Source organism: Citrobacter sp. Cpo012 (genome assembly GCF_030333015.1).
In the GTDB taxonomy this organism is placed as follows: Bacteria; Pseudomonadota; Gammaproteobacteria; order Enterobacterales; family Enterobacteriaceae; genus Citrobacter; species Citrobacter portucalensis.
Window position 1 is genome coordinate 1 of sequence record NZ_JAOWGR010000032.1, and the last position, 57,520, is coordinate 57,520.

Consider the following 57,520-nt stretch of genomic DNA (forward strand, 5'->3'; position numbering starts at 1 on the left):
CATCCGTAGCTCAGCTGGATAGAGTACTCGGCTACGAACCGAGCGGTCGGAGGTTCGAATCCTCCCGGATGCACCATCTTGTCCCTCCCTCTAAATCATTTCCACATACTCTCTGAACACCCCTCAATTCGCTGTCAGCGACAAAATCAATCAATTACGATAAAATAACGTCTGGTCACTCGGCTTGTGAGAAGACGATGTACGAACGTTATGCGGGTTTGATTTTTGATATGGATGGTACCATCCTGGATACCGAGCCTACGCATCGTAAGGCGTGGCATGAGGTATTGGGGCATTATGGACTACGGTTTGATGAACATGCCATGGTCGCTCTCAATGGTTCCCCAACGTGGCGTATTGCGCAGTCGGTAATTGAATTGAACCATGCCGATCTTGATCCTCATGCACTGGCACGTGAAAAAACCGACAAGGTGAGAAGCATGCTGCTGGATAGCGTCCAGCCTTTGCCGTTGGTTGATGTTGTGAAAGCCTGGCATGGTCGTCGTCCTATGTCGGTAGGTACGGGTAGTGAAAGCGCAATTGCAGAAGCGCTGCTCGCTCACCTTGGTCTGCGTCGCTATTTTGATGCTGTAGTCGCAGCCGATCACGTACAACACCATAAACCGGCTCCTGATACGTTTTTGCTTTGTGCCGAACGTATGGGGGTTGTTCCGGCTCGTTGCGTCGTGTTTGAAGATGCCGATTTTGGAATACAGGCGGCGCATGCCGCGGGAATGGATGCCGTGGATGTCCGGTTATTGTGAGTGATGGACTGTCGCTCCTGTCACTGTTTGCCAGCAGTTTTCTCAGTGCCACGCTATTACCCGGCAATTCTGAAGTTGTTCTGGTTGCTTTGTTGGTTTCCGGGGTCAGTCATCCCTGGGTCTTAGTCTTAACAGCAACAATGGGTAATAGCCTTGGAGGGTTAACTAACGTTATCCTTGGGCGTTTCTTTCCATTGCGTAAAACATCGCGCTGGCAAGAAAAAGCCACAGGCTGGCTGCGGCGCTATGGCGCTGTCACACTATTATTAAGCTGGATGCCGGTTGTGGGGGATTTGCTGTGCCTGTTAGCCGGGTGGATGCGCATCTCGTGGGGCCCAGTTCTCTTTTTCTTATGCCTTGGCAAGGCGCTGCGCTATGTTGTTGTCGCAGCGGTTACGACACAAGGCATTATGTGGTGGCACTAATTGTGTTGTGGGATAGCCTTCAGGGTAACCAATACCATTATGCTAATTAAAACGATTTTGACAGGCGGGAGGTCAATTTGATCCCGGACGTATCACAGGCGCTGGCCTGGCTGGAAAACCATCCTCAGGCGTTAAAGGGGATTCAACGTGGTCTGGAGCGCGAAACGCTGCGTGTTAATGCAGATGGGTCATTAGCAACGACAGGCCATCCTGAGGTGTTAGGCTCAGCGCTAACGCATAAGTGGATAACCACTGACTTTGCCGAAGCATTGCTGGAGTTCATTACTCCACCCGGTGACGACATTGAGAAAATGCTCACGTTCATGCGCGACTTACATCGTTATACCGCCAGAAATCTTGGCGACGAGCGTATGTGGCCGTTGAGCATGCCTTGCTATATTGCCGAAGGTCAGGATATCGAACTGGCGCAGTATGGTTCGTCGAATACCGGTCGCCTGAAGACGCTGTACCGTGAAGGCCTCAAAAACCGCTATGGCGCGTTGATGCAGACAATCTCGGGCGTACACTACAACTTCTCGCTGCCTATGGCTTTCTGGCAGGCGAAATGCGGTGTAACCGAAGGTGAGGATGCTAAAGAGAAAATCTCCGCGGGCTACTTCCGTCTGATCCGCAACTACTACCGTTTTGGTTGGGTGATTCCGTATTTGTTTGGTGCCTCCCCGGCCATTTGTTCCTCATTCCTGCAAGGAAAACCAACAACTCTGCCGTTTGAAAAAACCGACTGTGGGATGTATTACCTGCCGTACGCAACGTCGCTGCGTCTGAGTGATTTGGGCTATACCAATAAGTCGCAAAGCAATCTCGGAATTACGTTTAACGATTTGCATGAGTATGTGGCAGGATTAAAGCGCGCGATTAAGACGCCTTCCGAGGAGTACGCGGCGATCGGTCTGGAGAAAGACGGTAAGCGTCTGCAAATTAACAGCAATGTTCTGCAGATTGAAAATGAGCTGTATGCGCCTATTCGCCCGAAACGCGTCACTCGTCGTGGAGAAACGCCATCAGATGCGCTTCTGCGTGGCGGTATCGAGTACATCGAAGTACGCTCGCTGGATATCAACCCGTTCTCGCCTATCGGCGTGGACGAGCAGCAGGTGCGCTTCCTCGATCTGTTTATGGTCTGGTGTGCGCTGGCTGATGCCCCGGAAATGAGCAGCGATGAATTGCTGTGTACGCGTAAAAACTGGAATCGCGTGATTCTCGAAGGGCGTAAGCCTGGGCTGACGTTAGGTATTGGCTGTGAAACAGCCCAGTTCCCGCTGCCGAAGGTTGGGAAAGATTTGTTCCGCGATCTGAAACGCGTGGCACAAACGCTGGACAGCATCGATGGGGGAGAGGAGTATCAGAAGGTCTGTGATGAACTGGTTGCCTGTTTTGACAATCCTGAACTGACTTTCTCTGCCCGGATCCTACGGTCTATGATTGATGAAGGCATTGGCGGTACGGGCAAAGCGTTGGGTGAGGCTTACCGAAATCTGCTGCGTGAAGAGCCGTTAGAAATAGTGCAGGAAGCTGAATTTATTGCTGAAACCGAGGCTTCAAAGCGTCGTCAGCAGGAGATCGAAGCGGCTGATACTGAGCCGTTTAGCGTGTGGCTGGAAAAGCACGCTTGATACAAAAGAAAAAGGCCACTCGGGAGTGGCCAAAATTTCATCTCTGAAAACAGGGATGATGATAACAAATGCGCGTCTTTCATATACTCAGACTCGCCCCGGAACAAAGAGTTCAGATTATTTTTAAAAAATTTATCGGAGGTGGCTAAATGCCGTTGTTAGATAGTTTTACTGTCGATCACACCCGGATGGAAGCTCCCGCGGTCCGGGTTGCAAAAACGATGAACACCCCGCATGGCGACGCAATCACCGTGTTTGATCTGCGTTTCTGCATTCCGAACAAAGAAGTGATGCCTGAGAAAGGTATCCATACGCTGGAACACCTGTTTGCAGGTTTTATGCGTAACCACCTTAACGGTAACGGCGTTGAGATTATCGATATCTCTCCGATGGGATGCCGTACCGGCTTCTACATGAGCCTGATTGGTACGCCGGACGAACAGCGCGTAGCCGACGCGTGGAAAGCGGCAATGGCAGACGTGCTGAAAGTACAGGATCAGAACCAGATCCCGGAGCTGAACGTTTACCAGTGCGGTACGTATCAGATGCACTCTCTTAGCGAAGCACAGGATATCGCGCGTCATATTCTGGAGCGTGATGTACGCGTGAACAGCAATGAAGAGCTGGCGCTACCTAAAGAGAAACTGCAGGAACTGCATATTTAGTCTTATTGATTAGCTGTTCCAGTATTTAAATTAACCCCGGTTTATGTCCGGGGTTTTTTATTGCTTAATATAATGTGTGTTTATTATATTTGCTGCGAGAATACATTTTAATTTAAATGATGCCTGACCTGTTAAATAATAAAGTGTGATCTGGCAAGCAGAAAGAGGCGGATAAATAACGATGCCAGAGTGTATTGATCACATAAACTAAAAAACATAAATAATTAATAGAAAAACATAATGGAATGCGCCAGATATCCGGGTAATAACAAGACTCTTTTAATAGCCGGTAGATAGGGTTTTTATCAAATCTTATCTGGTATACATTAAACTTTAGGGATGAAAATGAAGGCTAAATATTTGGCGCTGATGATCGGTGCTTGCTTTTCTCATAACCTTTGGGCAGCAAATAATATCACTATTGAGCAGCGTCTGGCTGAACTAGAGCAACGTGTTGTTAATGCCGAAAAACGGGCATCCGATGCCGAGGCACAAATTCGCTCGCTGAAGCAGCAGCAGGTCGCTGCTACGCCGACGGTGAATGTCCAGTCTGCCGAGCCGATTGCAGCAGGTGAAACTCCGCCTAAGCTGACATTATCTGGCTTCAGCGATATTAAGTTCTATGGCGATGTCGAATTTAATATGGATGCGGCAAGCCGTTCCGGTAGCCTGACATCGACGAGAACGTCAGCGAATAAAGATTGGGCACCAGGAACCAATGAACGCTGGGATATTAACGGACGCCTGTTGCTGGGCTTTGATGGCTACCAGCGGCGGGACAACGGTAATTTTGCAGGGTTCTCGGTACAGCCTCTGGCGGACCTGACCGGAAAAATGAACCTCGATGATGCCGTTTTCTTCTTTGGTCGTGAGAATGACTGGAAAATTAAGGTTGGTCGTTTTGAAGCCTACGATATGTTCCCGCTGAATCAGGATACGTTTGTTGAATATTCGGGGAATACAGCGAACGATCTCTACAGTGACGGTTACGGCTACATCTATATGATGAAAGAAGGACGGGGACGTAGCGACAGCGGGGGTAACTTCCTGCTGAGCAAAACCATCGACAACTGGTATTTCGAAGTTAACACATTGCTGGAAAATGGCAGTACGTTATATACCGAGAAGCAGTACCACGGAATGGATTTAACCAACGATAAAAACGTGGTTTACGTCCGTCCGGTTATCGCCTGGCAAAACGGGCGTTTTTCAACGGCGATAGCGATGGAAAGTAACGTCGTTAACAACGCCTACGGTTATTACCAAAATGGGACGTGGATCGATCAGTCAGATCGTACGGGCTATGGTTTTACCATGACCTGGAATGGTCAAAAAACGGACCCGGAAGATGGCGCAGTGATTAACCTGAATACCGCCTATATGGATGCGACCGATGAGACAGATTTTACCGCTGGGGTGAATGCGTTGTGGCATCGATTTGAACTGGGTTATATCTATGCGCATAACAAAATCGAAGCCTTCAATGCTACCAATATCGATGCCGTTTGTGAGGACGATTGCTGGATCACCGATCCCGGCAATTATGACATTCACACTATTCATGCCTCATATTTATTCCCCAATGTGATGGATATGAAAAACTTTAACATCTACCTCGGTGCCTATGCTTCATGGGTAGAGGCCAATCCGAATAATGGTGATAACAGCGAAGATGCGCGTTACGGCGGGCGTCTGAGATTCAAATATTACTTCTGATTGTAGGTCTAATAAAAAAGGGATCCGCAGATCCCTTTTATCAGATAGCTAGTGTGCGCCACCGCCGCCGCCGCCCGCACCGAAGGGCGGTTTGGCGAACCACACCAGGCCAAGCAGGACCAGGAAGATCCCCGCCGACATCCAGAAGATTTCGTTAGCGGAAATAATCAGCCCCTGATTGGTGATCTGCTGAGCTATCCAACCTGAAGCCTGCTGGTGCGTCATCCCTAAATCTTGCAGCTTATCGTACATAGCCTGTGCATTTGGGTTGTAGGGGTTAACAGATTCCGTTAGCTGAGCATGGTGCAGCGACTCGCGGTTTGTCCACATTGTCGTCGTAATCGATGTGCCAATGGAACCTGCCAGCGTTCGCGTAAAGTTCGACAAGCTGGATGCCGCCGCCAGACGCTCTGGCGGTAAGCCGGACAACGTAATGGTGGTTAACGGCATAAAGAAGCAGGCTACCGCGAACCCCTGAATAAACTGCGGCCAGGCCGATGCGCCAAAGTCCATACCCGGCTCGAACGTCCACGCACGCCAGTAGAAACAGACGGCGTACATAATAAAACTGAATGTTACCAGCCGACGCATATCCAGCTTGTGCGCGAAGCGGCCGATAATCGGAGACAGGATCACCGGAATCACCCCAACCGGCGCTGACGCCAGACCAGCCCAGGTTGCCGTATAGCCGTATACCTCCTGCAACAGCTGCGGCAACAGTACGATTGCGCCGAAGTAGAGCATATAGGCCAGACTGATACACAGACAGCCGATGGTAAAGTTGCGCGACTTAAACAGCGAGAGATCGACAATGGGGTGCTCGTCGGTAAGCTCCCAGACGATCAGGAAGCTGATAGCGACAACGGCGACCACCGTCAGGATGATAATCTCCTGCGAGGCGAACCAGTCCAGCTCTTTGCCGCGGTCGAGCATAATCTGCAAACTGCCGATACCGATGACCAGCAGTGCCAGACCAATGGCGTCAATGCGCCGCTGCTCGGTTTTGGTTTCCCGACCGCGCAGGGTTTGCAGTGTCATCAATACCACCACAGCCCCGATAGGCACGTTGATAAAAAATATCCAGCCCCAGTGATAGTTGTCGCTGATATAGCCCCCAAGAATAGGACCACATATCGGGGCAACAATCACCGTCATCGACCATAGCGCGAGGGCGATGGAACGCTTGGCGGGTGGATAGTTATTCAGCAACAGGCTCTGTGACAGCGGAATTAATGGACCGGCGACAATACCCTGAATTACGCGGAAGAAAATCAGCATGTTCAGGCTGGTGGACATCCCGCATGCCCATGACGCAATGACGAAGGCGATAGTTGACCACATAAAGAGTCTTACTTCGCCAAAGCGTTTTGCCAGCCAGCCGGTGATCGGAATAGAGATAGCGTTCGCCACCCCGAATGAGGTGATCACCCAGGTTCCCTGGCTCAGTGAAGAGCCGAGGTTCCCGGCGATAGTGGGGATCGCCACGTTAGCAATGGTGGAGTCCAGCACCTGCATGAATGTCGCCAGGGACAGCGCGATCGTCATAATGACGAGCTGCGCGCCTTCCAGCGGTTTTTGCTGTTGCATCACACGCACCTTTGAATTAGCCCGCGTTGGCCCGCACGATCTCTTCGATCATCTTATTGACCGGAGCAAGGTTGATTTCACGTGCATTACTTTCTGATACCGGCGTGGTACGAACCTGGCTTGCCAGAATTTGTCCGTCACGATTTGAGGTATCTACCGTAACCAGCGTAGACAAACCAATACGTAATGGATGCTGTGCCAGTTGCTGCGCATCCAGTTCGATACGTACCGGCAGACGCTGGACGACTTTGATCCAGTTGCCGGTTGCGTTTTGCGCCGGCAGCAGGGAGAAGGCGCTGCCCGTACCCATATCGAGACCGACAACTTTACCGGTATATTTTACGTCATCGCCGTAAATATCGCTGATAACGGTCGCCGGTTGGCCGATACGCATGTGTGCGAGCTGTGTTTCTTTGAAGTTGGCATCTACCCACAGGTTAGTGGCCGGAACAACCGCCATCAGCGGCGTGGTTGGGCTAATTTGTGCACCAGGCTGTACGGCGCGACGGGATACATAACCGGTCATTGGGCTGACAATTCTGGTACGTTCCAGCGCCAGCCAGGCATTGCGCACTTCGGTGGCAGCCTGTTGCACAGCGGGCTGATCTTCCAGCTTGCTACCCAGAATCATCGCCTGGTTAGCATTATATTGTTGGATCGCGACATCAAGCTGGGCCTGAGCGCTGGCGACGGCATCACGAGCGTGTTGCAGCTCTTCGCGGCCAATCAGGTTGGCATTACCCAGCGGAACTCGGCGATTAAAGTCGCTTTGTGCCTGCGCCAGTGCGGTTTTCTGCACTTCAATACTTGCCTGTAACTGCTTGCTGTTGATCATCAACTGGTGCGTCTGACGCACGCTGGAAGCCAGCGCAGTTTTGGCTTTTTCAAATGCCTGCTTTGCGTCTGTCTGGTCGAGGGTGACCAGCACATCGCCTTGTTTTACAAAGTCAGTGTTATCAGCCCAGACTTTCGTCACGCTGCCTGATACCTGAGCCATGATTTGAACCTGGTTCCCTGCCACGTACGCATCGTCTGTCTCTTCGACATGACGAAGTACTAAAAACCAATAAATCCCATATGCCACGGCAATGATAATAAAGAGCAAGGTCAGAAGGAGTAGCATACTTTTACGTTTGCCATTCTTCTTGACCGGTTGCTGCGGGGTTTGAGTCTCCGCATTTGCGCTCATGTTGTTCTCCACGATCTTATTTTTTTCACATCGGCTGAGCCGACCTGTTTATCAGACAGGCCAGCAGTATGCGTGCTGGCCTGTCGGTTTTTTCATTTATAAATCTGGATTTCTGAGCGAGTCAGCGCGTTAGCGCAGCGCTTCTAACACCGCGCCATCCTGCTCCATCTGATCAAGACGGGTCAGAAGTTTACGGGTAATTTGCTCAAGCTGATCTTTTTCGGTGGTGCTAAGAGACGACCAGAGCTGATGCAGGCAGTTATGCTGAGGCGGTAACACCTCTTGCAAAAAAGCATGGCCTTTCTCGGTCAATTGCAGATGCAGACAGCGGCGATCGTTATCGCTTTCACGACGTTCGATCCAGCCACGTTTTTCTAACTCATCCGCAATGCGGGTAGCGTTAGTGCGTGACGAGCCAAGCGCGCAACTCAGTTCAGAAGGCTGAATACTGTGGTTTTCCTGAGACTCCAGCGTAATCAACGCCATAAACAATGTCTCGTTAATCCCTTGAGCTTTCAGCATCTTATTGCGGTTTTCCAGCAACTTACCCTGCATGTGCATACAGAGGCGAGTCAGAAGCACTTCCTGATAAGGGAACTCTTCGTAGCGGCTGGCGCGAAATTTTAGCATTTGTTCAATGGGCGTAAACGAACTATCCATTTGGGTATAACCTCATTAATTTCAGCCGATATAGTAACGACAGTGACAAATAAAGTAAATGTATTATTTCTTTAAAATGATTGTTTTTATCTATAAGCCAACAAGCATTTTCCAGGCTAATCCATAGCCCAGAGCACTCAGTAACGTTGGAATGATGATGCTGCGGGTCTTATAGAAGCTTGCGCCCAGTATGACAAACCCCACCAGCGTAGGCACGAACCGACGAGCGTCGTGCATAACTTCTGGTGCGGTAGACACCACCAGCAGGGCGCAAATAGATGCAATGCCAATAGTGTCGAGTAGTATGCCCGTCGCGCCGCGCTTCGTCGGGCGAACATTGCCTACCCCAAGACGGAGTGGCAAATAGCGAAAACAGTAATTAACGCAGCCGACCAACAGGCCAAGTAGCAGAACCTCATAGCTCATCAGGACCTCCCTGCCAAAATGACTGGATGAGCGCCGTCAGGCATCCGCAGACAATACCTGCAAGGATAGCGGCAGGTATGGAAAACAGCATGACGCCAGCCAGCGCCCCGGCCAGGGAGGCAGTCACGCAGAGCGCTTGTTTACGTTGGAATGACGCGAGCAGGAAGCTCATAAACAGCGCCGGGAGCATGAATCCCAGTGCCGCTTCAACCGCCGGGTAATCCTTGAGTAAACCACTGCCGGAAAACGCGCCGATCACCGTACCAAACACCCAGGAGGCCCAGGAGCACAGTGCGATGCCGATCATCCAGTTTTCACTCCAGCGCCGATTATCCCGGACCAGTTTTGCCGTTGCGGCGGCAAAGACTTCATCGGTAAGGCCAAAAGCCCAGAGTGCACTTTTGGGTTTACTCAGTCGCTGGGCTATTCGGCTGCGCAGGGAAGGGCCGTACAAAACATGGCGGACATCCATGGCCATGACGGTAAGGGCGGCGACCCACAGCGAACTGCCCGCAGCGAGCATGGTGGTAATGACAAACTGGCTGGCTCCCGCATAGATAATGCAGGAGAAAAAGACGCTTTCAACCGGCGTAAAGCCAAGGCGAGTGGCATTGAGACCAAATGCAAAAGCGACCGGAATATAGCTGATGACTATTGGTAGGCTGTCTTTGAATCCTTCCGTTAACGTTGCCGAACAGGATTCAGACTGGGGTACAGGGCTTTCCATAGGGTTATAGGTTTCATTACCGAAATTAATATAACTTGGCTCAATGAGTTATAACCTTAGCAGACTGATGGGCTCCTTAACACCCTGTGGAGCCCAATCAGCGGTAAACATGCACTATACGCTTAATTTACGGCTTCCTGACGGTGAAAACCTCGCCACCAGACCACCAGGTTGAGTACGGCAACGGTCGTACCCGCCAGACAAACGCCAGCCCAACCAGCATGCTGCCAGGCGGAGGCTGAAATCAGCGAACCTGCCGCTCCGCCAATAAAATAGCTGGTCATGTATCCGGCGGTCAGGCGATTACGCGCATCCGGATGAATGCGATAGATAACCGTCTGGTTGGTGATGTGTACTCCCTGAACGGTGAGGTCCAACACCAGAATACCGATAATCAGCATGGGGACTGAAGCGTGCCCAAGCCAAATAGCAAGCCAGGAGAGCAGCAGTAATAGCAGTCCTATGGTTGTGGTCAGGTGGGATTTACCTTTATCGGCAAAACCGCCTGCAGGACGTGCGCCTAACGCCCCTGCGGCACCCGCCAGACCGAACAGACCAATCATTCCTTCCGAATAGTTAAACGGCGGCGCGGCGAGCAAAAACGCCATCGAGGTCCACAGGATACTGAAATTGGCAAAAGTCAGGCAGCCCAGCATCGCGCGGGTACGCAGCAATTTATCGTGAATAAACAGGCTGAATACCGAGCCTAACAGCTGAGGATAGTTAAGATGAGTATCGGATTTCATTTTCGGCAGGCCGCGCCACAGCGCAACCGCCATCAGCGCCATTAATACTGATGCGACCCAAAATACGGTGCGCCAGCCGCCAAGATTCGCCAGTAATCCCGCCACGGTGCGCGCCAGCAGAATACCCAGCAGCAGGCCGCTCATAATCGTGCCGACAACCTTCCCGCGCTTGTCCGGTGTGGCAAGCGTTGCCGCCAGCGGAACCAAAATCTGTGCCACTACCGAGAACAACCCGGTCAGAGCGGTGCCGAGAATCAGCATACCCAGCGACTGGCTGCTGGCGGTGATCAGCATGCCGCCAGCCGCGAGCAACGTCATGGAGACAATCAGCATCCGACGTTCAAACATATCGCCGAGCGGCACTAAGAACAGCAGGCCGGCGGCGTAGCCGAGCTGGGCCGCAGTGACGATAAACCCTGCAGTACTGGCAGATAGCGAAAAGTTGCGCGCGATGGTGTCGAGCAGCGGCTGCGCATAATAGTTACTGGCGACGGCGAGGCCGGTGGCAATAGACATTAACAGGATCAGCGAAGGGCTAAGTCCCTGAGTAGTTTTCGTCATTGTTTTCAACTGAGTAATGGGTTGCAGAAAACAATCATAACGGAAGTGATTAAATGTTGCTGATTTGTTGAGTGATGGATTGTGCGATTGGGGGAAGGAGGATAGGCCGGATTAGGTGCATCGCGCCACCATCCGGCATTTATGCGGTTACAGGCCTGATGGCGCTACACTCATCAGGCCTGCGAGTGGGTTATTTCTGCGCGGCCAGCGCTTCGTTCACCCAGCCGTCAAACTGTTGCTGGTGGGCTTTGATCCAGCCGTCAACGTGACCCTGTACGTCGGCTTCAGACGCTTTCCCGTCGTGCATCATTGCGTTCTGCGCGTTGATATCCGCCAGCGGCAGCTTCATGATGGCAAACAGTTTCGCCGCAGCCGGGTTTTTCTCCGCCCAGGCTTTATTGGCGACAATATGCATAGTGTTCACCGGGAAGCCGTAGTTGGCGCCGTTTGGCAGTTTGGTATCAATATCTTTCTGCTCGCCTGGCAGGGAAGAGAACGGCACCTGCAGCCAGACCACATCTTTACCAGGTTTCATTACGTCGCTCACCCAGTACGGTGTCCAGGTGTAGTAAAGAATGGGTTTACCTTCTTTGAAGCGGGTAATGGTGTCGGCCATCATCGCCGCATAGTTACCGTGGCTGACCTCGACGGTTTTTTCCAGATCGAAAGCTTTGTTCTGGTGGTTGATTACTGCTTCACAGCCCCAGCCCGGTGAACAGCCCATCATATCGGCTTTTCCGTCACCGTTGGTGTCAAAGATTTTGGCGATCTTCGGATCTTTTAACTGGGCGATATTGGTGATTTTATATTGCTCAGCGGTTTTCTTGTCGATCAGATAACCCTGTGCGGCACCCGTAACGAATACCCCCTCGCGATAAAACTTTTTGTCTCCGCCCGCAGCGGCGTACATATCATCATGCAGCGGCTGCCAGTTCACGGCGGTAAAAGTTGCATCGCCAGAGGCAATGGAGGTATAGCCGACGTTGTAGTCAACTTCGCTGGTTTTGTTAACGGTGTAACCCAGTTTCTCCAGCGCACGGGCGACTAACTGCGTCTGGAAGGATTCTTCAGAGATAGTGCTCTGGATTGGCTGTACGGTGATGCCTTTGCCCGGCAGGTCGGCAGCGAAAGTGCTGGTGGAGACAAGGGTGGCAAACGCTGTGGCAATAATTACTTTCTGTCGCATCGTTGTTCCTTATTACACTTCATCCTTCAAGCTGCCTCTTTGTTGGCTGCACTCATGCACCCCAGTCACGTACTACTTGTACGCTCCTGGGGATACATTCGTTTGCCGCCGCGATGCAACTTGAATGATTTTGTGTAAGTTAATGAATTGTAGGCCCGGTAAGCAATGCGCCACCGGGCAACGGGTGTATTACTTCGTGAAAGGGCGAGTGATAAGCCCAACGGGACCGGTGGTGTACCAGCGACGGTTGCCACGACTACGCGAGTCGCGACCGACGGCCTGCGTCAGGCGGTCGAGAATGATAGCGAGGATCACAATCCCAACCCCGCCGACGGTGGCAAGCCCCATATCCAGACGACCGATTCCGCGCAGAACCATCTGACCCAGTCCGCCGACGGCAATCATCGACGCGATGACGACCATTGAGAGTGCCAGCATCAGCGTTTGGTTAACCCCAGCCATAATGGTGGGCATTGCCAGCGGGAGCTGCACTTTAAACAGCATCTGACGCGGGCTGGCGCCAAACGAGCGCGAGGCTTCAATCAGATCGGCTGGCACCTGGTTAATCCCCAGAATAGTCAGACGCACGATTGGCGGCAGGGCGAAGATAATCGTCACCACTACGCCCGGGACGTTACCAATACCAAACAGCATGACAATCGGCACCAGATAGACAAACGCGGGCGTGGTTTGCATGGCGTCCAGCAGCGGGCGAACAATTTTTGCTGCTCGTGGACTGCGCGCCAACCAGATCCCCATCGGCAGACCGATCACCACGCAGAACAGCAGCGCGGTCAACACCAGCGCCAGGGTTATCATGGCCTGCGACCACGCGCCGATGGCACCGATAGCAATCAAGGAAATCAGCGTCGCAACGCCCATCCCCACGCCGGAAATCTGCCAGGCAATCAGCGCGAACAGGATAATCGCCACGGGCGCTGGCATACCCAACAGCAGCTGTTGAAAGCCGTTGAGAATGTAATCCACCGGGACACGAATGCCCTGGAAGACCGGACGGAAATGGGTAACGACCCAGTCGATCCCCTCTGTGACCCAACTGTCAAGCGGGATCAGCGTTTTATGGAACGGATCCATAATATTGAAATGCTCTGGTGCCGGCGCGGGTGCGCTGGTCAGCCAGTCCGCACCACCACCGTCAGTGGGTGCGCCTGATGGCGTACTCCAGGCATCAGCATTTTGTGCGGCACTGTCGGCCGCTGGTGTGGTGTCCCACGGATTAGTTTGATCAGCCATTGTTTACCCCCTCACGATCTAAAGCCTGTAACAGCATGCGTTTTGAAATGACGCCCACATACTGCTGTTCCTCATCTACAACCGGCACCGCGCACGGGGCCTGACCGACATGAGAAAGCAACTCGCTGAGAGGGGTTTGTGCATCTACGGCTAACGGCTCATCGATCAATGCCGCTTCAATACCTTGCGCCTGACTTAACGCTGTTTTTAATGAGTCGATAGAGACAACGCCAACGAATTTATTGCCGCGTTCGATCACGTAACCATATTCACGATCTTTGTCCTGCAATAATTGCAGCGCAGAACGTGGACCCACCCCGGGGTTTTTACGAATCAAACCTTCGGGACTACGGCGTGAAATATCTTTCGCGCTAAAGACCTGGCTAATATCGACGCCACGGAAGAAGGTGCGTACATAATCATTGGCCGGATTATTCAGGATTTCATCTGGCGTGCCGACCTGGACCACTTCACCGTTTTGCATAATGGCAATTCTGTCGCCAATGCGCATGGCTTCGTCGAGGTCATGCGATATAAAGACCACGGTACGTTGATGCTTCGCCTGTAGTTTTACCAGCTCATCCTGCATCTCGGTACGAATTAACGGATCGAGAGCTGAGAAGGCTTCATCCATTAATAAGATGTCAGGGTTAATGGCTAATGCGCGGGCGAGGCCCACACGCTGGCGCATCCCCCCGGAAAGTTCATCCGGGTAACCGTGAGCATAATTCTCCAGACCAACCTGGCGCAGCGCATCTAACGCTTTTTCACGACGTTCATCCGCACCTACGCCGGCTAATTCCATGCCGAATGCCGTATTGTCGAGAACCGTCATGTGCGGCATCAGGGCAAAGGACTGGAACACCATCGCAATCTTTTTTCTGCGCACCTCGCGAAGCTCAGCATCGGATATCCGGGCGATGTCTACGCCGTCAATCAATACCTGTCCGCGGGTGGGTTCAATCAGGCGATTGAGAAGGCGTACCATTGTGGATTTACCCGAACCGGATAATCCCATGATGACAAATATCTCGCCTTCTTCAATGGCCAGACTGGCGTTCTTAACGCCAAGCGATAGCCCCGTTTTATCCAGAATCTGCTCTTTTGAAAGTCCTTTTTCAATATATTTGAAGGCTCTCTGGGGATGCTCTCCAAATATCTTATAGAGATTTTTAACTTCTAATTTAATTGCCATGCAATAGAATGATTCCTGTTATTTGTTTATATCGATATATTACCTGATGGAAATAGTGACCTTTTTCTACCCTAACATACTGAGAATCTGAGACAACCCTGAATTTGGTTGTGGCATGAATATTGCCAAAGGCCAAGTGGCGGGACTTCCCGTGATATAAGGGCTGAGCGCGAATGTGAACGGGTTAATATTTTTTGTAAATGGCAATGAAAAATCGCCTGAATTGCTGGAATGCAGGCGAATAATGCGGCTGATATTGAGTGTAGATCACACAATTATATTTGCACGACAAAAGTGTGATCCTGTTAAAATATTTCCGCGAAAAATGTACGGTATTTCCCGTGAAAATGAGCGCTAGAAATTCCAGTCGTCATCTTCTGTTTCGACCGCTTTTCCCATCACATAAGATGAACCGGAACCCGAGAAGAAATCGTGGTTTTCATCAGCGTTGGGCGACAGCGCGGCAAGGATTGCCGGGTTAACCTCCGCCATTTCAGGCGGAAATAGCGCCTCATATCCCAAATTCATTAATGCCTTATTGGCGTTGTAACAAAGGAAGGCTTTGACGTCATCCACCCAGCCGGTTTCTGCATACAACTCTTCCGTATAACGCGCTTCGTTATCATACAATTCCATCAGTAGGTCAAAGGCAAAATTCTTTAACTCCTCGCGTGCGGATTCGGAAATATGCTCCAGACCTTTTTGATATTTATAACCAATGTAATACCCATGAACCGCTTCATCACGAATGATCAGACGAATGAGATCGGCGGTATTGGTCAATTTGCCGCGGCTGGAAAAATACATTGGCAACCAGAAGCCAGAATAGAAGAGGAAGGATTCCAGAAACACGCTGGCTATTTTTTTCTTCAACGGTTCGTCGCTGGCGTAATGTGTCAAAACGATCTGCGCTTTGCGCTGGAGTGGGGTATTTTCCTCACTCCAGGCGTAGGCAGCATCCACGTCTTTGGTCTGGCAAAGGGTAGAGAATATTGAGCTGTATGAACGGGCGTGCACCGCCTCCATAAAGCTGATATTCGACAGCACCGCCTCTTCATGCGGCGTTAACGAATCAGCCATTAACGCTGGCGCTCCGGCAACATTCTGAATGGTGTCGAGCAGCTTCAGCCCGGTAAAAACGCGGATTGTTAACTGCTGTTCGGCGGCGTTCAACGTTTGCCAGGCCGGAATGTCATTGGAGAGCGGGACCTTTTCCGGGAGCCAGAAGTTACTGGTCAGACGGTTCCATACCTCAAGATCTTTATCATCCTCAATCTTGTTCCAGTTGATGGCGCTCACGCGGGATAATGTCATTTTCTCCTCCTTACAGCGCGCATGACACGCAGCCTTCGATTTCGGTGCCTTCCAGCGCCAGCTGGCGTAGTCGGATGTAGTACAGGGATTTGATGCCCTTACGCCAGGCGTAAATCTGCGCTTTATTGATATCGCGCGTGGTGGCGGTATCGGGGAAAAAGAGCGTCAGTGAAAGCCCCTGATCGACATGGCGCGTTGCTTCAGCATAGGTATCAATGATTTTTTGTGGGCCGATCTCATAGGCATCCTGATACAAGGCCAAATTCTCATTGGTCATAAACGGGGCAGGGTAGTAAACGCGCCCGGTTTTGCCCTCTTTGCGAATCTCCACTTTCGACACGATCGGGTGAATGCTTGACGTGGCATGATTGATGTAAGAGATAGAACCGGTGGGTGGAACCGCCTGTAAATTCTGGTTATAAATGCCGTAGCGCATCACATCTTCACGCAGCTGTGACCACATCTCGCGCGTCGGCAGCGTAATGCCGCTGGCGGCAAACAGCGTGCGAACCTTGGCGGTTTTTGGTTGCCAGTCGCCCTGCAGATACTGGTTAAAATACTCGCCGCTGGCGTAGCGCGACTGTTTGAATCCGGCAAAGGTTTGACCGCGCTCGCGGGCGATCTTCATTGACGTATTCAGCGCATGCCAGGTGATGGTATAGAAATAGAGATTGGTGAAATCCAGCCCTTCCGGCGAACCGTAGGCGATCCCTTCCCGCGCCAGATACCCGTGCAGATTCATCTGCCCAAGACCAATCGCGTGCGACGCGCTGTTTCCGGCCTCAATCGAGGGCACGCTGCGGATATGGCTCATGTCCGAAACGGCGGTTAAGCTACGAATCGCCGTTTCCACGGTACGACCAAAGTCGGGTGAATCCATGGTATGGGCAATGTTTAACGAGCCGAGATTGCAGGAAATATCGTGCCCGGTCTGCGCGTAATTGAGATTTTCATCGTAGGTGGAGGCACTGTTAACCTGCAAAATCTCCGAGCACAGGTTGCTCATATTGATCCGACCGGCAATCGGATTGGCGCGATTCACCGTATCTTCAAACATGATGTAAGGATAGCCAGACTCAAACTGGATCTCTGCCAGCCGCTGGAAGAAATCGCGGGCGTTAATGAATTTTTTGCGCACACGTTCGTCGGCAACCAGTTCGTCATACCGCTCACTCACGGCGATATCACCGAAAGGTTTGCCGTAAATCCGTTCCACGTCATACGGTGAGAACAGCGCCATTCGGGCATTTTCTTTCGCCAGTTGAAAGGTAACATCCGGGATCACCACGCCAAGCGAGAGCGTTTTGATGCGGATTTTCTCGTCGGCGTTTTCGCGCTTGGTATCGAGAAAACGTAAAATATCCGGATGGTGTGCGTGCAGATACACTGCCCCCGCACCCTGACGTGCCCCGAGTTGATTCGCATAAGAAAACGCATCTTCCAGCATTTTCATTACTGGGATCACCCCAGATGACTGGTTCTCAATGCGCTTTATGGGCGCTCCTGCCTCGCGCAGGTTGGAGAGCAAAAATGCCACGCCGCCGCCGCGTTTGGAGAGCTGAAGTGCGGAGTTGACCGCCCGACCAATAGACTCCATGTTGTCTTCAATACGCAACAGGAAGCAGGAGACCAGCTCACCGCGTTGCTGTTTGCCGCAGTTTAAAAAGGTTGGTGTGGCGGGCTGAAAGCGCCCGGAGAGCATTTCATCGGTCAGCTGCATCGCGAGCGTTTCATCGCCCTGCGCCAGCGTGAGCGCCACCATTGTGACCCGATCCTCAAAGTCTTCGAGATAGCGCTTACCGTCGAACGTTTTCAGCGTATAGCTGGTGTAGAACTTCCATGCGCCGAGGAACGTCTGGAAACGGAATCCGCTGGCGTGGGCGTGATCGAATAGCTTCAGCACGAACGCGCGATCGTAGCGGGCTAACACGCTGGCATCGTAATAGCCTTCATCCACCAACGTTTCCAGGCGCTCCTGCTGGCTGGCAAACGCCACCGAGTTTGGGCGGACGTGGGTGGCAAAGAAGGCCTCCACCGCCTGATGGTCTTTGTCGAACTGAATGCGCCCGGCTTTATCGTACAGATTCAGCATGGCGTTCAGGGCGTGATAATCCAGCGTTGGCTGCATTACACGTTCTGCGGTTGTCGTTGCCAAAATTCGCTCACTCCTTTTCGAACGTTGTCGATATCGCTTTGGGTGCCCATCAGCTCAAAGCGATAGAGCCACGGCACGCCGCATTTTTGTGAGATGACATCACCCGCGCGACCGTAGGCGTCACCGAAATTACGATTGCCGGAGGCGATCACCCCACGGATTAACGCCCGGTTGTGCGTATCGTTTAAAAAGCGGACCACCTGTCTTGGGACCGCGCCAGCAGTGCCGCCGCCGCCGTAGGACGGCACGATTAATATGTAAGGTTCGTCTACCCGGATCCGCTCGCGTTCGTTAAGCGGAATGCGGATGGCTGGCAGCCCCAGACGCTGCATAAAGCGGTGCGTATTTTCGGAGCTGCTGGAGAAGTAGACGAGCTGACTCATGCGCTGGCCACACGGTGTTCCGGATGCAGACGGTTGATCATGTCCGGACGAAACCCTGACCAACTGGTTTCACCCGCGACCACGACCGGTAGCTGGCGAAACCCTTGATCGCGCAGGCTATCAGCCAAATCGGGTTGTAAATCGACGTTTACCATCTCAAAGTCAAAACCACGGCTTTCCATTGCCCGTTTGGTGGCGTGGCACTGAACACAGTTATTGCGAGTGTAAATAATAATGCTCATGATTCGTATTTCCATTTAAAAATAAAGGATCGGCGCGATAGAGGGCGTCGGGTTGTGTGTGTCCTGATAGGAAAGATACTAGATGTAGTTTTAAAAAGATTCAACCATACAAGATATGGGAATTTTAGATTGATAATGAGCAAGGTGATGAGCGTGGCGGGGCAAGTGGTATGTACCATCGCAGGTTGCCGGATGGCGACGTGTCGCGTCTAATCCGGCCTACAGGAAAGTACTTCCTTGGCCGGATAAGGCATTTATGCCGCCATCCGGCAGCGCAAAATCACATGCGCATCCCCACCGCCAGACGGTTAAAGCAGTTCATCAGACTAATGGCAAATGTCAGGTCGCTAATTTCTTTCGCGCTGAAATGGTCTAGCAGCGGCAGATAAACGTCATCTTCGGCGTGAGTAGTGGCAATCTGGGTGACCGATTCGGCCCACGCCAGCGCCGCACGTTCCTGCTCGCTGAAGTGGTGACTCACCCGCCAGCCTGCCAGTGCGTCCAGTTTGGCCTGCGCAACACCGGATTTGCGCAGTGCTTTACTGTGCATTTCCAGACAAAAGGCGCAGCCATTGATTTGCGAGACCCGCAGGTAAATCAGTTCCGTCAACGTAGGTTCCAGCGCGCAGTTTTCCAGCGCTTGGCTTGCCTGAACCAGAGCGTTATAGATTTCAGGACTGAGTTCGTAATAGGGCTGGCGTAACATTGTCATGGTATTTCTCCTCGTTTGGATGACCCGCAATGTAGCACTATAATGGACTGCAACAGAGAGCCATATTGTTGCCAAAAAAGCAGACCATAAATGCCACGTTATCAGCAAATCGCCCGTCAGTTAAAAAACGCAATTGAGAAAGGTGAACTCAAGCCCGGTACCAGATTGCCCTCCAGCAGGACCTGGGCCCAGGAGCTGGGAGTATCACGCTCGACGGTGGAAAATGCCTATGCAGAGCTGGTGGCGCAGGGCTGGCTCGCGCGGCGTGGACAGGCAGGAACGTTTGTCAGTGAGCAACTGCGACCAGAAAGGGCGCCTGCATCGCCTGCCATCTTCGCCGGAGAAAATCCCAGACCGCAACTATTTCAGATGGGATTACCCGCACTCGATCTATTTCCGCGTGAAGTCTGGGCACGGGTGATGGGACGGCGTTTACGCACCCAAACGCGTTTTGATCTGGTGGTGGGCGATGTATGTGGTGAACGGGTGTTACGCCAGGCAATTGTTGATTATCTGCGCGTTTCACGCAGCATTGAATGCCAGCCAGAGCAGATTTTTATCACTTCAGGCTATGCGGCATCAATGACGTTAATCCTGCGCGCTCTGGCGCATCCCGGTGAGGGAATGTGGGTCGAAGATCCCGGTTTTCCGCTGATCCTGCCCGTGGTGGCTCAAGAACGCATTGAATTGATGCCGGTAGCGGTGGATGCCGATGGTCTGGATGTCAGCGCCGGGATCCGCGACTACCCGCAGGCGCGTTTTGTACTGCTCACTCCCGCACATCAAAGCCCTCTGGGGGTAGCACTGTCTTTGGACCGTCGCCACCAGTTGCTGGAGTGGGCGACTCGCGCGCAGGCGTGGATAATCGAAGATGACTATGACAGTGAATTTCGTTACCACGGTAAGCCGTTGCCGCCGCTAAAAAGTCTGGATGCGCCTCAGCGGGTGATTTATGCCGGAACGTTCAGCAAATCGATGTTTCCGGCTTTGCGTACGGCATGGCTGGTGGTGCCTCTGACCCAGGTTGAACGCTTTCGCCAGCAAGCGGCGCTAACGGCCTGTAGCGTCCCGGTTCTATGGCAGCAAACGCTGGCGGATTTCATGCGAGACGGCCACTTCTGGCGACACTTAAAACGTATGCGACAGCATTATGCCGAACGACGACAATGGATGGAAAACGCCCTGACCGAACAAGGATTTAGCGTCATTCCTCAGGAAGGTGGGATTCAACTGGTGATGAGTGTAGACGGAGATGATACTGCGCTGGTGCGCAAAGCGAATCAGGCCGGGTTAGCGGTTCAGGCGCTAACCCGCTGGCGAATAACGTCAGAAGGAAAGGGGGGAATATTGCTGTCATTTACCAATATCAGCTCGGCGGAAATGGCGCAACAGGCGGCCTACCAACTGCGGTTGGCGCTGACATAAATCTGTACGTTACTTAAGATATTCGTCTCATCGTGTTCACTCGTTTATGGACTTTTCTGAAAGCGTTGCTAATGCTGAATCAGGTAAGGTAAGCCCGCAGTAAAAGATAACGAGGAAAATAATATGTATTTACGACCTGATGAGGTGGCGCGCGTACTTGAAAAAGTGGGCTTTACCGTTGATGTAGTGACGCAGAAAACGTACGGCTATCGGCGTGGCGAAAATTATGTGTATGTTAATCGTGAAGCTCGCATGGGGCGTACCGCATTAATTATCCATCCCACGTTGAAAGAGCGTAGCTCTTCGCTGGCGGAACCGGCAACGGATATTAAAACTTGCGATCATTACCAGCAATTCCCGCTGTATTTAGCCGGAGAGACTCATGAGCATTATGGTATTCCGCACGGCTTTAGCTCGCGTATTGCGCTTGAACGTTATCTGAGCGGGCTGTTTGGCGACGTTAATTCTAACTAATAACGCGACTGGCAGTGCCAGTCGCGAAGAAGCGTGTCAGGCTTTAGCCTGATGATAGCTGCTGACCTTAAACAAGCGGCGGCAATAATCAAGAAAGTAGCCATAGACAGCGCCCATCAGCATTGACACCACGATGTTCGAACTTACTGCAGCCGTAATCTGATGCCAGTCTGCGCCAACCGTCAGTAGAATAATCACATACACCGGCGACTGGAAGGTGACATAAGCCAGCACATCCGCCAGATTTTTTGCCCATCCTGCCTGCGTGGCTTTACGGGCCGCGCGCATGAACAAATCACGATACATGCCGTATGGCCACGCGATCAGTATGTTGACAGGGATAGCGACTAATCTGGAATACAGCGACTGTTCGAAGCTCATTCCAGAAAGGAATATTTCGATCAACATGTTCACGACAGAACAATAAACAACCATCGCGAACGTGTCTGCTACTGCATGACGCAAGCGTGACTGCGGAGAGAACATGTTAATGCTCCTTGTAAAAAGGGGAAAAAAGGTTTTGAATACCTTAACTGCCAGTGATTTGTCTTGCTGCTTTCGCGTTTTAATAGGATATATGCCTGGATAATAACTAGCAACTAGCTGAAAATTTTTATTTATTGTCTTTTTGTCGATAAAATGCTCTGTAATGGTTTGTTTTTTGTTCGTTTTGGTGTTTTCGTTGCTGTGTTAATTAAAGTCTTTTTAGATCAAAGAGTTATTGTTGCTTGTTTTTCTGAAATTTTTGCGCTCCTTTTCTGAATGTTGACTGATGTGCAATATGTATACTCGTTGGTTCCACGAGATGCTGTGGCTTGTTTCTTAAGTGACGCGCTGAGATACCTTGCAGGTATATTCAAAGCTGCAATCAGGGTAATAGAATATATTGTCTGGGCGATAGCAGAATGGATGCTATAAATATCAGAGTTGGCTATTTGTTTAATGATAAACGAATAAATTAGACTGGAAATATAATAATTGGTTGCATACAATATTTAGCGTAATACCATTTTTATGTTTTACGTTAAAGAGGTTTTGTTAATATGAGCTCAATGTTAAAAAACTTAAATAATATCCGCTCGCTGCGTGCAATGGCTCGTGAATTTTCCGTTGATGTACTGGAAGATATGCTTGAAAAATTCAGGGTAGTGACCAAAGAACGGCGCGATGAAGAAGAACAGCTACAGCGCCAACGTGCAGAACAGCAGGCAAAAATTAATGCCTTGCTGGCGCAGATGCAGGCAGACGGGATCAGCCCGGAGGAGCTGCTGAGCATAACACCTGCGACGGCACGTTCAGTTAAAAAACGCCAACCGCGCCCGGCGAAATATCGTTTTATCGATCTCAATGGTGAAACGAAAACATGGACCGGACAAGGTCGCACACCGAAGCCAATTGCCCAGGCGCTGGCTGCCGGTAAATCTCTTGATGACTTTTTGATCTAATTGCGAAGGCGGTGAGGAGATCCTCACCGCTTATTTTCAGCAAACGCCGAAATCACCCTCTTCGGTATATCGCGTGACATCAGCTGCTTTCAGCGTGAATTTATCACCGCTTTCATTACTGGCTTGTACCGCCACAATTTGATCGTCATTGACTTCAACAACCTTCAGTTTTGGACCGCCCATACGCGGTTGAACCAGATCGCCAGGTTTAAACATATTGTTGCGCTCCTTTATTTATCATTTATCGCAGAACTCACCATAGATCACGTCAACCGGCGGGTACAGTGCTGTTTCAATGATTACCGCTTAATGAGTACGTCGGTTCCAGGGCATGATGTCCAGTAATCGCGCCATACCGCAAAAGCCGGTTACGCCAGCGAGTATCAGCCCGGCGCCCACAAAACCGCTCAGCAAGAAGAAGGCGCTGCTAACGCTATAGCCCAGAATAACGCCGAGTAGGGCAAGGCTGCCTGCGGCTATCTGCACCTGACGCATCAGCGGTAACGGTTGTGAACTGTCTTTCGCCACCGGCAACCCTGCGGCTTTCCAGCCGTCAATTCCACCTTCCAGCAACCAGACCTGCGCGGGTGCGGCGATGGCGCTCAGTTTTGTTGCCGCATTTTGTGTACGTTTACCTGACTGGCAGTGAAAAATCACCTGCTCGGCGCGTAAATTCGCTGGCAGCGATCCCTGCTCAAGCGCGGGTAATGGCGCCAGATGTGCCTCAGGAATATGCTCGTGCAGATACTCGTCAGCATCGCGGATATCAATCAGTTTTGCACCCTGCGCGACCAGTGTCTGCGCCTCGCGTGGGGAAATCGTCCCAATAGTCATGATGGCTCCTTATGGGCAATACAGTGTTTTTAATGTGGCGATCAGCGAATTCACGGCCGCATTTTTAATGGAGTAGAGGATGCGCTGGGCATCGCGCTGGCTTTCTATCAGACCTTCTTCACGCATACGCGCCAGATGCTGGGATGTGGCGGAAGGACTAAGGCCGGTAACACGGGCTAACTCACCCGCGCTGGTACCGGGTGAACCACAGAGCATGCACAAAATCAGCAACCGTTTCGGGTTACTCATCGCTTTTAGCAGGGCGGCAGCCTGTTCAGCGCTGGCCTGGAGTTGTTCAAGTTCAGTCATATGTATTTAAGCATTATCTAAATTAAGCGTATTCTAAAATAAGTAACCAACGTACGCCAGCGTAAAGAGCGTAAAGGAGGGTAAAACAGCCGCGGAATACTGGCAGAGTTGGGTAGAATGGCTACTCTTAGAGATAAAATCTCTTTTTAAACAATGATTAATTTTTGCTTGTAGGGAGTGTGCATGGGTTTCTGGAGAATCGTTTTTACTATTATTCTGCCCCCGCTTGGCGTGCTGCTGGGGAAGGGGTTCGGCTGGGCATTTATCCTCAATATCGTTCTGACGCTGCTGGGCTACATCCCAGGTTTGATCCACGCCTTCTGGATACAGACGCGTAATTAATTCCTTTCTACTACGGCGCTTCGGCGCCGTTTTCTTTGTGTCCCTTTCTCCTCTGCTACACTTTTGGGTGTTGATTGTTAATTACCGAGGTGGATATGGGACTCTTCAATTTCGTAAAAGATGCAGGTGAAAAACTGTGGGATGCGGTCACTGGAAACCATGACACAGCCGATCTGGCAAAAAAAGTGCAGGAACACCTGAACAAAACCGGCATCCCTGATGCGGATAAAGTGGACGTGCAAATTAACGAAGGCAAAGCCACTGTTTCTGGTGATGGATTAAGTCAGGAAGCAAAAGAAAAAATTCTGATCGCGATTGGTAATATCTCTGGTATCGCCAGCGTAGATGATCAGGTTAAAACTTCTGCACCCGCGAGCGAAAGCCAGTTTTATACCGTGAAATCAGGGGATACCCTGAGCGCTATTGCCAAACAGGTTTACGGTAATGCCAACCTGTATAACCAGATATTTGAAGCGAATAAACCAATGCTGAAAAGCCCGGATAAAATCTATCCTGGGCAGGTTTTACGTATTCCGGAACAGTAATGTTATTCAGGCTTATTGCGTCAGTAATTTACCGGACATAGCCTGTTGAATAATCGGAATCGGCGTCAGCAAGTGCTGGCGCATTAATTCGCTGGCGCACGTGGCATCACGTGCCAGAATCGCTTCGGTCAGCGTCTTGTGCTGATCGTGTTTGTCTTCCAGCATTTCAACCGACAGCACCGTTTTACGTAGCCAGATAAACCGGTAGCGCGCCGCCAGAGAGAACAGCCGTTCGCGCATTTGCAGCAGATATTGTGAACCACAGCCAGCGACAATCGCCGAGTGAAATGCCTGATGGCGCTGATCCCACTCGTCGAGCATCTGTTCGCTGGCGTCAATGGCTTCAAGCTTACTGAGCATATGCGCGCGCGCCAGAATTTCAGCTTCCCAGGCGTCGTCGCCGCGTTCAATGGCCAGCGCGACCAGCATGGCTTCCATATTGGCGCGGGCATCGAAAATATCGAGCAACTCCTGCTCTGACATCGGGGCGACACGATACCCTTTCTGATTAACCACTGTCACTAACCGCTCGGCAACTAACTGCGAAAGCGCTTCGCGCAGCGGTCCCACGCCTAGCTCATAGCGGGAGGTTAGCAGACTCATACGCAGTTTTTCATCAGGCTGATACACACCGCGGATGATGTCGTTCTTCAGCCAGCGGTATCCATCAATGGCCGTCGGTTGGGGAATGGCGGTCATGGTCATACTCCTGAAAGGATTTCCCGGCCTGCGCCGGGAACAGGTTTAATGCGTATTTTGCAATGGTGCTTTTTGCCACGATAGCAGTTTTTTCCAGCGTGACATAATGGGCACGGTGCAAATAATTCCTATGGCTAACAACCCGGTAGAGATAACTTCCAGCTGTTGGGCCGGGCGAAACAGCATGACCACCAGCACAAAGATAATAAACGCGATGACCAGCCAGGTAAGCCACGGATAGAGCCACATTTTCAGTTTAATTTCACCGCCTCGCGCCAGCAGGATTTTGCGCATCCGCAGTTGAGAAACGGCAATGACCAGATACACCAGCAGCGCGATGGCACCGGAGCTGTCGATCAGGAATTTAAACACCTTGGCCGGGGCGTAATAGTTGACGATGACGGTGAGGAACGCAGCACCTGTCGACAGTAATACCGCCACATAAGGTGTTTTGCTGCGGTTCGTTTTACCCATAAAGGCGGGGGCATCGCCACGGCGGCTCAGGGAGTAGAGCATACGCGATGACGTATACAGCGCGGAGTTAAGACAGCTGGTCACCGACAGCAAAATGACGCAGTCCATGATCAATTTCGCGTGCGGGATATGCAGTAGCTCCAGCACCGAGCGGTAAGAACCGACTTCTTTCAGGCCCGGCATGTTCCACGGGATCAGCGCCACCACCACAAAAATAGAGCACAGATAGAAGATAGAGATACGCCAGATAACCGAGTTGGTGGCGCGAACGATATGTTTATCCGGGGTATCGGATTCGGCGGCGGCGATGGTAACTATCTCTGCGCCCATAAAGGAGAACATGGTGATCAACATCGCGCTGATCACGGCGCCAAAACCGTTGGGCATAAAGCCGCCCTGATCCCACAGGCGTGAAACTCCGCTAACCTCGGCATAAGGGTAGAAACCGCTAATCGCCGCCGCACCGAGGGTAATAAACGCCAGAATGGCAATCACTTTGCACAGCGCCAGCCAGAACTCGAATTCACCGTAATTTTTAACGCTCAGCAAGTTACTGCCAGTTAACGCCAGCGTGATAACCAGAGAAAACAGCCAGATAGGAATGCCCGGTACCCAGGAGTGCAGAATGATGGCGGCAATATTCGCTTCCAGAGGGATAACTAACACCCAGAACCACCAGTACAACCAGCCGATGGTGTAACCCGCCCACGGGCCAATGGCCTTATCGGCGTAAGTGGAAAAAGAACCGGTATCCGGGGTGGCAACGGCCATTTCGGCCAGCATGCGCATAATCATCACCACCAGCAATCCGGCGAACAGATAGGCTAATAATACTGCGGGACCGGCTTCTGCAATCGCCACACTTGAACCGACGAACAGACTTGCGCCGATTACCCCGGCAATAGACAGCATGGTGACGTGGCGTGATTTCAGCCCGCCCCCTAAATCATGTGATTGTGACACTTGCCCCATCTTTAAACCTCGTTATTGTTATTGACGTCGCTTCCTGCACCTTACCCGTAGGCCCGGTAAGCGTAGCGCCACCGGGCATCACAACATTGCCGGATGGCAGCGCTTGCGCTTTATCCGGCCTACAATTTCCCGTTTTTACTCGGGGGTTTAACCCTGCTTTGCCTCGGCAAAACACTGGGCGATAATGTCCAGCCCCTGGCGGATTTGAGCATCTTCAATGGTCAGCGGGACAAGAATGCGCAGCACGTTGTAGTAAGGTCCGCAGGAGAGCAGGATCAGTCCTTTCTCGCGTGCACGCGCCACCACTTCCGCAGTCAGTTTGGCGTCTGGTTTCGTGTGGTCGCCGTTCTCGAACAGTTCGATAGCAATCATCGCGCCCAGCCCGCGTACGTCGCCAATCTCGCGATGGGTTTCCGCGATAGCCAGCAGGCCTTCGCGCAGGGTTTGTCCCAGCTCGTTGGCTTTTTGCAACAGATTTTCCTGCTCGAAAATGTTCAGTACCGCCAGCGCGGCGGCGCAGGCAATTGGGTTACCGGCATAGGTACCGCCAAGACCGCCCGGTGGGATTGCGTCCATGACTTCGGCGCGTCCGGTCACGCCCGCCAGCGGGAAGCCGCCGGCGATGGATTTGGCGAAGGTGGTGAGATCGGGCGCAACGCCCATCTGCTCCATGGCAAACAGCGTACCGGTACGGCCCGCACCGCTCTGTACTTCATCGGCAATCAGCATGATCCCGTGTTCGTCACAAATGGCGCGCAGCCGTTGCATAAAGGAAGGAGAGGCTGCGTAAAAGCCACCTTCGCCCTGAACGGGTTCAATCACGATGGCGGCGACGTCTTCTGGCGCGGCATCGTTTTTGAAAATGCGGTGAATGCTGGCGATAGCATCATCTTCACTGATGCCGTGCAGAGGGCAAGGATAAAGCGCGCGATACACGTGGCCCGGCATCAGCCCCATTCCGGCGGAGTACGGATTGACTTTCCCGGTCAGTGACAGGGTGTAGTGGGTACGACCGTGGTAAGCGCCGCTAAAGGCGATAGTCCCCGTACGCTTGGTGGCGGCGCGGGCGATTTTCACCGCGTTTTCTACCGCTTCAGAACCGGTGGTCACCAGCAGGGTTTTCTTGGCGAAATCACCCGGCACTTTCTTATTCATGATTTCACACAGCTCCAGGTACGGCTCATAGGCCAGCACCTGGAAACAGGTATGGGACAGCTTTTTCAACTGCGCTTCTACCGCAGAGACGATCTGCGGATGCAGGTGACCGGTGTTCAGCACCGCAATACCGCCAGCAAAGTCGAGGAATTCCCGGCCTTCAACGTCCCAGACCCGACAGTTTTCTGCCCGCTCGGCAAAAATAGGGTGGATCTGTCCTACGCCACGGGGAACGGCGTTGCTGCGACGTTGCATAAGTTCTTTGTTGGTGCTCATCAGGTGTTCTCCAGTATTTGTTTTATTAAAGGCCGATGCACATATATTTGATTTCTAAGTAGTCTTCGATGCCGTATTTCGATCCTTCACGGCCAAGACCGGAGGCTTTTATCCCCCCAAACGGGGCGACTTCGTTGGAGATAATGCCGGTGTTAATCCCGACGATGCCGTACTCCAGCGCTTCGCCAACGCGGAAAACGCGGCTTAAATCACGGGCGTAGAAATAGGCGGCCAGACCAAACTCGGTGTCGTTGGCCTGAGCGATGACGTCAGCTTCGTCTTTAAAACGAAACAGCGGAGCCAGCGGGCCGAAGGTTTCTTCTTTGGCGACCTTCGCGTTATCAGGCACATCTACCAGAATGGTGGGCTGGAAGAAGTTACCGCCGAGCGCATGAGGTTTTCCGCCCGCGATAATGCGTGCGCCTTTATCCAGAGCGTCGGCGATGTGTTCCTGCACTTTGGCAACCGCTTTCTCGTCGATCAGCGGCCCGGTGGTGACGTCAGGTTGCAGACCATCGCCGAGATGCAGCTTGCTCACTGCCTGCTGGAGTTTTTCGGCAAAACGCTCATACACGCCGTCCTGCACGTACAGGCGATTGGCGCAGACGCAGGTTTGCCCGGCGTTACGGAACTTCGATGCCAGCGCACCTTCCACGGCTTTATCGAGATCGGCATCGTCAAAGACGATAAACGGCGCATTGCCGCCCAGCTCCAGCGATACCTTTTTGATGTCTTTGGCGCACTGCTGCATTAACTGACGGCCGATTTCGGTCGAGCCGGTAAATGACAGCTTGCGCACCAGCGGGTTGCCGGTCAGCTCGTTACCAACCTCGCTTGCAGAACCGGTCACTACGCTGAAAACGCCTGCCGGGATCCCGGCGCGATTAGCCAGTTCTGCCAGTGCCAGTGCGGAGTAAGGGGTCTGGCTGGCGGGTTTAAGCACCATCGTACAGCCTGCTGCCAGCGCCGGACCGGCTTTACGGGTGATCATCGCTGAGGGGAAGTTCCACGGCGTAATCGCGGCGGTAACGCCGATCGGCTGCTTAATGACGATCAGACGCTTATCGGCCTGATGGCCAGGGATCGTATCGCCATAGATGCGTTTGCCCTCTTCGGCAAACCACTCAATAAATGAGGCGGCATAGGTGATTTCGCCTTTGGCCTCCGCCAGCGGCTTACCCTGTTCCAGGGTCATCAGGCGGGCGAGATCGTCCTGATGCTCAATCATCAGGTTGAACCAGCGGCGCAGGATATTGGCTCGCTCTTTGGCGGTCAGCGCACGCCAGGCCGGCAGGGCGCGGTTAGCGGCGTTAATCGCTTCGCGGGTTTCATCTGCCCCCATTTTAGGTACGCTACCCAATTGCTGACCGTTGGCGGGATTGGTCACCGCGATGGTCTCGCCGCTGTTGGCGTCACGCCAGTTGCCGTCGATCAGTGCCTGCTGGCGAAATAAGGTTGGATCGTTAAGTTGCATGATTGCTTCCTGTCTTAATCGGTTTAACGGGTAAATGCGGCGTGTAATGTCTCCACGCTACGTGCCGCACGCAGCGTGCGTCCGGGGTTACTCTGGTTCTCCAGCAGCGCATGAACTTTGCTGACAATATGTGCGCCGATAGGGATTGCCGACGTTGCTGCCGGAGAAGGGGCGTTACAGGTGTGAATTGAGCGTGGCGTGGTGACAAACAGAAAATCGTCGATAAGCTTGCCATCAGGTGACACCGCCTGTGCCCGTACGCCCGCAGGCCACGGTTGCAGATCCTTAAGCGTCAGGCTCGGGCAGTACTTTTGTACCAGCCGCAGATAACCGCTTTTGCACAGCGAATTCTTCATTTCGCCAAGCCCTGAGCGCAGGTTGTTTTGCAGCACGCGGCGAATACCAGAAGAGCCGAGGATCTCCAGCGTATCGCTGAGCGAGAAGTCACGTTTACGATAGCCTTCACGTTTAAATGCCAGTACCGCGTTGGGGCCGACGGTGACGCTGCCGTCAATCATCCGGGTCAGATGAACGCCGAGAAACGGCATCGCCGGGTCGGGGATGGGGTAGATCAAATGGTTAACTATCTGATTATGTTCTGGCGCCAGGCGGAAATATTCGCCCCGGAACGGACAGATGATAAAGCCAGGTTCAACGCCGAGCATTTTTACCAGTCGGTCCGCCATCAGGCCAGAACAGCTAATCAGCGTCGCGCCTTCATATTCCTGGCCCTGACGGGTACGGACAATTACACCCGCAGCATGCTCTTTCAGCGCGCTGACCTCGGCGTTGTAAATAATCTCACCGCCTTTGGCCTGGAAAATCTTCGCCATCGCGGCGGTGACTTCGCGGTAGCTGACAATCCCGCTCGACGGGACAAAAATGCCGCCCAGTCCGGTGATATTGGGTTCACGCTCGCGGAGCTCCTGCGCATTCAGCCATTCGCGCTCCAGACCGTTAGCGGTGGTGCGATCCCAAAGCGCGCGCATGCGCTCCATTTCCAGAGCGGAGGTGGCAACCAGCATTTTTCCGCAGACGTCGTAGCGGATGCCGTTTTGGTCGCAAAAGGCTTTTGTGGCGCGATTTCCGGCCAGGCAAAACTGTGCCTTCAGGCTGCCGGGGGTGTAATAGACCCCGGCATGAATGACGCCGCTGTTGTGGCCCGTCTGGTGGCAGGCCGGGCCGGACTCTTTTTCCAGTAGCGCGATTTTGGCGTCCGGATAGACATCAATCAGTTGCATGGCGGTCGACATGCCGATAATGCCGCCGCCAATAATCACAAAATCATACATCCGCTTTTCCTTCGCGCTTACTGATGGGTCTGGTAGTGGTTGGTCGCGTACGCAAAATAACCACGCTGGCGCATCAGTTCGCGGCGCAAGTCCGGATGCGAAGTGAAGCGATCGCGCCCGTGCAGCCAGAACAGGTTGTTGATCAGCAGGAATTTACCCACTGAAACCGGAACGGAAATAATGCTCTTGCTGGTTTCCAGCGCATCGGACAGGTCACTCAGCCAGACGCCTTCTTCATAGTCTTTTGGCTGGACGAACTGGTCGATGTAGCGCATTACCGGGCGGCCCTGCTGGTCAACGTCAAATACCGGATGGAACACTTCCTGACTGACGTTTTTGCTTGGCGGTGCGGCAAAGCGCATGGCGCGACGTGCCAGAGGATGGGTAAAGTACTGATCCAGATGCTCCCAGTCGTCGAGGTGCAGCAGCAGCGAGTTACCGCCGGTCATGTTCTGCTCGTCGATCTTCATCATCAGTACGTAATCGGTGATTTCTTCGAGGTAGGTTCCGTCGTTGTGTAATTCCATCACTCGGTGAGGCTGGCGCAGATAGCTGTCTGAGTTATCGACGTTTTTCACCACAAAACGTGCGTAATATTGACCGCTCATCGCATCAAAATTAGAGCGTCCGATGAGGTGCGCTACCGCCGTTGCCAGCTTGACCATCTCTTCCGCCTGCGCCACGTCGTCTACGCCAACGGCATTGATTAGCAGTGCGCCTTCGGCACGATCGAGCAGGGTTTTCAGCAGCAGGGGCTGTAACTGATTGCCGCACAGGTCGTCGAGGATCTTGCCCACTTTGAAGCGCAAGAAGGATTTGTATTCCAGCGCCTGAACCGGCCACTGCGCGACGGCCTGCAGAAATTGCTCAGTGGTCTCAGCAGAAAAAGTCAGCTCCAGCAGGCGTGGGGATTGGGCTGACGGTTTCAGCGTGAAACCGCTGTAGTGCTGGGCTGGATCTTCAGCGTTCGGTTTTACGGCAGTCAGTGCGTTCATCAAATCGTTCCTCTCAGTAGATTGTCAGGGAGATATGGCGCAGCTCGTTTCGTAGCCATAAATTAAAAATATCTACATTTTTGGAAAACGCGCACAGAATGAACTTGTTTGTTTATTATTTGTGATCAAAAGCAACAAATATTTAACATTATGAAGGGTGTGGGTTAATGCGAGGGAAAAGATAAAGTATTTTAAAACAGTGGGTTAATCACGCTGCCGTTGGTGATGTGTCAACGGCAGCGGCAAAGTCAGTAACCGACTTTATAAATACGCCCGGTTTGGATGCCTTCCACACTGCGGCGGTAGGCGTTGGCGACGGTGGTGGCGGGCACGCTTTCAAAGCCCGGGAAGAAACTGTCGTAAGCTTCGGCGGACTCACTCAGCACGGTCGGACTTATCAGGTTAATGCGTTGACCATGGCCTAGTTCACAGGCCGCGGCGCGAACAAATCCTTCCAGCCCGGCATTGATCGTTGCGGCGTTTGTCCCCTGGGCGATGGGCTCGTGGGCGATAATGCCGCTAATTAACGTTATCGATCCACCATCATTCAGGAAATGCTGCCCGGTTAATGCCAGGCGTATCTGGCCTAATAGTTTATCCTGAAGCCCCTGATTAAAGTCCTGGTCGGTCATTGTCGACAGCGGCCCAAAGAACAGATTACCGGTGGCGGAAACGATCGCATCTACCCGACCGACTTTTTCAAACAAGGCCTTGACACTCTCCTGCGAGGTGATATCGACCTGGTAATCACCCTGAGTGCGACCCACGCGGACCACCTCATGTTTACGGCTCAATGCTTGCGTAACTGCGCGACCCACTGTACCACTGGCACCAATAATGACGATTTTCATAACCACCTCCGCAATAGTGTGAGCCGCTATTCTTTAATGAAAATGAAATCAGATAAACTGGCTAAAAGTTAGATGATTACTAACCAGGGGTTTGTAATATGGATAAACTGCGCGGCATGGAAACGTTTGTCGCCGTGGTGGAGAGTGGGAGCTTTACTTCTGCGGCGACGAGGCTCGAAATGTCTGCGGTGATGGTGGGAAAATATATCACCCAACTGGAAGCGCAGCTCGGCACGCGTTTGCTGGAGCGCAATACGCGCCGCCAGAGTCTGACCGATGCCGGACGCGTCTATTTTGAAGAAGCCCGTCGCGTGCTGGAGCAGGTATCGATAGCCGAACGTTCGGTAGAGCGTCTGCGGCTGGCACCTGCGGGGACGCTGCGCATTAGCGCGCCCACTTCTTTTGGCGCTTGCGTGATCTCGCCGCTGGCCGCTGCGTTTTTACAGACCTGGCCAGAGGTGCGTATTGAACTGGATCTCACCAACCGGATGGTTGATCTGGTGAATGAAGGTGTCGATCTGGCGATCCGCATTGGCGATATCCATCAGACTGACGTGGTGGCGAAATACCTGTGTCCCTACCGTATGGCAATTTGTGCTTCGCCAGATTATCTTGCCCGCCATGGCACCCCCCGGACGCCCGCGGATCTGGTGGATCATCTGTGCCTGTCTCATACCGTGTGGACGGCTCGCAACGAGTGGATACTGCCTGGCGTGACGGGGGAGGTCAGATGGAAGCGCGATGCGATCCTGCGCTGTAACGATGGTCATGGCCTGCGTATGGCGGCAGTAGCGGGGGCTGGGCTGTTATTGCAACCTGAGGTGCTGCTGGCGCAAGAACTGGCTACGGGGAAATTGATTCGGATCCTGGAAGGGTTTACGCCGCAGCCGCGGCCAATTCATTTGCTGTGGCGACAGGATTTGCGTCCGTTGCCTAAGCTGACACGGTTTGTTGAACATGTGCTGGAAGGAACGCAGGGGCTGCGCGGAAAATAAAAATGCCGGATGGCGTTGCACTTATCCGGCCTACAACCGAGCCAAATTGTAGGCCGGATAGGGCGCAATAGCGCCGCCATCCGGCATATTATTAACCGATATCCACCTGCGGTTTGCTGTTGCGTTTACGGATCATGCGCAGCACCGGCGGGACCACGATAACCAGTACCGCCATCACCAGCAGTACTTTCGCCACGCCGCTGGCCCACAGAATATCCATACTGCCGTTACTGATAGACAACGCCCGGCGCAGGTTCTGCTCCAGCATTTCCCCGAGAACGAAGCCCAGAATCAATGGCGACATTGGGAAGTGCATTTTACGCAGGATGTAGCCCAGCACGCCGAGGGCGACCATCAATACCAAATCGAAGGTGGTGCTGTGAACGGCGTACACGCCAACCGCGGAAACTGCCGCGATAGCCGGTACCAAAAACCACAGCGGGATGGTCAGCATGCGGGTAAACAGACCGATCAGCGGAATGTTCATCACCAGCAGCATTACGTTAGCAATTAGCAGCGCCGCAATCAGCCCCCAAACGATATCCGGCTGCTCGGTAAACATGGCTGGACCCGGGGTGATGTTGTACAGCGTCAGCGCGCCCATCATCACCGCCGTAGTACCGGAGCCCGGCACGCCGAGCGTCAGCATCGGAATAAAAGAGCCGCAGGCCGAGGCGTTATTGGCGGCTTCTGGCGCCGCTACGCCACGAATATCCCCCTTGCCAAAGCTGTCGCTGTTGCCGCTGAGCTTTTTCTCGGTCATGTAGGTGATGGCACTGGCAATGGTGGCGCCAGCGCCAGGCAGAACGCCGACGAAAAAGCCAATCACTGATGAACGCAGGGTGGCCCCTACGCACTGTGCGCCTTCTTTGGCGTTGAACAACATGCGGCCCGTTTTACGCACCAGCGTCTGGCCACTGCTGGTATGTTCCAGCATTAACAGTATTTCAGAGACAGAGAACAGCCCAATCACCACCACGATAAACTGCACACCGTCAGAGAGATGGACACTGTCAAAAGTAAAGCGATAAACCCCGGTGTTGGCGTCTACGCCGACGGTCGCAAGTCCGAGACCGATAAGCGCTGCCAGAAATGATTTCAGCGGATTTTGCGCCATCATGCTGCCGAGACAGGCAATGGCGAAAACCATTAAGGCAAAGTATTCCGCCGGACCGAAGGCCAGCGACCATAGGGCTAACGCCGGGGCAAACAGAATGATGCCCCCGATGGCGATAAGCGAACCAAAGAAAGAGCTGACCGCCGAGATAGAGAGCGCCACGCCGCCGCGTCCTTGCTGCGCCATCGGGTAGCCATCCAGCGCGGTCATAATCGCCGCCGCATCGCCAGGAACATTCAGCAGGATGGAGGAGATGCGCCCGCCATATTCACAGCCTATGTAGACCGTAGCCAGCAGGATCAGCGCGGATTCTGCGGGAAGATGCAGCGCAAAGGCCAACGGCAGCAGAATCGCCACGCCGTTGATCGGCCCAAGGCCAGGCAACAAACCCACAATGGTGCCGACAAAACAGCCTATCAAGGCGATGACCAGGTTTTCCGGCGTCATTGCCACCGCGAAACCCTGAGAAAGATAAATCCAGGTATCCATCGTTTCTCCGTTAACCCAGCCAGGCGCCGAGTGGTAAGGTGACGTCAAGCAGTCGGTCGAAGGCAAACCACAGCAGAATGCCGAGCACTGCGCCGGAAATACCCGCAGCCGGGATGGTTGCGCCGAACAGCATGCCAATCACCACGGTGAGAATGGCGGTGGCGATGGGAAAACCGAGCCACTCAAAACCCCAGGCGTACATCAACAGAACAATGACCATCGTCAGCAGCTTTTGCAGCACGTGGCGACGGGGCCAACTGATGGTGTCCGGATGGCGCAACAGCAGCGCCACGGCGCAGACCAGCATCAGACTGATAATGCCAAGCGGGAAGGGACGCGGCCCTACGGGTTCATAGCTGTATTCGCTGCTGATTTGCCAGGCCACGAACAGCCCGGCTATGCAGAGCAACAGCCAGATACCTGCGAAAATACGATCGCTCATCATCTTTGCCTCTGCGTTTACTTCGCCAGACCGAAGGCTTTCGCCTGCTCACGATAATCCGTGACCTGCTTTTTCACGTAGTCGTCGAGCTGTTTGCCGCTCATGTTGAACTCAAACAGACCGCGCAGATCGCGCTGCTTTTTAAACTCATCGGTCTGCTGGAGTTTGTTAAAGGCATCAACCCACCACTGATACTCGGCGTCGCTGACTTTTGGTCCAACGTAGAAGCCACGAATGATCGGCCACACGAGGTCATAACCCTGCTCTTTAGCGGTTGGTACGTTGGCTAACTGGCCCGGCAGGCGTTCATCAGAGAACACTGCGAGCACGCGGATTTTGTCGCCGCTGAGGTAAGGCACCATCTCACTGAGATCGCCGGAAACCACCTGTACGTGATTTCCCATCAATGCGGTAACCGGTTCGCCACCGCCCTCAAAGGCCACGTAGCGCATCTTGTGCGGATCGACATTGGCTTTTTGCGCCAGCAGCGCCGACTTCATCCAGTCCTGGCTACCGATAGAGGCGCCAGCACCAATGACCACGCTGTTGGGATCTTTTTCCATGGCTGTCAGCAGATCTTTCAGCGTCTTCCACGGTGAGTCCTGACGTACGGCAATCATGCCGTAATCGGTACCCACACTGGCCAGCCAGCGGACATCATCCACACCGTAGCGGCCAAATTTACCTTGTGACAGATTCAGCAAGGAGCCGCCGGAGAAGGCCACCACGGTGCCCGCTTCTGCCGGGCGTTGGGCAACAATCGCGTTATAGGCCACAGCGCCAACGCCGCCGGGCATGTAGGTCACGCGCATCGGTTTTTCGATAGCGCCGGTTTCCATCAAACTCACCTGAATCAGCTTACAGGTGAGATCGAAACCACCGCCGGGTTTAGCAGGGGCGATACATTCAGTGCGCGACGGCGCTTGTTCTGCCAGTACAGAGGTACTCATCAGTAAAATGCTTGCAGTAAGGGTACGAAATAACTGTTTTTTCATTGTTTATCCTCACACCGGAAAACCGGATTTTCAGGTACGGAAGAAGATTTTTGTGATTATGTGAGCCGATGTGTAGCAGTTCGGTTGCGTGATTGTTAAAACATTAACCTTTCAATTCCCTTTCAATGCGGCAGAAACTTTACAGGATGTGATATGCGTCTCTTATTAGCGGAAGATAACCGTGAGTTAGCTCACTGGCTGGAGAAAGCGCTGGTGCAAAACGGTTTTGCCGTTGACTGTGTGTTTGATGGCCTGGCAGCCGACCATCTTTTACATAGCGAAACGTATGCGCTGGCGGTGCTGGACATCAATATGCCCGGTCTGGATGGCCTGGAAGTCGTTCAGCGGCTGCGCAAACGCGGGCAGACGCTTCCTGTCCTGCTGCTGACGGCGCGTAGCGCGGTGGCCGATAGGGTGAAAGGGTTGAACGTCGGAGCCGATGATTATCTGGCAAAGCCGTTTGAAATCGAGGAACTGGATGCCCGGCTGCGGGCCTTGCTGCGTCGCAGTGCGGGACAGGTGCAAGGCATACAGCAACTGGGGGAGCTGGCGTTTCACGATGAAGGCTATTTTCTGTTGCAGGGGCAGCCGTTGGCGCTCACGCCACGTGAACAGGCGCTGTTGACGGTGCTGATGTACCGTCGGTTGCGGCCGGTTTCACGTCAGCAGTTGTTTGAGCAGGTCTTCAGCCTGAGTGATGAGGTTAGTCCCGAAAGCATTGAGCTGTATATCCATCGCTTACGTAAAAAGCTACAGGGAAGCGATGTGCGTATTGCTACGCTGCGTGGTCTGGGCTATGTGCTGGAGCGTAGCGATGAAGTGGGTTAAACCCCAATCGTTGTACCTGCAACTGCTGATGTTTCTGGGCCTGCCGCTAATGTTGCTGTGGGGCCTGTCGGCATTTAACAGCTATGTCAGTGCGCTACAGGCGGCGACCCAGGCGTATGACCGGACACTACTCTCATCCGCCAGGACCGTCTCCGAGCGGCTGGTGGTGCGCAATAAACAGCTGGAAGTGAACGTGCCATGGGTGGTGCTGGACAGCTTTGAACTGAATATGAACGACCGACTGTATTACAAAGTGGTTGATCCGGCGGGGAAGGTTATCTCGGGTTATGACGATTTACCGGCGATGCCGCCTGCTACCTCGCGCACGCGTCTTTACCCGGCGCTGGCATGGTTTTATCACACCGAATATCGCGGTGAGGCAATCCGCGTGGCACGTCTTCTGCAGCCCGTCAATGAAGGCGGTATTGTCGGCATGGCGGAGATTTATGTTGCCGAAACGCTGCAATCGCGGCGTTATCTGGCACGACAGCTGCTGTTTTCCTCGTGGGTTTCGCAAGGGTTGCTGGTGCTACTGACTCTGGTGCTGGTTGGCTGGCTGCTGCGCCGGGTGCTACGCCCGATGCGCCAGCTGTCATCGCTGATGGTGCGTCGTGAGCCAGGCCTGCTGACGCCGCTGCCGGAGCTGCTGCCATGGTCGGAAACCCGTCTGCTGATTGTGGCTTTCAACCGTTATCTGGACCGACTTCGCGGTCTCATCTCTCGTCAGGAGCGCTTCAGCGCGGATGCTTCCCATCAGCTCAAAACGCCGTTGGCGGTACTGAAAACTCAGGCATCGGTGGCTCTCGCCAGCGTCGAACCGCGGCAATGGTATGAGAGTTTACAAGCCATGAGTAGCACGCTCGATAATACCATTCAACTGACTGAGAGGCTGTTGCAGCTGTCTGCGGTGAAACGCAAAGAGCAGGGGGAAAGGCATTTCTCGCCGGTTAATCTGTATGAGGTGGTGCAAACCAGCTGTTTTACCCGACTGGCGCAGTCGCGTAGTAAAGGGATCGATCTGGGCTATGAAGGGGAACAGGACGCGGTGTGGGTTGAGGGAGATGAAGTTCTGCTCGGTGAACTGTGTGGGAATCTGCTGGATAACGCACTGAAATACACGCCGTCGCAGGGGATGGTGACCGCCCGGCTGCAACGAGAAGGAGAGGCCGTGGTGCTGGTGGTCGAAGATAGCGGGCCGGGCATAGATGAGCAGATGGTTCATCAGGCCCTGCTACCGTTTCATCGTCTTGATAACGTAGGCAATGTCCCAGGCGCCGGGATCGGCCTGGCGCTGGTCAATGATATTGCTCGTCTGCATCGTACGCATCCTCAGCTAACGCGTAGTGAGACATTAGGTGGGTTGAGGGTTCGGGTACGCTTTTTAAGCGTTACCGTATGAGGTATTCATGGTGATGATATTTGTTGTTTAATTATAATAAAAAGTAATTAATTGTATTATTAATATCATTTGAAATGTTGTCGTAAGGCAGCTGTTTTTTATTTTAATTACGGTATTAAACAGCAACTCTAAGGTGATTCAACGTCACTGAAACAATACTTTTGTGCAATTTATCATACATAAAACACTTTTTCATAGACCATGAGATGTTATCTGTCAATAGCGAAAATGTTGTTAAAGGTTATCTTTTTTGCTGAGGTAGATAAAACTTCTATTGATGTCATCTGCATTAAAATCATATGGATACGATTTCACTGGGGAGTGTTGTCACAGTAATGAGTATTATTTTTTACATTTACTGACAATGTACCATTGCGTTTTTTAGACTTGTGATATAATTAGCAACATGAAATGAGAAAAAAACAATTAAAGATCAATAAATAATGGGCTGAGATATGCTTAAAAAATCGCTAAAGATTAGCAGCCAAGGATATCCAGTCTTTTTAAAACTGGTCGATTTCATTGTTATCAATGTGACGTTAATTTTTAGCGCCCATCTGCTGGGTTTGGTGCCCTTTAACACCATTGCCATTTTGAGTCTTCTCTTCTCAATCTTTTTCTTGCTGTTTGCTGAATACATTAAAATGTACCAGCAAAAGATTAAGACGATCGGTTTACGTAATCAAAAGCGCTTGGTTTTTTGTACGCTGCTGGCGATTTTTTTTAACGAACTGGTCAGTATGACGGTGGCTGAACCTGAGTCACTGGGCTACTTAGACAGACTGCCTTCCCCTTTTTATTCAGCTATTATTTACTGGTACTTCATTCCATTACCTTTTCTTTACTACATTCGTTTTTTTATTTTTAAGTATTCAACGAAAAAGAGTATACGCGTGGCGATTATTGGTCTGACCGACAATGGTCTGGCCGCAGAAACCGCGCTAATGAATGAATACGCCAATATCACATTAGATCTGGCCTTTTATGATGAGCGCGCCTTATCTCGCTGTGGCGATGTCGTTGATAAGGTTAAAAGCCCCTTTCGTGGTCCGGTGATCAATCTGGTCGAGGAAGCCAAGAAGGGAAACATAGACGAAATCTATATTGCTTTACCGATGGTTGCTTTACATCGCATTCGTCACTTTTTGGCCATGATGTCAGACACCACCGTAGATACCTATATTGTCCCTGACTTTTATACCTACAGTAACAACATGTCCAAGTTACGCTCCATCCACAATCTGCAAACTATCGGTATCTTTAGTTCACCGTTCGAAGGGGCGGGCTCGTTTATTAAGCGGGCGGAAGATTTGGTTCTTGGCAGCATCATTATGGTGATGATTTCCTCCCTGATGCTGGCGATTGCCATTGGTATCAAACTCACGTCCCGTGGGCCGGTTTTTTTCAAACAGGACCGCTATGGCTTGAGTGGGCAAAAAATTAAGGTCTGGAAGTTTCGTTCTATGCGCGTCATGGAGAATTCCGATACGGTTATTCAGGCCACTAAAAACGATCCGCGGGTAACCAAATTCGGGAGCTTTTTGCGCCGCACTTCGCTGGATGAACTTCCTCAATTTATTAACGTTTTACAGGGAAGTATGTCGATTGTCGGTCCCAGACCTCATGCGGTTACGCATAATGAGCAGTACCGCAAACAGGTCGAAAATTACATGATTCGCCATAAAGTTAAGCCAGGGATCACTGGGCTTGCGCAGATCAACGGATTCCGCGGGGAGATCGATGCGCTTTATAAGATGGAAAAAAGGGTTCAGTACGATATTGAGTACATTCAAAACTGGTCGTTATGGCTGGATATAAAAATTATTATTAAAACTATTTTCAAAGGATTTGTCGGTAAGAATGCATACTAAATTACTCGTTATTACCGGAATCGTGATATCGCAGTCCGCATGGGCTGATTTAACGCCGAAATCACACATTGGCTTTGCGGGGATAGACTTCCAGGGCAAGGTCGCTGTGGACTATGGTTATAATGATAACGTGTCTTATCAGCCACATAGCAGCGATGCTATCGGTTCCTCGTTTCAGAGTGCGGCGCCCGTTCTGAGTATGATTGGAGAGCGTGGTCAGGATAAGTATTTGCTGATGTACTCTGGGGATTATCGTAACTACTCAAGCGATTCTGCTGATAACTACAACGATCATTTTTTTCGTTTTAACGGTGCCTGGCGGTATGGGCTCAAGCATGGCTTAACCCTCAATCTGGAGGATTCGCTTGGGCATGAATCCCGCGGTCGTGACATCACCGAGGGGTTTCTACCGAGTCAGTTTGAGCAGTATGGGATTAAATCTCCGCTGACGACGAATTTTATCAATAGTGAATTGCGCTACAGCTACGGTGCGCCTGATGGTCGCGGCAAAGCGGAACTGGCGTTGTTATACAAAAAACTGACTTTCGGTAACACCTCTGATGTTCGGGACAGCAGTGAGGACTTCTACAATTATATTCAGGAACAGGAATGGCATGAAAATAGCCTGATAGCGGAAGTTTTTGACCAATACTCATCCAGAACGCGCTTTCGCTATAGCTTTATTACTAACCAGCGTCGCTATGATAACAACTCAGATAAAGACACTAATGAGTATTATTTACTGTATGGCCTGAAGTCGCAGTTGACGGGGAAAACCAATGTCGACATGAATATTTCATGGCTGTATAAAACATTTGAAAACAACGCAAACTCGCATGATTTTAATGGTCTAAACTGGGACATAAAAGCGGAGTGGAAGCCTTTACAGCAGTCTGTTTTCACGGCCCACTCTGCGCAAAGCATTAAAGACCCATCGGAAGTTGGGGGATATATTTTAGTGACCCAGTATGGCCTTTCTTACCAGCATTTCTGGTTAGGCACTCGTTTTTCTACTTTATTGGACTACTCATTCACTTCGGAAGACTATAAAAAACAGAACAAGGATCGACATGATAAAGATGGCGTGTTTAGTGTCACCATGAGCTATGACTACACGCCGTCGGTTAATTTTGAGATTAAATATCAGATAGATACATTAAATTCGAATAAGGATACTGACTCGTTTTATATCGGTCCCAACGACAATCAGGAAGTCATTAGAACGTTGGGTTATGATAATTCTATGATTATGCTTAAAGCTAAGGTTCAGATCTAAAATGAAAATAATAGAACTGTGCGCGGTTTTGCTATTCAGTATCCTGTTGGTCGGATGCACAGCGTCCAGCCCGCGATTAATGGACGATCCTGCTACTGTTCAGCAGGATTACCGGCTTGGGGCGGGGGATACGGTCAATATCGCTGTTCATGGTCAACCCGATATGACGATGCGGTTTATTTTGGATAAGAGCGGGGAAATTAATTTCCCGTTTGTTGGTGCTCTTAAATTACAAGATAAAACCGTTGATCAAGTGACTAAAGAATTAACTCAACGCCTGACCGGAGATTATTTTACATCTCCAATGGTGACGGTGAGTATTGCCGAGTTCCGCAAATACTATGTTTCAGGTGAGGTAAAAAGTCCAAATGGCTTCGCCTATGAGCCAGGGCTTACCGTCGAGAAATCTATTGCGCAGGCGGGTGGATTTACAGATCGTGCTGACCGAAAAGATATCAACATTCGCCTGTCAGGGAGCAATCAGCTGCTTGAGAATGTCGATTTAACGCACTCTGTTCATCCTGGGGATGTCGTGATTATTGGCATGGGGTTCTTCTGACGATGAAACTATCAATAGTGGAAAACGGCAAAAAACGAGAAAGCAGTGTCGAATTCTCCCGCTTTGCCAAAGAGCTGAAAAAGAACGCCTGGAAAATCGCGCTGGCCGGTATCGTTGCCGGGGTTGTCGCGTATCCGTTAATCAGCATGATGTCTTCAAAGTATGTTTCAACGGCGACGGTGCTGATTAAGGCGCAGGCTGATAATGTTTCTCCGTTTCCACAGGTTGATGGTTTCGATTCAACGCGCAGTGGTTACTACGAAACACAATATGCGTTGATGCATTCACGTATTGTGCTGGAGCAAGCCGTACGTGATATGAAGCTGGATGAAAACCCGGAGTTTACCGGGGAAAAAGCCGGTGCCCAGGGGGCTGATAGCAATGAAAGTCGGCAACTGAGAATGGAGCAAGCGCTGAAAACGTTATCGAAAAACCTGAATGTCATCGGTATTCGCACGACGAACCTGGCTTCCATTACCTATGAATCAACTTCGCCTCAGGTTGCGGCTGATATTGCCAACGGCGTCGCGCAGGCTTTCATCAACTATACGGTGGAGCAGAAACGTCTGAAGGTGGAGAAAGCTCGCGAACTGAATTTTGAAAAAATGGAAGAGATTCAGAAGTCGATAGCTAAGCAAAAAGACGAGATGGACAGCTATCTGAAAAATGCCGGGCTGCTGACCTTCCGTGGTATCGATGGTTTTGAAACCGAGCAGTTAAGTATCGTAACTAATCGCCTGGCCGATGCGACCCAGCGTCGGGTTGCCGCTGAATCCGTCTATAACGAGGTGAACGGGGGAGGTAAGTCCCTTGAGAGCGTTATCTCGCTGCCTTCGGTCTCTAACCACGCTCAGATCCAGGATTTGCGCATCGCGTTGATTCAGGCGCAACGAACGTTGTCCGAACAGCGTAAAGTCTATGGGCCAAAAAATCCCGCCATTTTAAAAGCAGAAGCCGATGTTCAGTCAATCCAAAGCCAGACCGGGCGGGTATTGGGCGAGCTGAAAGTCGGTTTACGTCAGCAATATCTGGCGGCGCTGGCGGACGAAAAAAACTATCAACAGCAAGTGATTGAGCAGAAAGAGATCTTCCAGAAAATGGCGTCAAAACGGGATGCCTGGAACAGTCAAAAGCTGTCGTTAGATAAAATGGAAGACCTGTATAAATCGCTTTATCAACGTACTCAGGAGTTGTCGCTGTCCGGCGTGAATGCCGATGCGGTGTTATACGACCCTGCGGTACCCGCGTTAAAACCGGCGAAACCGAATAAATCTTTATTGTTGCTGATGGTGGTCATGCTGGTGGTGGTGTTCAGCATCATGTATTTCATTGTCAAAGCGGCAATGGATAACTCAATCGGTACCCTTAGTCGCATGAAAAAACGGCTCAGTGTTGTTCCGTTGGGTGAAATTCGTCGTTTTAGCGGAACCTCAGGGCGCGCACAGGTGCGGGACATGATCATGAAGAACCCGCTAAATGCCGATATTGTGCACGGTATCCGTACCCGGATTATGCTGGATAATCGACCTTTACAGACGCTCGCCGTGGCGTCGACGGAGCACGGCGATGGACGTTCTTTGTTGGCGAATCTGTTAGCGAACTCTTTTAGTTTCGACCAGAAAACACTGCTTATTGATGCAGATTTCTTTAACACTGGTGGGCTCACATCCGAGCTGGCGTCAGCTACATCCGCAGGCTTAGCGGAACTGCTGCGCGGGGAGACAGAGCTTGAACAGGCGAGGATCAAACTCAGTGATAACCTCGACTTTATTCCACACGGCAAGAACACTATCTCATCTTTACTGATGCTGTCGTCGGAGCATGTTGAACTCTTAATGCGCGAGTTGAAATCGCATTATCAGCGCATCATTATTGATGTTGCTGCCGTGAATCAGAGCCAGGATGTTCAACTGATCAAACGTGCCGTCGATGGCGTTGTTTTCATTGTGAAAGCCGGGGCGGGGTCCGCGGGACAAATCGCCAACGCGCTGGATAAGATCGAGGAAAATAACGGCGTGGTGATTGGTGCGGTGCTCAATGCAGTTGAAGAAAAGGATCTTGAGACACAAGAGGGTCTGCGTTCACTGAACTTCAGTACCGATCAACTGATGGCAACGCCAGGCCGCGTATGAGTCTACTGAAGAGCGCTTCCACAATAGCCGGTTCATCAGTCATCTCGCAGTTGATTGGTGCACTGTCTATTTGGTTGATTTCACACAAGTACGATATGGCTGAAGTGGGGCTTTATGCGCTCAACTACAGCATCGCCGTGGTGGGCGCTCAGGTGTGTACCTTTGCATCACAGCTGTTAATTCCTAAACAGCAGGATGACGAACTGGTGCAGAATGTTGTGTTTTGCCTGATCCAAAGCACGATCATTGCCTTACCGTACGCTGTGCTGACCGCGTGGCTGTTTCACCAGAACATTCTGTTCCTCTATTTACTGACGCTGGCAACGGCGTGGGTTTTAATCTCGGAAAACCTGTCACTACGCACGGCTAACTTTCGTTTTCTGATCTTCCAGCGCATTTCTGTTTCTGTGGTCGTTGTACTTTCCGTCCTTCTTACGCACCATGTACAGCTGTTTTATTGGTCGTGGGCCTGCGCGACGATGGTGCTGACCATAAGCTGTATTTTGCATTCGTTTGATATTCGTTCGGTGGCGGCCAGACATCTGCGACCCGCCAGTAATTGGCATTTTTTCAAACAGAATATTCATCACATTACCAAAGTGGGCAGCGCGGAAGTGCTGGCGATGGCCAGCAGCAATTTGCCTATTATGCTGATTAACTTTTGGTTCTCGGCGCTGACGGCGGGTTATTTTTCCGTGGTTAGCCGCTTTTGCCTGGCGCCGGTGGTGATCATCGGGAATGCGGTGCGCAATACTATTTTTTCTAAATGGTCTATCGACTTCAGAAATAATACCTTCAACTATCAGGAGTATACCAGGGTACGTATGCTATTGCTGGTACTAGGGGTTATCTGTACCCTTGGGGTTTTTATTTTCTATCCGATTGTGATGCGCCTCGGCTTTAGCGAAGACTGGATAAACTCCATTGAGACGTCACGCTACATGTTGCCCTATTTATTCCCGGCGCTGGCGATAAGCCCTCTGACGGTGATAGAGCTTATTTTTGGTTCCCATCGCTATTTTCTGCGTATCCAACTGGAACAGCTGGCGATTGTACTCTTCGCTTTTGTTGTGACGCCCTATTTTTATAAAGATTATGCAACGTCGGTCATCTTGTTTTCTTCACTGACATTTATTCGCTACGCCTTCATTTATCTGAAAATGAATAAGCGAGCCAATCTCCTGAAAGACAAGCCGGTGATACTATGACGCTGAATACCGGATACTATTTACAGGTTTATACCTTTGTCACGCTGATCCTGTGTGGCCTGGTGCAATACTTTACCGGCATGCAGTCAGTGCTGTGGATACCTTTTTTCCTGACCCTGTTGATGGTGGGATTATTGGTGATGCAGACGCGTGATGGCTCCTTACATCTCGATGCCCAGGAGACGATTGTCCTGGCGTTGTACTTTTCGTTTCTGGTGCTGGCTGGAGCATCGACGCTGATTCAGGGCGGGATCACCGTCGCGATTGTGGCATTTAAAAACGAAATTGCGCTGTCGCTGGTGATGATCTGTTTGCTGCTGGGCTTTTGCAGGGAATCACAGATTTACCGCGCAACGCGCTATCTGTATTGGGTGTTTTACGCGCAGATTCCGGTAATGATTTATCAGGTTTTACTGGTCGTTCCCCAGCGCGTTGCGGTGCGCGGCGAAGATGAGAAATGGGACTCCGTGGTTGGCACGTTTGGCGGTGACCCAATGGGGGGCGGGAATACTGCCGCAATGGGCCTGTTTTGCCTGTTAATTATGTTGTTAAAAGTCTCCGAATATAAGCATGGGCTCACCACGTTCAAGTCCATGGCGCTGCATATTGTTCTCGGTATCGGGTTATGCATCATTGGTGAAGTGAAGTTTGTCATCCTGCTATCGCCTATATTCCTGGCGTGGGTGTGGCTTTCACCGAGCTACGTCAAAGACGTTAGTAAGGTCAATCTGAAGACGTTGTTAGTTATTGTGGCGGGAATGCTGTTGCTTATTAGCCTGTCGATTGTGATCCTCGCATACTATTATTCTACGGCGTTCGGCGGCGATCCGTCGAAAAGCTCGTTAAGTATTTTTATCGACTCCTTAAGCTATATCTTTGATCCGAACTACATTATGTCTACCGGTGAGTTGGGGCGCTTTACGACGTTCCTGTTCTGGTTGAAAAATAACGATCTGTGGGGGCTTTCAGGAACGTTATTTGGCTACGGACTCAATGCAACTAACAGTGGTAGTACGGTGTCGCCGGGCTTTTTGAATATTATCTACAACTTAATTCTCGACTCGACTTCCCTGAGTATGCTGCTGTGGGAAGTGGGGGTGATCGGCACGTTGCTCTTTATTAGCTTATTCATTTATATCCTGAAGGTTTGTCAGCCAAAGCCATTACTGATGCTTGAGCAACTGGACCAGCAGGATCTTCAGTTGTTGAGCTTTGCACCGGCGTTTAACGCTTTTGCGATTGGTTGCTTAATTAGCTTACCTTATAGCCAGATACTGATGATTACACCGATGTTACAATTCCTGTTCTATTTATCACTAGGATCAAGTTTAGTGATTCGTCGAACCGTCCTTCGCTGCGTAGGGTAATTGTATGGACCAAAAACCGTTTATTTCAGTGAGTATTAAAACACTCAATGAATCTAAATGTATTGAGAAGACGATTGACAGTATCCGTAAGCAGCTTATTGATTATCCACACAAAATTGTTGTGGCAGATAGTCTGTCAACGGATAACACCCAACAGCTTGCGATCGATAAAGGGGTGACCGTAGTGTCCTTAACTGACCCTGGCGATCGCTGCTGTGGCGTCGGGCACCAGTTAGGTTATCTGTATAGTGAAGGGGAATATCTGTTGTTGATGGACGGCGATATGGAGCTGGAGGAGGGCTTTGTGGATCAGGCCGTCGCGTTTTTGCAGGCCGAACCAGAATATGCAGGCGTTGCGGGAACCGTTGAAATGGATGATGCCGTAAACTATGAATTTAAATCGCGTAAGCAACGCATTAATAAAATCTATCCACTCGGGGATAGCGATCATCTGGGTGGCGGTGGGCTGTATCGTCGGTCGGCAATTGAAAAAATTGGTTATCTGACTAACCGTAATTTGCACGCGTATGAAGAGGCTGAACTGGGCCTGCGTTTAATCGAAGCAGGCTATAAACTGCGGCGTCTGGATATTCCTTACTTCAGCCATACATCACATACGCTGCCGACGTTTAAGATGCTGGCGCGGCGCTGGACCAGCGGTTATTACCAGGCACCGGGTGAGCTTTTGCGTTGTAGTTGGGGGAAACCCTGGTTTTCCCAGTCATTCAACATCGTGAAGAATGAGGCGGTATTTGCGCTCTACCTTATTCTCTTATTTGTGGCGATGCTCAGTTTAAATATCAATGTGTTTGCCGTTGCGCTTCTACCATTACTGGCGTTTGCTTTGTTGAAGATTGTGCAAAACCGCTCGTTAACAGATGGGCTGCAAAGCGTTATTAATTTAATCGTACGCTCAGCGGGGCTGATCAAAGGTATTTTTTATCCGGTACGCGATCCGCTGACTCCGCCTAACAGTAAAATCATTCATGAATAACCGGGGCAGGCGCCATGAAAGTATTATTGGTTAACAAGTTTTTTTTCATCAAAGGCGGCGCGGAAACGGTTTATTTTCAAGAGCGCGATATGCTGAAACAGGCCGGAGTGCAGGTTATTGATTTCTCTATGCAGCATGAGAATAATTTCCCCTCGGACTATGCGGATTATTTCGTCAGTAATGTGGACTACCACAAAGCGAGCAATCTGCTGGGTGGTATCAAAACGGCGGTTAACTTTATTCATAATTCGCAGGCCTGCAAAAAAATGCTGGCGCTATTAGAAAAAGAGCGCCCGGATATCGTCCACTTTCACAACATCTACCATCAGTTAACACCGGCGTTGATTAAAGTTGCGCGCAATTTTGGCTGCAAAACGGTGCTGACTGCGCATGACTATAAGATTGTGTGCCCCGCGTATTCCATGCTGCGCGACGGCAAAGTGTGTGATTCCTGTATTACCGGAACGGTTTTCAATGCCTTCAGGTATCGTTGTCAGGAAGGTTCAGCCTCAAAAAGTTTACTGCTCTCCCTGGAGGCAACCTGGCAGTACATTGCACAAAACTATCAGGCACTGGATGTGATTGTTTCACCAAGCGTTTTTTTACGCGGTGTCTTGCTGCGCACGCTGCCAAATTCGCGCATTGATGTCATCGTCAATGGCGTTGATGACAGCCGTCCCCTGGCTGAAGTGAGCGATGAGGGCTATATGCTGTACTTCGGTCGTCTGAGCCGTGAAAAGGGCGTGGCAACGTTGTTGGCAGCGCATAAAAAAATGCAGAACAGCGCGCCGCTGAAAGTTGTGGGGCACGGTCCGTTGCATGATGAATTAGCCGCCAAATATCCGGATGTTGAGTTTTTAGGTTATGTGCAACAAGGGGAAGCCCTCGACAACCTTATTAAGCATGCGCGAGCGGTGATCCTGCCTTCAGAATGCTATGAAAACTGTTCTATGGCGATATTAGAGGCGATGTCCTTAGGCAAACCGGTTATCGGGTCGCGCATCGGCGGTATACCGGAACAAATTCGTGACGGTGTCGAAGGGATTTTATTCGAACCGGGCAATGTGCAGGAGTTAGCCAATGCGATGGACGCTCTGGCCGACTCGCCTGAGAAGGCGAGGAATATGGGTTTACATGGTCGTGCGCGGTTGAGTGAAAAATATGCGCTGAATAAACATATGGATACCCTCCAGGCGCTGTATAAAGAACTGCTGAGCAGGCCATAGTATGAGTAAAAAAATAACGGTTTTTGGAACGCGTGGTATTCCCGATGTATTGGGCGGTGTGGAGACACACTGTCAGAATCTTTATCCTGCCATTAAACAGCAGTTCGACGTGGATATTTGCGTGATTGCTCGCTCGCCATATGTAAATTACAAACGATCGGTATATAAGAAAGTCGAAACCTACGCGCTGTGGGCGCCCAAAAAGCGCTCGCTGGAAGCGATTGTCCATTCCGTTTTAGCGGCGTTTAGGACACGTATCGACCATTCAGATATTGTGCATGTCCATGCTATCGGCCCTGGCCTTGTGATCCCATTATTACGCGTGTTAGGGAAGAAGGTGGTTTTTACCCACCACGGGCCCGATTACGATCGCCAGAAATGGGGATTTGTAGCCAAAAAAATATTGTTGCTGGGTGAGCGTTGGGCGGTGAGATATGCCAACGAGGTGATTGTGATTTCTGAAGTTATTAATCAATTGATCCAGAAAAAACACGGTCGCTATGATGCGCATTTAATTCACAATGGCGTGAACGAGCCGCGGTTATTATCACAGCTCACCATCGACAATACGCTCTCCCGCTTTGGGCTGCAGCCGAAAAACTACCTCGTGGTGGTTGGGCGGTTTGTGGAAGAAAAAGGGATGCATGATGCCATCGCCGCTTATCAACACAGTGGTTTGACCATGCCGTTAGTGTTAATTGGCGATGCGGATCATCCGACCGAATACAGCGTGCGCCTCAAAAAGCTTGCCGCCGACACGCCAGGTGTTGTGATGACTGGTTTTTTACGTGGTGACGAACTTCAGGCGGTGTTTTCGCAGGCTAAATTGTTTGTGATGCCCTCATACCATGAAGGATTGCCTATTGCGCTGCTGGAGGCAATGTCATTTTCTCTTCCGGCCGTCGTCAGTGATATTCCGGCTAACCTTGAAGTTCAACTGCCCGCCGAGGCCTATTTTAAGGTGGGAGATGTAACCGGTCTGGCTGAAAAATTAGGCCAAGGGGCAACAGCAAATAGCGTGGACTATGGTGTATATTTGCAAAACTACAATTGGCATGAAATCGCCAAAAAGACGGTTAACGTCTACCACTCCATTGATAAAGATATAGGTTAATTTTGACCAGTCCTCAAAATCGTCCTCCTGCCATCGAACGGTTTTACGCTCACCTTGATGAGCGGATAGCGGAGGAATTGACCCCTGAACAAAAAGAAGGGGTGGAAAAAGCGCTCCTTGCTACAACCCTGACTTCGCGACATCAGATCGATATTCGCAGAAGCTTTCCTTTTTTCAGTAAGCGTTATTATCTGGTTTTTTTGTTTGGCAGAGATTTACGCCGCCAGCATCGCCAGGAATCAACCCTGTCGAGAATGTTGCTCACTTTTTTGCTGCTGATTGCCGTGCTATTCGTCACCTGCTGCATATTGCTGACGCTGTATATGATCAAATCCGCGTTAGGTATTGATGTGTTCCAAAATTTTCACGTAGGTATCTGGGACTGGTGGTTAAGCCTGAAAGACCGCTAGTGTTAACAAATTGGTGGAGGACGTCATTGCGATGAAGCGTAAATGGGTTTGTGCGTTGTTGTGCATGTTTTTCCCGCTGACGGTTATGGCCGCATTGACGACCGTTACCCCCAAAGCATTGACGGGCCCGTTAACCAATCCGGGGATTGGCGTGGCAAGTTTTCATCAGGGATACGGTGAAACGCTGGGGCTGGCGGACTATCCCAATACCGGATTTGAATACGAGCGTTTTTACTGGCGGGACCTGGAGCCAGTCGAAGGCCAGTACAATTTTGCGTTGGTGGATGATGCCTTCAAATACGCGGCGGCACATCGCCCTGCGATGAATGTCGGGCTACGATTTATGGCTCTGGCAGAGCCGGAAAGCGGTTCGCAAATACCTGACTGGCTGATTAAAAAAGGCGTGAAAGGAACCTGGACGCCGGATAAAAAGACATTTGCCCCGGATTTAGACGATCCTCTGTTTATTGAATACAGCCAGCGTCTGTTGAACGCATTTGGTAAGCGCTACGATGGTAATGAGAATCTCGCGTTTGTTGATATTGGCATGGTGGGATCATGGGGAGAATGGCATAACAGCAACTTCCCGAACCTGAAGCCATTACTGGAGCGATACACCACGGCGCAACTGGATCGCTACGTCGCGATGCACTTTTCTGCTTTTCCGGTGACGCCAAAAACCATGCTGATAAGCGGCGGTCAAAGTCTGGCGAATGCGGTGGCGCGTGGGGCTGGGTGGCGTGCGGACTGTTGGGGGGACCTGCGCGTATTTTCGGACACCTGGAACCATATGGCTGATGATTACCCGCAGCGATTGCTGGCTGCGCAGCAGAGTTATTCAGGGTTCAACGACGTCTGGAAACGTGCGCCGGTGAGTCTGGAGATCTGCTCGTATATGCAGGATTGGAAGAACACCTTTCACTATACACGTGCTGAAGTGCAGGGGATTTTTGACTGGGCGGTCAAGCAGCACGCCAGTACCATTAACCTGAAATCGAGAACGATACCCAGCGACTATCGACCGATTGTCGACAATGCGCTGACCAAATTGGGCTATCGATTTCGCCTTGCGTCCCTGAGCCATGAGTCCGTGTGGGACAGTGGACAAACGCTGACATTAAACAGTACCTGGTACAATGAGGGTATCGCACCGATTTATCTGCCATACATGCTGGCATTCCGGGTCGTAGACAGCGCCAATAAGGTGGTGGCACAGGGGAATTCCGCGGAGGATATTCGCCGCTGGCTCCCCGGTAAGTATCAGGTCAGTTATGCGTTATCTATGCCAGGCCGACTGGCGAAAGGGCAATACGCGATTGAGGTTGCGATGCTGGATAAGTCGGGTGCGGCGAGAATTAACTTTGCCAATGAAGGGAAACAGAGCAGCGGCTGGTACCGGGTGTCAACAATAACGGTACGCTAGTCAGACACAGCAGCGAGCCTGACGGTCAGGCTCGCTGCTGAGAACATTAAATTTGATACCCATTCGGGTTATTTTTTTGCCAGTTCCAGGTGTCACGCATCATTTCATCAAGGTTATAGATGGCCTTCCAACCTAGCTCTTTGTATGCCAGCGATGGGTCAGACCAACATTCGGCAATATCTCCGGGTCTTCTGGCGACAAACTGATAGTTAATTTTTGTCTGTGCCGCTTTTTCAAATGCCTCAATGAGGTCAAGTACGGAATACCCGACTCCAGTACCGAGATTAATCACTTTGTAAGCCGCGCCTTTGTTCTGGCAATCAAGTGCGGCTAAATGACCGGTCGCCAGATCCATGACGTGAATATAATCACGCACACCGGTACCATCAGGGGTTGGATAATCATTACCGTACACCGACACGGTTTCCAGCTTACCAATCGCGACCTGGGAGATATACGGAACCAGGTTATTAGGGATACCGTTAGGATCTTCACCAATCCGACCCGATGGATGGGCGCCAACCGGGTTAAAATAGCGCAGGCAGGTAATGCGAAAATCCGGCTGTGCACGTGAGAAATCGGCCAGAATTTGTTCGACCATCAACTTAGACGTGCCGTACGGATTAGTGGTACCACCCGTGCGCGATTGCTCGCTCAGCGGCACGCTTTCTGGATTACCATATACCGTGGCAGATGAGCTAAAAATGAAACGATTAACGCCAGCGGCCAGCATCTCATCCAGTAAAACCAGCGTACCGGTGACGTTGTTTTCATAGTAGGCGAGGGGCTCTTTTATCGACTCTGAAACCGATTTGAGTCCCGCAAAATGAATGACATCGGTGATGTTATGGTCGGCGAAAATGTTTTTTAATGCCTGCCTGTCGAGAACATCGGCGATATAGACAATGGGCTCTCTTCCGGTGAGTTCCGCGACCCTGTCCAGCGAGATTCTGCTGGCGTTCGCCAGATTATCGATAACTACGACATCATCGCCTCTTTCCAGTAGCGTTAACACAGTATGTGAACCAATATAACCTGCACCACCAGTGACAAGAATTGCCATACAGACTCCAGATAAACGGGGATTGATTCACGCCAGTACCATAGAGAACGCGTTATTGGTTACGTTTGGTAAGGTAATAGTTGCGATACCTCACCATGCATTTATAAGATATTTTTTTAAGTATAGATAAAAAGCTGAATTTGTTTATTTTTGTATCATAAACAATATAATTATTTGAGAAGTTCAGCGTGTGGACGCCGTCACTGTGGTTGATCGACGAATTGATTTGTTCGATCAGACTCTCAGCAAAATTAGCGTCGTTCAGTGTCACTAATTCTTTGATATAGATTGATTTTCCATAAGTTTCCGGCGTGCACTCCTGAGTAAGGAAGTATATTTTATTTTCGACCTGATAGGAGGCACCTGCACCTCGATGATGAGGATTGCTCACCTTTAATGAGGGGGTAATCCGCTGCCATTGTCCATAAATATGATCTGCTGAATGAATAATTATTTCGTTATCCATCGTGGTGGACAACAGATAACAGGTTTCATTAATTGAGATAAATACGTTGTCGGTTAATTTGGTATCAGAGATTAAAACTTTAACTTGCTTCCAGCGTGCAGGGAACTCAATTGACTGAAACAGTATTACCTCTTTTCTTTCTGAAGACTCGGGGATCATGAACAGTTGATCGTTGATATGTATCAGATAAGGGAATGACAAATGACACTTTAAGTCGTCAAAGCCTTCAAGCCTAATATCTTCAAGTTCAACCAGTTCACGGTCAAGAACGCGACATCGTAGCGTGCCTTTTGAGTTGCGAAAGCTAAGAGCTTCATAGAAAACATACAGTTTATCGTCTTTTTCAATCAGAAAAGGATCGGCCTGAAATGTATATTTCTTTTTTAACTGCTGCGCAGTGGATTTGCTTAATATCTCCAGAGTGTTGTCGGGGAATGAGTGTGTACCATTATGCTTAATAAGCATGATGTCCCACGACTCATGATAAAATAACTTATCCATTATTCTTTTTATTTTTGTTTGCATCTGCACCTGCTCCTTTTTATCGCCTGCACCATGTATGAACAGCTGTTTGCGACTCAGTGAATGAGCCTGTCGCAATGTTGTATAAATGTGCGAAAACCGATGTGGAACACCAGTGGCTACTTTAAAACTAGTCGCGAGCCCGTTTTTTGTCCACTAACAGAAATAGGGAGAGGAGATGTCCAGAGCATCCTTGCTCCAGTGGGGGAATTACTCGAAATGCACCTGCGGGTTATCTGCAAGGGAAACGTAGGTTTTGCTGTTTTTATCCAGGGTACGGATTTCACCGCTTTCGATGTCATACACCCAACCGTGCAGACGAAGCGCATTATTGCGCAGCCCAACCGCGACACAAGGATGCGTTTTAATGTTGTTAAGCTGTGCGATAACGTTCTCTTCCACCATGGCGTTAACTTTATCGATTGGGTTATCCCAGGTTTTTTTATCGACCACGGCTTTCGCGGCATCGGCATAGTGCAGCCAGTGAGCGACAGCGGGCATCGGATCCAGGGGCTGGCTATCGGCAATGGCTTTCATCGCGCCACAATTGGAGTGACCGCAGATGACGATATCCGTTACGCCAAGTGCGACAACCGCGTATTCGATGGTTGCGGATACACCACCTGGTTCCGGACCAAATGACGGTACGATATTACCGGCGTTGCGGATAACGAAAAGCTGTCCTGGATCTTGCTGAGTAACGAGTTCTGGAACCAGGCGGCTATCGGAACAGGAGATGAAAAGTGCCTTAGGATTCTGGCTGGATGCCAGGCTGCGGAAGAGTTCCTTGCGTTGAGGGAAAATCTCTTTTTGGAAGTTGAGGAAGCCCTCGATGATATGTTGCATAGCAGTGTCTCTTGTCTCTGTTTAAGCAGGTTATGATGAAGATCACACTTTCCAGTTTAACACCAGCCGACAGAAGGGAAAGACTTTATAGCAGTTCAGCAACATCTTTGGATAATTTTGCCCCACCGTGGCAGGGCAAATCGTGTGATGTACGCTATGCGTTCTGCCATTTCTGGTATGCCGCTTTTAGCCTGTTCATCGCGTCTACCAGTACCGGGCGTGGGCAGCCAACGTTGAGTCTCATATGCCCCTCTCCACCGGGACCGTATTGCGCCCCAGGTGACAGGCCAAGCCTGGCGTCATGCACAAAAAAAGCGCTTAGCTGCTCATCGCTGAGATCCATTTTTTCCGCATTCAGAAATAACAGATACGACGCGCCGCCATACACTATTGAGATCAAAGGACAGTGCTTTTCAATTTCACTTTTCACAAACGCTACATTGTCGGCCAGATAGGCCAATAATTTCTGGTGCCAGTCGGCGCAATGGGTAAAAGCGCTATAAATGGCCGCCTGCTGTAATGAATGCGTCTCTGCAAGGTAGCAGTTATCCAGAAAGTGGTAGAACTGATGGCGTAATTCATCATTCTTAATAATGGCGATTCCGCCCTGGATCGCCGCCGTATTGAAGGTCTTGCTGATGGAAGTAAGCACGATTGACCGACTATCTGGTGCTTCATCAACAGTAAAAAACGGCAAATGGCGCTTTCCTGGCAGGGTTAAATCACTATGCACTTCATCAGACAGAATGATGACGCCTGCCTGCTGGCAATAGTGGCTTATTTTTTCCAACGTTTCCCGCGACCACACCATTCCACCTGGATTATGCGGTGAAGGGAACAAAAACATTTTGCACCGCTTGAGTTTCTCGCTGAAATCATGCCAGTCAAATTCATAGTGCCCGTTTTTCTCAATGAGGCGCGTCTGAATCAAATTCCTACCGCTGGTGTTTACCAGATTAGGATAGGGATCATAGATTGGCGTACAGGTTAAAATATTATCGCCTGGACGGGTAAGCGCCATTAAAGAGAGTACGATAGTTTTTATAACACCGGGAATAAAATGTAACCAGTGTGCCTTGATATCGGCATCATACTGTTGTGCATACCAATGAATAACAGATTCTTTCCATTGTGGATAATCCAGGTTATAGCCTTGCACAGGCTGTGACACCACCGAACGCAGCGTGCTCATGATTGGCTCTGGTGTCGCAAAATCCATATCTGCAATCCACAGCGGTAATACATCGGTGGTACCGTACATCTGTTGTAATTGCCCGTATTTGCGACAATTAACATCCCTTGTGACAATATCATCAAACAAAGACATTGTTGACTCCTGGAAAGTCTCTGAAAATAGTGTAAGCAACGCAAAAGCGAAGAATGTTTATGTATATCTAATGGATATATTTAATTTACCCTGGTGATATCTAATATTTAGCTATTTAGTCGTTTATAATTTTTGCTCAACCATATTCTCAGTGGCTTCATTGGGCTCATATTTAGCAATGCCAATACCGGTTGCCGCCCACAGTAGGGCAAAGATGACGCCGCTGTAACAGAGGATTGCCCAGGGCAAGTAATCAAGCGTGGCAACGCCCAGCATAGTGGCGCAATAAACGCCTGAGGCAGACCAGGGGATAATCGGTTCGACAACGGTTCCGGCATCTTCAGTGGT

At 51.0% G+C, this 57,520-nt stretch carries 57 protein-coding genes (1 of these 57 cut by a window edge); 24 read left to right on the plus strand and 33 right to left on the minus strand.

All coding sequences use genetic code 11. The features are described 5' to 3' along the window. Positions 1-197: 197 nt before the first annotated feature. From yqaB to OGX90_RS03880, 5 genes are all read left to right on the plus strand, one after another. On the plus strand, positions 198-764 hold the full coding sequence (yqaB, locus tag OGX90_RS03860; RefSeq protein ID WP_003825960.1) for a fructose-1-phosphate/6-phosphogluconate phosphatase: 567 nt from the start codon (positions 198-200) through the stop codon (positions 762-764). Further along, positions 761-1,189 carry a YqaA family protein gene (locus OGX90_RS03865; RefSeq protein WP_003825961.1) on the plus strand — a complete coding sequence of 143 codons (429 nt, stop codon included), beginning with the start codon at positions 761-763 and terminating at the stop codon, positions 1,187-1,189. Before yqaB ends, OGX90_RS03865 begins: the two co-directional genes overlap by 4 nt. Positions 1,190-1,266: 77 nt before the next feature. Then, the gene (gene gshA, locus OGX90_RS03870) at positions 1,267-2,823 is read left to right on the plus strand and encodes a glutamate--cysteine ligase (RefSeq protein ID WP_008785615.1); all 1,557 of its coding nucleotides are present in this window, start codon (positions 1,267-1,269) and stop codon (positions 2,821-2,823) included. 149 nt (positions 2,824-2,972) lie between these two features. Continuing rightward, complete coding sequence (gene luxS / locus OGX90_RS03875; RefSeq protein WP_003037312.1) at positions 2,973-3,488, plus strand: S-ribosylhomocysteine lyase; 516 nt, start codon at positions 2,973-2,975, stop codon at positions 3,486-3,488. Between the two features lie 345 nt (positions 3,489-3,833). Continuing rightward, positions 3,834-5,204, plus strand: a complete 1,371-nt coding sequence (locus tag OGX90_RS03880) for a carbohydrate porin (protein ID WP_286623186.1) — start codon at positions 3,834-3,836, stop codon at positions 5,202-5,204. A 48-nt stretch (positions 5,205-5,252) separates the two neighbouring features. Here OGX90_RS03880 and emrB read toward each other — a convergent pair whose 3' ends face one another. The 14 genes from emrB to OGX90_RS03950 all read right to left on the minus strand — a co-directional run bounded on the left by emrB (position 5,253) and on the right by OGX90_RS03950 (position 19,541). Further along, entirely contained in the window at positions 5,253-6,791 is a 1,539-nt protein-coding gene (emrB, locus tag OGX90_RS03885) for a multidrug efflux MFS transporter permease subunit EmrB (RefSeq protein WP_003825966.1), read from the minus strand. 16 nt (positions 6,792-6,807) lie between these two features. Then, entirely contained in the window at positions 6,808-7,980 is a 1,173-nt protein-coding gene (emrA, locus tag OGX90_RS03890; RefSeq protein WP_003825968.1) for a multidrug efflux MFS transporter periplasmic adaptor subunit EmrA, read from the minus strand. Positions 7,981-8,109: 129 nt separating this feature from the next. Beyond that, complete coding sequence (emrR, locus tag OGX90_RS03895) at positions 8,110-8,640, minus strand: multidrug efflux transporter EmrAB transcriptional repressor EmrR (RefSeq protein WP_003037300.1); 531 nt, start codon at positions 8,638-8,640, stop codon at positions 8,110-8,112. Positions 8,641-8,730: 90 nt separating this feature from the next. Further along, positions 8,731-9,066 (minus strand): L-valine transporter subunit YgaH, encoded by a 336-nt coding sequence (gene ygaH / locus OGX90_RS03900; protein ID WP_003825969.1) that lies wholly within the window; start codon positions 9,064-9,066, stop codon positions 8,731-8,733. After that, positions 9,056-9,793: an AzlC family ABC transporter permease gene (locus OGX90_RS03905; protein ID WP_003825971.1), complete on the minus strand. Its 738-nt coding sequence runs from the start codon at positions 9,791-9,793 to the stop codon at positions 9,056-9,058. The genes ygaH and OGX90_RS03905 overlap by 11 nt, the downstream gene beginning before the upstream one ends. Positions 9,794-9,915: 122 nt before the next feature. After that, positions 9,916-11,100 (minus strand): MFS transporter, encoded by a 1,185-nt coding sequence (locus tag OGX90_RS03910; RefSeq protein WP_071445458.1) that lies wholly within the window; start codon positions 11,098-11,100, stop codon positions 9,916-9,918. A gap of 190 nt (positions 11,101-11,290) precedes the next feature. Continuing rightward, positions 11,291-12,286: a glycine betaine/L-proline ABC transporter substrate-binding protein ProX gene (gene proX / locus OGX90_RS03915; protein ID WP_003825976.1), complete on the minus strand. Its 996-nt coding sequence runs from the start codon at positions 12,284-12,286 to the stop codon at positions 11,291-11,293. 189 nt (positions 12,287-12,475) lie between these two features. After that, complete coding sequence (proW, locus tag OGX90_RS03920; protein ID WP_032944705.1) at positions 12,476-13,540, minus strand: glycine betaine/L-proline ABC transporter permease ProW; 1,065 nt, start codon at positions 13,538-13,540, stop codon at positions 12,476-12,478. Beyond that, positions 13,533-14,735: a glycine betaine/L-proline ABC transporter ATP-binding protein ProV gene (gene proV / locus OGX90_RS03925; protein ID WP_003825980.1), complete on the minus strand. Its 1,203-nt coding sequence runs from the start codon at positions 14,733-14,735 to the stop codon at positions 13,533-13,535. Before proV ends, proW begins: the two co-directional genes overlap by 8 nt. A gap of 354 nt (positions 14,736-15,089) precedes the next feature. Beyond that, entirely contained in the window at positions 15,090-16,049 is a 960-nt protein-coding gene (nrdF, locus tag OGX90_RS03930; RefSeq protein WP_286623188.1) for a class 1b ribonucleoside-diphosphate reductase subunit beta, read from the minus strand. 10 nt (positions 16,050-16,059) lie between these two features. After that, a complete protein-coding gene (nrdE, locus tag OGX90_RS03935) occupies positions 16,060-18,204 on the minus strand; it encodes a class 1b ribonucleoside-diphosphate reductase subunit alpha (protein ID WP_286623190.1) in 2,145 nt (714 codons plus the stop codon). Beyond that, positions 18,177-18,587, minus strand: coding sequence for a class Ib ribonucleoside-diphosphate reductase assembly flavoprotein NrdI (gene nrdI / locus OGX90_RS03940; RefSeq protein WP_267452023.1), 411 nt, complete (start codon positions 18,585-18,587; stop codon positions 18,177-18,179). The genes nrdE and nrdI overlap by 28 nt, the downstream gene beginning before the upstream one ends. Further along, positions 18,584-18,829 carry a glutaredoxin-like protein NrdH gene (gene nrdH / locus OGX90_RS03945; RefSeq protein ID WP_032944700.1) on the minus strand — a complete coding sequence of 82 codons (246 nt, stop codon included), beginning with the start codon at positions 18,827-18,829 and terminating at the stop codon, positions 18,584-18,586. Before nrdH ends, nrdI begins: the two co-directional genes overlap by 4 nt. 280 nt (positions 18,830-19,109) lie before the next feature. After that, positions 19,110-19,541, minus strand: a complete 432-nt coding sequence (locus OGX90_RS03950; protein WP_003825991.1) for a carboxymuconolactone decarboxylase family protein — start codon at positions 19,539-19,541, stop codon at positions 19,110-19,112. 90 nt (positions 19,542-19,631) lie between these two features. On the opposite strand from OGX90_RS03950, the gene pdxR reads away from it, so the two are divergent. After that, positions 19,632-20,966, plus strand: coding sequence for a MocR-like pyridoxine biosynthesis transcription factor PdxR (gene pdxR / locus OGX90_RS03955; RefSeq protein ID WP_286623192.1), 1,335 nt, complete (start codon positions 19,632-19,634; stop codon positions 20,964-20,966). Positions 20,967-21,089: 123 nt separating this feature from the next. Continuing rightward, the gene (locus OGX90_RS03960) at positions 21,090-21,440 is read left to right on the plus strand and encodes a DUF2002 family protein (protein WP_003037262.1); all 351 of its coding nucleotides are present in this window, start codon (positions 21,090-21,092) and stop codon (positions 21,438-21,440) included. 36 nt (positions 21,441-21,476) lie between these two features. On the opposite strand, the gene alaE is transcribed toward OGX90_RS03960, so the two are convergent. Beyond that, a complete protein-coding gene (gene alaE, locus OGX90_RS03965; protein ID WP_003037259.1) occupies positions 21,477-21,926 on the minus strand; it encodes an L-alanine exporter AlaE in 450 nt (149 codons plus the stop codon). A 557-nt stretch (positions 21,927-22,483) separates the two neighbouring features. On the opposite strand from alaE, the gene stpA reads away from it, so the two are divergent. Continuing rightward, positions 22,484-22,885 (plus strand): DNA-binding protein StpA, encoded by a 402-nt coding sequence (stpA, locus tag OGX90_RS03970; protein ID WP_008785604.1) that lies wholly within the window; start codon positions 22,484-22,486, stop codon positions 22,883-22,885. A gap of 36 nt (positions 22,886-22,921) precedes the next feature. On the opposite strand, the gene OGX90_RS03975 is transcribed toward stpA, so the two are convergent. From OGX90_RS03975 to OGX90_RS03985, 3 genes are all read right to left on the minus strand, one after another. Beyond that, positions 22,922-23,101, minus strand: coding sequence for a GDFGVC terminal motif YodC-like protein (locus tag OGX90_RS03975; protein WP_003825999.1), 180 nt, complete (start codon positions 23,099-23,101; stop codon positions 22,922-22,924). Between the two features lie 90 nt (positions 23,102-23,191). Next, positions 23,192-23,719 carry a rhodanese family protein gene (locus tag OGX90_RS03980; protein ID WP_032944694.1) on the minus strand — a complete coding sequence of 176 codons (528 nt, stop codon included), beginning with the start codon at positions 23,717-23,719 and terminating at the stop codon, positions 23,192-23,194. 9 nt (positions 23,720-23,728) lie between these two features. Continuing rightward, complete coding sequence (locus OGX90_RS03985; RefSeq protein WP_003037247.1) at positions 23,729-24,028, minus strand: ArsR/SmtB family transcription factor; 300 nt, start codon at positions 24,026-24,028, stop codon at positions 23,729-23,731. Between the two features lie 183 nt (positions 24,029-24,211). Between OGX90_RS03985 and OGX90_RS03990 the strand changes: the two genes are divergently transcribed. Next, the gene (locus OGX90_RS03990; protein WP_003037242.1) at positions 24,212-24,370 is read left to right on the plus strand and encodes a YqaE/Pmp3 family membrane protein; all 159 of its coding nucleotides are present in this window, start codon (positions 24,212-24,214) and stop codon (positions 24,368-24,370) included. A 95-nt stretch (positions 24,371-24,465) separates the two neighbouring features. Continuing rightward, on the plus strand, positions 24,466-24,915 hold the full coding sequence (gene lysM / locus OGX90_RS03995; protein WP_003037241.1) for a peptidoglycan-binding protein LysM: 450 nt from the start codon (positions 24,466-24,468) through the stop codon (positions 24,913-24,915). 12 nt (positions 24,916-24,927) lie between these two features. Here the strand turns inward: lysM and csiR are convergent, their stop codons facing one another. From csiR to OGX90_RS04030, 7 genes are all read right to left on the minus strand, one after another. Continuing rightward, entirely contained in the window at positions 24,928-25,614 is a 687-nt protein-coding gene (gene csiR / locus OGX90_RS04000) for a DNA-binding transcriptional regulator CsiR (RefSeq protein ID WP_032944692.1), read from the minus strand. A gap of 45 nt (positions 25,615-25,659) precedes the next feature. Then, positions 25,660-27,060, minus strand: a complete 1,401-nt coding sequence (gene gabP / locus OGX90_RS04005) for a GABA permease (RefSeq protein WP_048225221.1) — start codon at positions 27,058-27,060, stop codon at positions 25,660-25,662. Between the two features lie 147 nt (positions 27,061-27,207). Further along, a complete protein-coding gene (gabT, locus tag OGX90_RS04010) occupies positions 27,208-28,491 on the minus strand; it encodes a 4-aminobutyrate--2-oxoglutarate transaminase (protein ID WP_008785600.1) in 1,284 nt (427 codons plus the stop codon). A gap of 25 nt (positions 28,492-28,516) precedes the next feature. Beyond that, entirely contained in the window at positions 28,517-29,965 is a 1,449-nt protein-coding gene (gene gabD, locus OGX90_RS04015) for an NADP-dependent succinate-semialdehyde dehydrogenase (protein ID WP_208743809.1), read from the minus strand. A 23-nt stretch (positions 29,966-29,988) separates the two neighbouring features. After that, positions 29,989-31,257, minus strand: a complete 1,269-nt coding sequence (gene lhgD / locus OGX90_RS04020; protein WP_111465177.1) for an L-2-hydroxyglutarate dehydrogenase — start codon at positions 31,255-31,257, stop codon at positions 29,989-29,991. Positions 31,258-31,274: 17 nt separating this feature from the next. Then, positions 31,275-32,252, minus strand: a complete 978-nt coding sequence (gene glaH, locus OGX90_RS04025; protein ID WP_003037221.1) for a glutarate dioxygenase GlaH — start codon at positions 32,250-32,252, stop codon at positions 31,275-31,277. Between the two features lie 248 nt (positions 32,253-32,500). Continuing rightward, entirely contained in the window at positions 32,501-33,103 is a 603-nt protein-coding gene (locus OGX90_RS04030) for a short chain dehydrogenase (RefSeq protein WP_048215708.1), read from the minus strand. Positions 33,104-33,201: 98 nt separating this feature from the next. On the opposite strand from OGX90_RS04030, the gene OGX90_RS04035 reads away from it, so the two are divergent. Further along, entirely contained in the window at positions 33,202-34,098 is an 897-nt protein-coding gene (locus tag OGX90_RS04035; protein WP_032944682.1) for a LysR substrate-binding domain-containing protein, read from the plus strand. 91 nt (positions 34,099-34,189) lie between these two features. On the opposite strand, the gene OGX90_RS04040 is transcribed toward OGX90_RS04035, so the two are convergent. Genes OGX90_RS04040 through OGX90_RS04050 form a run of 3 tightly spaced genes read right to left on the minus strand, consistent with a single transcriptional unit; the run spans position 34,190 to position 37,141 of the window. Beyond that, positions 34,190-35,704 carry a tripartite tricarboxylate transporter permease gene (locus OGX90_RS04040; protein WP_286623195.1) on the minus strand — a complete coding sequence of 505 codons (1,515 nt, stop codon included), beginning with the start codon at positions 35,702-35,704 and terminating at the stop codon, positions 34,190-34,192. Between the two features lie 10 nt (positions 35,705-35,714). After that, the gene (locus OGX90_RS04045) at positions 35,715-36,149 is read right to left on the minus strand and encodes a tripartite tricarboxylate transporter TctB family protein (RefSeq protein WP_095533105.1); all 435 of its coding nucleotides are present in this window, start codon (positions 36,147-36,149) and stop codon (positions 35,715-35,717) included. Between the two features lie 14 nt (positions 36,150-36,163). After that, positions 36,164-37,141, minus strand: coding sequence for a Bug family tripartite tricarboxylate transporter substrate binding protein (locus tag OGX90_RS04050; protein WP_267458389.1), 978 nt, complete (start codon positions 37,139-37,141; stop codon positions 36,164-36,166). A 153-nt stretch (positions 37,142-37,294) separates the two neighbouring features. Here OGX90_RS04050 and tctD point away from each other — a divergent pair, with 153 nt between their 5' ends. From tctD to OGX90_RS04115, 13 genes are all read left to right on the plus strand, one after another. Next, positions 37,295-37,969, plus strand: a complete 675-nt coding sequence (gene tctD, locus OGX90_RS04055) for a transcriptional regulator TctD (RefSeq protein ID WP_003826032.1) — start codon at positions 37,295-37,297, stop codon at positions 37,967-37,969. Continuing rightward, positions 37,956-39,368: a sensor histidine kinase gene (locus tag OGX90_RS04060; RefSeq protein WP_048225208.1), complete on the plus strand. Its 1,413-nt coding sequence runs from the start codon at positions 37,956-37,958 to the stop codon at positions 39,366-39,368. The genes tctD and OGX90_RS04060 overlap by 14 nt, the downstream gene beginning before the upstream one ends. A 455-nt stretch (positions 39,369-39,823) precedes the next feature. After that, positions 39,824-41,239: an undecaprenyl-phosphate glucose phosphotransferase gene (locus OGX90_RS04065; RefSeq protein ID WP_008785590.1), complete on the plus strand. Its 1,416-nt coding sequence runs from the start codon at positions 39,824-39,826 to the stop codon at positions 41,237-41,239. Beyond that, positions 41,229-42,515, plus strand: a complete 1,287-nt coding sequence (locus OGX90_RS04070) for an outer membrane beta-barrel protein (RefSeq protein ID WP_045899700.1) — start codon at positions 41,229-41,231, stop codon at positions 42,513-42,515. Before OGX90_RS04065 ends, OGX90_RS04070 begins: the two co-directional genes overlap by 11 nt. A 1-nt stretch (position 42,516) precedes the next feature. Continuing rightward, positions 42,517-43,074 carry a polysaccharide biosynthesis/export family protein gene (locus OGX90_RS04075; protein WP_003826038.1) on the plus strand — a complete coding sequence of 186 codons (558 nt, stop codon included), beginning with the start codon at positions 42,517-42,519 and terminating at the stop codon, positions 43,072-43,074. Positions 43,075-43,076: 2 nt separating this feature from the next. Next, positions 43,077-45,206 carry a GumC family protein gene (locus tag OGX90_RS04080; protein WP_234692896.1) on the plus strand — a complete coding sequence of 710 codons (2,130 nt, stop codon included), beginning with the start codon at positions 43,077-43,079 and terminating at the stop codon, positions 45,204-45,206. Beyond that, entirely contained in the window at positions 45,203-46,414 is a 1,212-nt protein-coding gene (locus tag OGX90_RS04085) for a lipopolysaccharide biosynthesis protein (RefSeq protein ID WP_149608164.1), read from the plus strand. Before OGX90_RS04080 ends, OGX90_RS04085 begins: the two co-directional genes overlap by 4 nt. Then, a complete protein-coding gene (locus OGX90_RS04090; protein ID WP_048215715.1) occupies positions 46,411-47,781 on the plus strand; it encodes a hypothetical protein in 1,371 nt (456 codons plus the stop codon). Before OGX90_RS04085 ends, OGX90_RS04090 begins: the two co-directional genes overlap by 4 nt. A 4-nt stretch (positions 47,782-47,785) precedes the next feature. Continuing rightward, positions 47,786-48,775, plus strand: coding sequence for a glycosyltransferase family 2 protein (locus OGX90_RS04095; RefSeq protein ID WP_286623199.1), 990 nt, complete (start codon positions 47,786-47,788; stop codon positions 48,773-48,775). Between the two features lie 14 nt (positions 48,776-48,789). Beyond that, positions 48,790-50,001: a glycosyltransferase family 4 protein gene (locus OGX90_RS04100; protein ID WP_128612127.1), complete on the plus strand. Its 1,212-nt coding sequence runs from the start codon at positions 48,790-48,792 to the stop codon at positions 49,999-50,001. Between the two features lies 1 nt (position 50,002). Next, a complete protein-coding gene (locus OGX90_RS04105) occupies positions 50,003-51,115 on the plus strand; it encodes a glycosyltransferase family 4 protein (protein ID WP_286623201.1) in 1,113 nt (370 codons plus the stop codon). A 2-nt stretch (positions 51,116-51,117) separates the two neighbouring features. After that, on the plus strand, positions 51,118-51,525 hold the full coding sequence (locus OGX90_RS04110; RefSeq protein WP_003826052.1) for a hypothetical protein: 408 nt from the start codon (positions 51,118-51,120) through the stop codon (positions 51,523-51,525). Between the two features lie 31 nt (positions 51,526-51,556). After that, a complete protein-coding gene (locus OGX90_RS04115; RefSeq protein ID WP_045899692.1) occupies positions 51,557-52,948 on the plus strand; it encodes a DUF4832 domain-containing protein in 1,392 nt (463 codons plus the stop codon). Between the two features lie 46 nt (positions 52,949-52,994). Here the strand turns inward: OGX90_RS04115 and galE are convergent, their stop codons facing one another. From galE to nhaC, 5 genes are all read right to left on the minus strand, one after another. Continuing rightward, positions 52,995-54,011: a UDP-glucose 4-epimerase GalE gene (galE, locus tag OGX90_RS04120; protein ID WP_079934242.1), complete on the minus strand. Its 1,017-nt coding sequence runs from the start codon at positions 54,009-54,011 to the stop codon at positions 52,995-52,997. A 52-nt stretch (positions 54,012-54,063) separates the two neighbouring features. Beyond that, positions 54,064-55,002, minus strand: coding sequence for a glucosamine inositolphosphorylceramide transferase family protein (locus OGX90_RS04125; protein WP_234096606.1), 939 nt, complete (start codon positions 55,000-55,002; stop codon positions 54,064-54,066). A 207-nt stretch (positions 55,003-55,209) separates the two neighbouring features. Continuing rightward, positions 55,210-55,845: a carbonic anhydrase gene (locus tag OGX90_RS04130; protein ID WP_003826059.1), complete on the minus strand. Its 636-nt coding sequence runs from the start codon at positions 55,843-55,845 to the stop codon at positions 55,210-55,212. Positions 55,846-55,999: 154 nt separating this feature from the next. After that, positions 56,000-57,172, minus strand: coding sequence for a MalY/PatB family protein (locus tag OGX90_RS04135; protein WP_286623207.1), 1,173 nt, complete (start codon positions 57,170-57,172; stop codon positions 56,000-56,002). Positions 57,173-57,295: 123 nt separating this feature from the next. Continuing rightward, positions 57,296-57,520, minus strand: the 3' end of a protein-coding gene (nhaC, locus tag OGX90_RS04140; protein WP_286623210.1) for a Na+/H+ antiporter NhaC. 1,236 nt of this gene lie beyond the right edge of the window; the window shows 225 of its 1,461 coding nt (coding positions 1,237-1,461); its start codon lies off the right edge, out of view; it ends in the stop codon at positions 57,296-57,298.

Excerpts from the sequence above, each read along its gene's own strand:
- yqaB (WP_003825960.1), top strand. The coding sequence starts at position 198 with ATGTACGAACGTTATGCGGGTTTGATTTTTGATATGGATGGTACCATC.
- luxS (WP_003037312.1), top strand. The coding sequence starts at position 2,973 with ATGCCGTTGTTAGATAGTTTTACTGTCGATCACACCCGGATGGAAGCT.
- OGX90_RS03880 (WP_286623186.1), top strand. The coding sequence starts at position 3,834 with ATGAAGGCTAAATATTTGGCGCTGATGATCGGTGCTTGCTTTTCTCAT.
- emrB (WP_003825966.1), bottom strand. The coding sequence starts at position 6,791 with ATGCAACAGCAAAAACCGCTGGAAGGCGCGCAGCTCGTCATTATGACG.
- emrA (WP_003825968.1), bottom strand. The coding sequence starts at position 7,980 with ATGAGCGCAAATGCGGAGACTCAAACCCCGCAGCAACCGGTCAAGAAG.
- emrR (WP_003037300.1), bottom strand. The coding sequence starts at position 8,640 with ATGGATAGTTCGTTTACGCCCATTGAACAAATGCTAAAATTTCGCGCC.
- ygaH (WP_003825969.1), bottom strand. The coding sequence starts at position 9,066 with ATGAGCTATGAGGTTCTGCTACTTGGCCTGTTGGTCGGCTGCGTTAAT.
- OGX90_RS03905 (WP_003825971.1), bottom strand. The coding sequence starts at position 9,793 with ATGGAAAGCCCTGTACCCCAGTCTGAATCCTGTTCGGCAACGTTAACG.
- OGX90_RS03910 (WP_071445458.1), bottom strand. The coding sequence starts at position 11,100 with ATGACGAAAACTACTCAGGGACTTAGCCCTTCGCTGATCCTGTTAATG.
- proX (WP_003825976.1), bottom strand. The coding sequence starts at position 12,286 with ATGCGACAGAAAGTAATTATTGCCACAGCGTTTGCCACCCTTGTCTCC.
- proW (WP_032944705.1), bottom strand. The coding sequence starts at position 13,540 with ATGGCTGATCAAACTAATCCGTGGGACACCACACCAGCGGCCGACAGT.
- proV (WP_003825980.1), bottom strand. The coding sequence starts at position 14,735 with ATGGCAATTAAATTAGAAGTTAAAAATCTCTATAAGATATTTGGAGAG.
- nrdF (WP_286623188.1), bottom strand. The coding sequence starts at position 16,049 with ATGACATTATCCCGCGTGAGCGCCATCAACTGGAACAAGATTGAGGAT.
- nrdI (WP_267452023.1), bottom strand. The coding sequence starts at position 18,587 with ATGAGTCAGCTCGTCTACTTCTCCAGCAGCTCCGAAAATACGCACCGC.
- nrdH (WP_032944700.1), bottom strand. The coding sequence starts at position 18,829 with ATGAGCATTATTATTTACACTCGCAATAACTGTGTTCAGTGCCACGCC.
- OGX90_RS03950 (WP_003825991.1), bottom strand. The coding sequence starts at position 19,541 with ATGACAATGTTACGCCAGCCCTATTACGAACTCAGTCCTGAAATCTAT.
- pdxR (WP_286623192.1), top strand. The coding sequence starts at position 19,632 with ATGCCACGTTATCAGCAAATCGCCCGTCAGTTAAAAAACGCAATTGAG.
- OGX90_RS03960 (WP_003037262.1), top strand. The coding sequence starts at position 21,090 with ATGTATTTACGACCTGATGAGGTGGCGCGCGTACTTGAAAAAGTGGGC.
- alaE (WP_003037259.1), bottom strand. The coding sequence starts at position 21,926 with ATGTTCTCTCCGCAGTCACGCTTGCGTCATGCAGTAGCAGACACGTTC.
- stpA (WP_008785604.1), top strand. The coding sequence starts at position 22,484 with ATGAGCTCAATGTTAAAAAACTTAAATAATATCCGCTCGCTGCGTGCA.
- OGX90_RS03975 (WP_003825999.1), bottom strand. The coding sequence starts at position 23,101 with ATGTTTAAACCTGGCGATCTGGTTCAACCGCGTATGGGCGGTCCAAAA.
- OGX90_RS03980 (WP_032944694.1), bottom strand. The coding sequence starts at position 23,719 with ATGACTATTGGGACGATTTCCCCACGCGAGGCGCAGACACTGGTCGCG.
- OGX90_RS03985 (WP_003037247.1), bottom strand. The coding sequence starts at position 24,028 with ATGACTGAACTTGAACAACTCCAGGCCAGCGCTGAACAGGCTGCCGCC.
- OGX90_RS03990 (WP_003037242.1), top strand. The coding sequence starts at position 24,212 with ATGGGTTTCTGGAGAATCGTTTTTACTATTATTCTGCCCCCGCTTGGC.
- lysM (WP_003037241.1), top strand. The coding sequence starts at position 24,466 with ATGGGACTCTTCAATTTCGTAAAAGATGCAGGTGAAAAACTGTGGGAT.
- csiR (WP_032944692.1), bottom strand. The coding sequence starts at position 25,614 with ATGACCGCCATTCCCCAACCGACGGCCATTGATGGATACCGCTGGCTG.
- gabP (WP_048225221.1), bottom strand. The coding sequence starts at position 27,060 with ATGGGGCAAGTGTCACAATCACATGATTTAGGGGGCGGGCTGAAATCA.
- gabT (WP_008785600.1), bottom strand. The coding sequence starts at position 28,491 with ATGAGCACCAACAAAGAACTTATGCAACGTCGCAGCAACGCCGTTCCC.
- gabD (WP_208743809.1), bottom strand. The coding sequence starts at position 29,965 with ATGCAACTTAACGATCCAACCTTATTTCGCCAGCAGGCACTGATCGAC.
- lhgD (WP_111465177.1), bottom strand. The coding sequence starts at position 31,257 with ATGTATGATTTTGTGATTATTGGCGGCGGCATTATCGGCATGTCGACC.
- glaH (WP_003037221.1), bottom strand. The coding sequence starts at position 32,252 with ATGAACGCACTGACTGCCGTAAAACCGAACGCTGAAGATCCAGCCCAG.
- OGX90_RS04030 (WP_048215708.1), bottom strand. The coding sequence starts at position 33,103 with ATGAAAATCGTCATTATTGGTGCCAGTGGTACAGTGGGTCGCGCAGTT.
- OGX90_RS04035 (WP_032944682.1), top strand. The coding sequence starts at position 33,202 with ATGGATAAACTGCGCGGCATGGAAACGTTTGTCGCCGTGGTGGAGAGT.
- OGX90_RS04040 (WP_286623195.1), bottom strand. The coding sequence starts at position 35,704 with ATGGATACCTGGATTTATCTTTCTCAGGGTTTCGCGGTGGCAATGACG.
- OGX90_RS04045 (WP_095533105.1), bottom strand. The coding sequence starts at position 36,149 with ATGATGAGCGATCGTATTTTCGCAGGTATCTGGCTGTTGCTCTGCATA.
- OGX90_RS04050 (WP_267458389.1), bottom strand. The coding sequence starts at position 37,141 with ATGAAAAAACAGTTATTTCGTACCCTTACTGCAAGCATTTTACTGATG.
- tctD (WP_003826032.1), top strand. The coding sequence starts at position 37,295 with ATGCGTCTCTTATTAGCGGAAGATAACCGTGAGTTAGCTCACTGGCTG.
- OGX90_RS04060 (WP_048225208.1), top strand. The coding sequence starts at position 37,956 with ATGAAGTGGGTTAAACCCCAATCGTTGTACCTGCAACTGCTGATGTTT.
- OGX90_RS04065 (WP_008785590.1), top strand. The coding sequence starts at position 39,824 with ATGCTTAAAAAATCGCTAAAGATTAGCAGCCAAGGATATCCAGTCTTT.
- OGX90_RS04070 (WP_045899700.1), top strand. The coding sequence starts at position 41,229 with ATGCATACTAAATTACTCGTTATTACCGGAATCGTGATATCGCAGTCC.
- OGX90_RS04075 (WP_003826038.1), top strand. The coding sequence starts at position 42,517 with ATGAAAATAATAGAACTGTGCGCGGTTTTGCTATTCAGTATCCTGTTG.
- OGX90_RS04080 (WP_234692896.1), top strand. The coding sequence starts at position 43,077 with ATGAAACTATCAATAGTGGAAAACGGCAAAAAACGAGAAAGCAGTGTC.
- OGX90_RS04085 (WP_149608164.1), top strand. The coding sequence starts at position 45,203 with ATGAGTCTACTGAAGAGCGCTTCCACAATAGCCGGTTCATCAGTCATC.
- OGX90_RS04090 (WP_048215715.1), top strand. The coding sequence starts at position 46,411 with ATGACGCTGAATACCGGATACTATTTACAGGTTTATACCTTTGTCACG.
- OGX90_RS04095 (WP_286623199.1), top strand. The coding sequence starts at position 47,786 with ATGGACCAAAAACCGTTTATTTCAGTGAGTATTAAAACACTCAATGAA.
- OGX90_RS04100 (WP_128612127.1), top strand. The coding sequence starts at position 48,790 with ATGAAAGTATTATTGGTTAACAAGTTTTTTTTCATCAAAGGCGGCGCG.
- OGX90_RS04105 (WP_286623201.1), top strand. The coding sequence starts at position 50,003 with ATGAGTAAAAAAATAACGGTTTTTGGAACGCGTGGTATTCCCGATGTA.
- OGX90_RS04115 (WP_045899692.1), top strand. The coding sequence starts at position 51,557 with ATGAAGCGTAAATGGGTTTGTGCGTTGTTGTGCATGTTTTTCCCGCTG.
- galE (WP_079934242.1), bottom strand. The coding sequence starts at position 54,011 with ATGGCAATTCTTGTCACTGGTGGTGCAGGTTATATTGGTTCACATACT.
- OGX90_RS04125 (WP_234096606.1), bottom strand. The coding sequence starts at position 55,002 with ATGCAAACAAAAATAAAAAGAATAATGGATAAGTTATTTTATCATGAG.
- OGX90_RS04130 (WP_003826059.1), bottom strand. The coding sequence starts at position 55,845 with ATGCAACATATCATCGAGGGCTTCCTCAACTTCCAAAAAGAGATTTTC.
- OGX90_RS04135 (WP_286623207.1), bottom strand. The coding sequence starts at position 57,172 with ATGTCTTTGTTTGATGATATTGTCACAAGGGATGTTAATTGTCGCAAA.